At 70.1% G+C, this 52968-nt stretch carries 57 protein-coding genes; 23 read left to right on the forward strand and 34 right to left on the reverse strand.

Annotated elements, in window-relative coordinates:
• Positions 1 to 101: 101 nt before the first annotated feature.
• Positions 102 to 299, reverse strand: a complete 198-nt coding sequence (locus tag C463_RS03570; RefSeq protein ID WP_008441149.1) for a hypothetical protein — start codon at positions 297 to 299, stop codon at positions 102 to 104.
• A 115-nt stretch (positions 300 to 414) separates the two neighbouring features.
• On the opposite strand from C463_RS03570, the gene C463_RS03575 reads away from it, so the two are divergent.
• A complete protein-coding gene (locus tag C463_RS03575; RefSeq protein ID WP_049905487.1) occupies positions 415 to 2181 on the forward strand; it encodes a cryptochrome/photolyase family protein in 1767 nt (588 codons plus the stop codon).
• Positions 2182 to 2199: 18 nt separating this feature from the next.
• On the opposite strand, the gene C463_RS03580 is transcribed toward C463_RS03575, so the two are convergent.
• Positions 2200 to 2445: a hypothetical protein gene (locus tag C463_RS03580; RefSeq protein WP_008441151.1), complete on the reverse strand. Its 246-nt coding sequence runs from the start codon at positions 2443 to 2445 to the stop codon at positions 2200 to 2202.
• Between the two features lie 61 nt (positions 2446 to 2506).
• Complete coding sequence (locus tag C463_RS03585; RefSeq protein ID WP_008441152.1) at positions 2507 to 2686, reverse strand: DUF7470 family protein; 180 nt, start codon at positions 2684 to 2686, stop codon at positions 2507 to 2509.
• 151 nt (positions 2687 to 2837) lie between these two features.
• Here C463_RS03585 and eif1A point away from each other — a divergent pair, with 151 nt between their 5' ends.
• Together eif1A and C463_RS03595 are read left to right on the forward strand one after the other, a co-directional pair.
• Positions 2838 to 3128: a translation initiation factor eIF-1A gene (gene eif1A / locus C463_RS03590; RefSeq protein WP_004597376.1), complete on the forward strand. Its 291-nt coding sequence runs from the start codon at positions 2838 to 2840 to the stop codon at positions 3126 to 3128.
• 572 nt (positions 3129 to 3700) lie between these two features.
• Positions 3701 to 4612 (forward strand): ATP-grasp domain-containing protein, encoded by a 912-nt coding sequence (locus C463_RS03595; RefSeq protein WP_008441153.1) that lies wholly within the window; start codon positions 3701 to 3703, stop codon positions 4610 to 4612.
• Positions 4613 to 4637: 25 nt separating this feature from the next.
• On the opposite strand, the gene C463_RS03600 is transcribed toward C463_RS03595, so the two are convergent.
• On the reverse strand, positions 4638 to 5018 hold the full coding sequence (locus tag C463_RS03600; protein WP_049905489.1) for an Hsp20/alpha crystallin family protein: 381 nt from the start codon (positions 5016 to 5018) through the stop codon (positions 4638 to 4640).
• A 218-nt stretch (positions 5019 to 5236) separates the two neighbouring features.
• Here C463_RS03600 and gap point away from each other — a divergent pair, with 218 nt between their 5' ends.
• Positions 5237 to 6289 (forward strand): type I glyceraldehyde-3-phosphate dehydrogenase, encoded by a 1053-nt coding sequence (gene gap, locus C463_RS03605; protein WP_008441155.1) that lies wholly within the window; start codon positions 5237 to 5239, stop codon positions 6287 to 6289.
• A 99-nt stretch (positions 6290 to 6388) separates the two neighbouring features.
• Positions 6389 to 7618, forward strand: coding sequence for a phosphoglycerate kinase (locus C463_RS03610; RefSeq protein ID WP_008441156.1), 1230 nt, complete (start codon positions 6389 to 6391; stop codon positions 7616 to 7618).
• A 31-nt stretch (positions 7619 to 7649) separates the two neighbouring features.
• Here C463_RS03610 and lrp read toward each other — a convergent pair whose 3' ends face one another.
• Positions 7650 to 8108 carry an HTH-type transcriptional regulator Lrp gene (gene lrp, locus C463_RS03615; protein WP_008441157.1) on the reverse strand — a complete coding sequence of 153 codons (459 nt, stop codon included), beginning with the start codon at positions 8106 to 8108 and terminating at the stop codon, positions 7650 to 7652.
• Positions 8109 to 8234: 126 nt separating this feature from the next.
• Here lrp and glnA point away from each other — a divergent pair, with 126 nt between their 5' ends.
• Positions 8235 to 9608: a type I glutamate--ammonia ligase gene (gene glnA, locus C463_RS03620; protein WP_008441158.1), complete on the forward strand. Its 1374-nt coding sequence runs from the start codon at positions 8235 to 8237 to the stop codon at positions 9606 to 9608.
• A 238-nt stretch (positions 9609 to 9846) separates the two neighbouring features.
• Here glnA and C463_RS03625 read toward each other — a convergent pair whose 3' ends face one another.
• Positions 9847 to 13005, reverse strand: a complete 3159-nt coding sequence (locus tag C463_RS03625; RefSeq protein WP_008441159.1) for an adenosylcobalamin-dependent ribonucleoside-diphosphate reductase — start codon at positions 13003 to 13005, stop codon at positions 9847 to 9849.
• Positions 13006 to 13427: 422 nt separating this feature from the next.
• Between C463_RS03625 and C463_RS03630 the strand changes: the two genes are divergently transcribed.
• Entirely contained in the window at positions 13428 to 13664 is a 237-nt protein-coding gene (locus tag C463_RS03630; RefSeq protein WP_008441160.1) for a hypothetical protein, read from the forward strand.
• A gap of 43 nt (positions 13665 to 13707) precedes the next feature.
• Here C463_RS03630 and C463_RS03635 read toward each other — a convergent pair whose 3' ends face one another.
• Together C463_RS03635 and C463_RS03640 are read right to left on the reverse strand one after the other, a co-directional pair.
• A complete protein-coding gene (locus C463_RS03635) occupies positions 13708 to 15975 on the reverse strand; it encodes a CDC48 family AAA ATPase (RefSeq protein ID WP_008441161.1) in 2268 nt (755 codons plus the stop codon).
• Positions 15972 to 16223 carry an Hsp20/alpha crystallin family protein gene (locus C463_RS03640; RefSeq protein WP_008441162.1) on the reverse strand — a complete coding sequence of 84 codons (252 nt, stop codon included), beginning with the start codon at positions 16221 to 16223 and terminating at the stop codon, positions 15972 to 15974. The genes C463_RS03635 and C463_RS03640 overlap by 4 nt, the downstream gene beginning before the upstream one ends.
• A 211-nt stretch (positions 16224 to 16434) precedes the next feature.
• Between C463_RS03640 and C463_RS03645 the strand changes: the two genes are divergently transcribed.
• From C463_RS03645 to C463_RS03660, 4 genes are all read left to right on the forward strand, one after another.
• Complete coding sequence (locus tag C463_RS03645; protein WP_008441163.1) at positions 16435 to 17205, forward strand: alpha/beta fold hydrolase; 771 nt, start codon at positions 16435 to 16437, stop codon at positions 17203 to 17205.
• A gap of 101 nt (positions 17206 to 17306) precedes the next feature.
• Positions 17307 to 18044: a hypothetical protein gene (locus tag C463_RS03650; protein ID WP_008441164.1), complete on the forward strand. Its 738-nt coding sequence runs from the start codon at positions 17307 to 17309 to the stop codon at positions 18042 to 18044.
• Between the two features lie 99 nt (positions 18045 to 18143).
• The gene (locus C463_RS03655) at positions 18144 to 18518 is read left to right on the forward strand and encodes an Hsp20/alpha crystallin family protein (protein WP_008441165.1); all 375 of its coding nucleotides are present in this window, start codon (positions 18144 to 18146) and stop codon (positions 18516 to 18518) included.
• Between the two features lie 3 nt (positions 18519 to 18521).
• Positions 18522 to 20195, forward strand: a complete 1674-nt coding sequence (locus C463_RS03660; protein ID WP_008441166.1) for an ABC1 kinase family protein — start codon at positions 18522 to 18524, stop codon at positions 20193 to 20195.
• A gap of 9 nt (positions 20196 to 20204) precedes the next feature.
• On the opposite strand, the gene C463_RS03665 is transcribed toward C463_RS03660, so the two are convergent.
• From C463_RS03665 to C463_RS03675, 3 genes are all read right to left on the reverse strand, one after another.
• On the reverse strand, positions 20205 to 21353 hold the full coding sequence (locus C463_RS03665; protein ID WP_008441167.1) for a site-2 protease family protein: 1149 nt from the start codon (positions 21351 to 21353) through the stop codon (positions 20205 to 20207).
• Between the two features lie 204 nt (positions 21354 to 21557).
• Positions 21558 to 21818: a DUF7123 family protein gene (locus tag C463_RS03670; RefSeq protein ID WP_008441168.1), complete on the reverse strand. Its 261-nt coding sequence runs from the start codon at positions 21816 to 21818 to the stop codon at positions 21558 to 21560.
• A gap of 346 nt (positions 21819 to 22164) precedes the next feature.
• Entirely contained in the window at positions 22165 to 23037 is an 873-nt protein-coding gene (locus C463_RS03675) for a molybdopterin synthase (RefSeq protein WP_008441169.1), read from the reverse strand.
• Positions 23038 to 23168: 131 nt separating this feature from the next.
• Here C463_RS03675 and pyrH point away from each other — a divergent pair, with 131 nt between their 5' ends.
• The 4 genes from pyrH to C463_RS03695 all read left to right on the forward strand — a co-directional run bounded on the left by pyrH (position 23169) and on the right by C463_RS03695 (position 26928).
• A complete protein-coding gene (pyrH, locus tag C463_RS03680; protein WP_008441171.1) occupies positions 23169 to 23888 on the forward strand; it encodes a UMP kinase in 720 nt (239 codons plus the stop codon).
• Positions 23885 to 25615 (forward strand): lysine--tRNA ligase, encoded by a 1731-nt coding sequence (gene lysS / locus C463_RS03685; RefSeq protein ID WP_008441172.1) that lies wholly within the window; start codon positions 23885 to 23887, stop codon positions 25613 to 25615. Before pyrH ends, lysS begins: the two co-directional genes overlap by 4 nt.
• Positions 25616 to 25927, forward strand: a complete 312-nt coding sequence (locus tag C463_RS03690; protein WP_008441174.1) for a DUF7573 domain-containing protein — start codon at positions 25616 to 25618, stop codon at positions 25925 to 25927.
• 89 nt (positions 25928 to 26016) lie between these two features.
• Positions 26017 to 26928 carry a sensor histidine kinase gene (locus C463_RS03695; protein WP_008441176.1) on the forward strand — a complete coding sequence of 304 codons (912 nt, stop codon included), beginning with the start codon at positions 26017 to 26019 and terminating at the stop codon, positions 26926 to 26928.
• Here the strand turns inward: C463_RS03695 and C463_RS19895 are convergent.
• The 4 genes from C463_RS19895 to C463_RS03710 form a co-directional block, all read right to left on the reverse strand.
• Positions 26912 to 27046, reverse strand: a complete 135-nt coding sequence (locus tag C463_RS19895) for a hypothetical protein (RefSeq protein WP_004597316.1) — start codon at positions 27044 to 27046, stop codon at positions 26912 to 26914. The genes C463_RS03695 and C463_RS19895 overlap by 17 nt on opposite strands.
• Positions 27047 to 27161: 115 nt before the next feature.
• Positions 27162 to 27458, reverse strand: coding sequence for a DUF5808 domain-containing protein (locus tag C463_RS03700; protein WP_008441178.1), 297 nt, complete (start codon positions 27456 to 27458; stop codon positions 27162 to 27164).
• Positions 27459 to 27564: 106 nt separating this feature from the next.
• Entirely contained in the window at positions 27565 to 29271 is a 1707-nt protein-coding gene (locus C463_RS03705) for a bifunctional N(6)-L-threonylcarbamoyladenine synthase/serine/threonine protein kinase (RefSeq protein ID WP_008441180.1), read from the reverse strand.
• 9 nt (positions 29272 to 29280) lie between these two features.
• On the reverse strand, positions 29281 to 29586 hold the full coding sequence (locus C463_RS03710) for a 30S ribosomal protein S24e (RefSeq protein ID WP_006114412.1): 306 nt from the start codon (positions 29584 to 29586) through the stop codon (positions 29281 to 29283).
• A 149-nt stretch (positions 29587 to 29735) separates the two neighbouring features.
• On the opposite strand from C463_RS03710, the gene C463_RS03715 reads away from it, so the two are divergent.
• Positions 29736 to 30317, forward strand: a complete 582-nt coding sequence (locus C463_RS03715) for a hypothetical protein (protein WP_008441183.1) — start codon at positions 29736 to 29738, stop codon at positions 30315 to 30317.
• A gap of 19 nt (positions 30318 to 30336) precedes the next feature.
• Here the strand turns inward: C463_RS03715 and C463_RS03720 are convergent, their stop codons facing one another.
• Genes C463_RS03720 through C463_RS03740 form a run of 5 tightly spaced genes read right to left on the reverse strand, consistent with a single transcriptional unit; the run spans position 30337 to position 33517 of the window.
• A complete protein-coding gene (locus tag C463_RS03720) occupies positions 30337 to 30960 on the reverse strand; it encodes a GTP-dependent dephospho-CoA kinase family protein (protein ID WP_008441184.1) in 624 nt (207 codons plus the stop codon).
• A gap of 28 nt (positions 30961 to 30988) precedes the next feature.
• Positions 30989 to 31186, reverse strand: a complete 198-nt coding sequence (gene spt4, locus C463_RS03725) for a transcription elongation factor subunit Spt4 (RefSeq protein ID WP_006114409.1) — start codon at positions 31184 to 31186, stop codon at positions 30989 to 30991.
• Positions 31186 to 31761 carry a DNA-directed RNA polymerase gene (locus tag C463_RS03730; RefSeq protein WP_008441185.1) on the reverse strand — a complete coding sequence of 192 codons (576 nt, stop codon included), beginning with the start codon at positions 31759 to 31761 and terminating at the stop codon, positions 31186 to 31188. Before C463_RS03730 ends, spt4 begins: the two co-directional genes overlap by 1 nt.
• 21 nt (positions 31762 to 31782) lie before the next feature.
• Positions 31783 to 32271 (reverse strand): PIN domain-containing protein, encoded by a 489-nt coding sequence (locus C463_RS03735; RefSeq protein WP_008441186.1) that lies wholly within the window; start codon positions 32269 to 32271, stop codon positions 31783 to 31785.
• A 1-nt stretch (position 32272) separates the two neighbouring features.
• A complete protein-coding gene (locus C463_RS03740; RefSeq protein WP_008441187.1) occupies positions 32273 to 33517 on the reverse strand; it encodes a translation initiation factor IF-2 subunit gamma in 1245 nt (414 codons plus the stop codon).
• 528 nt (positions 33518 to 34045) lie between these two features.
• Here C463_RS03740 and C463_RS03745 point away from each other — a divergent pair.
• Positions 34046 to 34552 (forward strand): DUF5810 domain-containing protein, encoded by a 507-nt coding sequence (locus C463_RS03745; protein ID WP_008441188.1) that lies wholly within the window; start codon positions 34046 to 34048, stop codon positions 34550 to 34552.
• Positions 34553 to 34588: 36 nt separating this feature from the next.
• A complete protein-coding gene (locus C463_RS03750; protein ID WP_008441197.1) occupies positions 34589 to 35026 on the forward strand; it encodes a DUF5809 family protein in 438 nt (145 codons plus the stop codon).
• Between the two features lie 95 nt (positions 35027 to 35121).
• Here the strand turns inward: C463_RS03750 and C463_RS03755 are convergent, their stop codons facing one another.
• From C463_RS03755 to C463_RS03805, 11 genes are all read right to left on the reverse strand, one after another.
• Complete coding sequence (locus C463_RS03755) at positions 35122 to 35388, reverse strand: elongation factor 1-beta (protein ID WP_008441198.1); 267 nt, start codon at positions 35386 to 35388, stop codon at positions 35122 to 35124.
• Position 35389: 1 nt separating this feature from the next.
• The gene (locus C463_RS03760; protein WP_004597303.1) at positions 35390 to 35569 is read right to left on the reverse strand and encodes an HVO_2753 family zinc finger protein; all 180 of its coding nucleotides are present in this window, start codon (positions 35567 to 35569) and stop codon (positions 35390 to 35392) included.
• A 133-nt stretch (positions 35570 to 35702) separates the two neighbouring features.
• Positions 35703 to 36938, reverse strand: coding sequence for a tripartite tricarboxylate transporter permease (locus C463_RS03765; RefSeq protein WP_008441199.1), 1236 nt, complete (start codon positions 36936 to 36938; stop codon positions 35703 to 35705).
• An 84-nt stretch (positions 36939 to 37022) separates the two neighbouring features.
• Positions 37023 to 37217 carry a 30S ribosomal protein S17e gene (locus tag C463_RS03770; RefSeq protein WP_008441200.1) on the reverse strand — a complete coding sequence of 65 codons (195 nt, stop codon included), beginning with the start codon at positions 37215 to 37217 and terminating at the stop codon, positions 37023 to 37025.
• A gap of 94 nt (positions 37218 to 37311) precedes the next feature.
• Positions 37312 to 37959 carry a DUF447 domain-containing protein gene (locus tag C463_RS03775; RefSeq protein WP_008441203.1) on the reverse strand — a complete coding sequence of 216 codons (648 nt, stop codon included), beginning with the start codon at positions 37957 to 37959 and terminating at the stop codon, positions 37312 to 37314.
• Positions 37956 to 39017: a triphosphoribosyl-dephospho-CoA synthase gene (locus tag C463_RS03780; protein WP_239638844.1), complete on the reverse strand. Its 1062-nt coding sequence runs from the start codon at positions 39015 to 39017 to the stop codon at positions 37956 to 37958. The genes C463_RS03775 and C463_RS03780 overlap by 4 nt, the downstream gene beginning before the upstream one ends.
• Positions 39014 to 39865, reverse strand: coding sequence for a dihydropyrimidine dehydrogenase (locus C463_RS03785; protein WP_008441207.1), 852 nt, complete (start codon positions 39863 to 39865; stop codon positions 39014 to 39016). Before C463_RS03785 ends, C463_RS03780 begins: the two co-directional genes overlap by 4 nt.
• Positions 39862 to 40896, reverse strand: a complete 1035-nt coding sequence (cofD, locus tag C463_RS03790; protein ID WP_008441208.1) for a 2-phospho-L-lactate transferase — start codon at positions 40894 to 40896, stop codon at positions 39862 to 39864. The genes C463_RS03785 and cofD overlap by 4 nt, the downstream gene beginning before the upstream one ends.
• A 621-nt stretch (positions 40897 to 41517) precedes the next feature.
• Entirely contained in the window at positions 41518 to 42780 is a 1263-nt protein-coding gene (icd, locus tag C463_RS03795) for an isocitrate dehydrogenase (NADP(+)) (RefSeq protein WP_008441210.1), read from the reverse strand.
• Positions 42781 to 42936: 156 nt separating this feature from the next.
• Positions 42937 to 43932, reverse strand: a complete 996-nt coding sequence (locus C463_RS03800; protein WP_008441211.1) for a glycosyltransferase — start codon at positions 43930 to 43932, stop codon at positions 42937 to 42939.
• A gap of 74 nt (positions 43933 to 44006) precedes the next feature.
• Complete coding sequence (locus C463_RS03805; protein WP_008441212.1) at positions 44007 to 45572, reverse strand: HTTM domain-containing protein; 1566 nt, start codon at positions 45570 to 45572, stop codon at positions 44007 to 44009.
• Between the two features lie 121 nt (positions 45573 to 45693).
• On the opposite strand from C463_RS03805, the gene C463_RS03810 reads away from it, so the two are divergent.
• Positions 45694 to 46626 carry an isoaspartyl peptidase/L-asparaginase gene (locus C463_RS03810; protein WP_008441213.1) on the forward strand — a complete coding sequence of 311 codons (933 nt, stop codon included), beginning with the start codon at positions 45694 to 45696 and terminating at the stop codon, positions 46624 to 46626.
• A gap of 69 nt (positions 46627 to 46695) precedes the next feature.
• On the opposite strand, the gene C463_RS03815 is transcribed toward C463_RS03810, so the two are convergent.
• Positions 46696 to 47211 (reverse strand): hypothetical protein, encoded by a 516-nt coding sequence (locus tag C463_RS03815; protein ID WP_008441214.1) that lies wholly within the window; start codon positions 47209 to 47211, stop codon positions 46696 to 46698.
• A gap of 211 nt (positions 47212 to 47422) precedes the next feature.
• Entirely contained in the window at positions 47423 to 47836 is a 414-nt protein-coding gene (locus tag C463_RS03820) for an Lrp/AsnC family transcriptional regulator (protein WP_008441215.1), read from the reverse strand.
• A gap of 97 nt (positions 47837 to 47933) precedes the next feature.
• Here C463_RS03820 and carA point away from each other — a divergent pair, with 97 nt between their 5' ends.
• The gene (carA, locus tag C463_RS03825) at positions 47934 to 48995 is read left to right on the forward strand and encodes a glutamine-hydrolyzing carbamoyl-phosphate synthase small subunit (protein ID WP_008441216.1); all 1062 of its coding nucleotides are present in this window, start codon (positions 47934 to 47936) and stop codon (positions 48993 to 48995) included.
• Between the two features lie 177 nt (positions 48996 to 49172).
• Positions 49173 to 50042 carry a 5'/3'-nucleotidase SurE gene (gene surE, locus C463_RS03830; protein WP_008441218.1) on the forward strand — a complete coding sequence of 290 codons (870 nt, stop codon included), beginning with the start codon at positions 49173 to 49175 and terminating at the stop codon, positions 50040 to 50042.
• 31 nt (positions 50043 to 50073) lie between these two features.
• Here the strand turns inward: surE and C463_RS03835 are convergent, their stop codons facing one another.
• The gene (locus tag C463_RS03835; protein ID WP_008441220.1) at positions 50074 to 50310 is read right to left on the reverse strand and encodes a hypothetical protein; all 237 of its coding nucleotides are present in this window, start codon (positions 50308 to 50310) and stop codon (positions 50074 to 50076) included.
• Between the two features lie 391 nt (positions 50311 to 50701).
• Here C463_RS03835 and C463_RS03840 point away from each other — a divergent pair, with 391 nt between their 5' ends.
• Together C463_RS03840 and C463_RS03845 are read left to right on the forward strand one after the other, a co-directional pair.
• On the forward strand, positions 50702 to 52474 hold the full coding sequence (locus tag C463_RS03840; protein WP_008441222.1) for a glutamate--tRNA ligase: 1773 nt from the start codon (positions 50702 to 50704) through the stop codon (positions 52472 to 52474).
• A 92-nt stretch (positions 52475 to 52566) separates the two neighbouring features.
• Positions 52567 to 52896, forward strand: coding sequence for a 4Fe-4S dicluster domain-containing protein (locus tag C463_RS03845; RefSeq protein ID WP_004597287.1), 330 nt, complete (start codon positions 52567 to 52569; stop codon positions 52894 to 52896).
• Positions 52897 to 52968 lie beyond the last annotated feature (72 nt).

A 52968-nucleotide genomic window follows, 5' to 3' on the forward strand; every position in this document is an offset into this window, starting at 1 on the left:
GATGTGTATAAGAGACAGTCCCAGTTCGAGGCGAGACAAAAAGCTACGCGCGGCGGCGATGCTCGTCGGCTGTCGGTCTCGAATCGACGGTGGCGGTCGGACTAGAGGTCCCGGAACGACGCGGTGTACACGAGGAACGCGCCGGTGAGGAGGACGAACGCGAGGAACGTCACGAGCGCGAGCACGTTCGCGACCGGGGAGAGCGGCGCGAGGAACGACTCTCCGGTCGAGTCGAGTACCAAGACGGCGATGAGGGCGGCGATCAGCCCGAGCAGCCAGTTCGTAAGGATGTCGTCCATGCCCCGCCCGACACGGCGGGCCGACAAAAAGCCGCGGATGGCGCGACGGCGGGTCGCGGATCCGGCCCGGACGCGCGGCGCCGGAGCTATGCCGCTGGCTCCCCTGCTGATCGTCGTGAGCGACCGGACGACCTGCTGGCTGCTCGGCGACCAGCTCAACACCGACCTCGACGTCCTCGACGCGGCCGACGACGTGCTGCTGATCGAAGCCCACGGGTTCGCGGACCGGAAGCCGTACCACGCCCACAAGCTGACGCTCGTGTTCTCGGCGATGCGGCACTTCCGCGACGACCTCCGCGAGCGCGGCCACGACGTGACGTACGTGCGGGCGGCCTCGTTCGGCGAGGGGCTCGACGAGTTCTTCGCGGAGCGCGCGACCGGGGCCGACGACGGCGACGACGCCGAGCCGCGCCTCCGGCTCATGCGCCCCGCGAGCCACGGCGCCGGCGAGCGGCTCCGGGAGCTGGTCGCCGATCGCGGCGGCACGCTCGAACTCGTCGACAACGAGCTGTTCTGGACGACGCCGGCGGACTGGAGCGAGTGGAGCGGCGAGGGCGAAACGGTCGGCGACGACGAGCCGCTCCTCGGCGACGACGGGGCGGCCGAGCGGACCTACCGACAGGAGCACTGGTACCGGCACGTCCGCCGCGAGACGGGCGTGCTGATGGACGACGGCGAGCCCGTCGGCGGCGAGTGGAACTACGACGACCTGAATCAGGAGACGCCGCCGGACGACTGGGAGCCGCCCGCGCGGCCGACGTTCGAGCCGGACGAACTGACCCGCGAGACCCACGCGTGGGTCCGCGAGCGGTTCGATACGTGGGGGAACGACTCGCTGGACGGGTTCGCGTGGCCGGTCACTCGGGGCGAGGCCCGCGAGGCGCTCGACCGGTTCGTCCGCGACGGGCTCCCCGCGTTCGGCCGGTATCAGGACGCGATGGCCGGCGGCGAGCCGTTCCTCTCGCACTCGCTGCTCTCGCCGGCGATAAACCTCGGGCTGCTCGACCCCCGCGAGCCGGTCCGGGCGGTCGAACGCGCCTACGAGAAGCGCGGGATCGAGCCGGGCGCGTACGACCCCACCGAGCGCGGCGGGAGCGACGCTGGAGCGACGTCGCTCGACGACTTCGGGAGCGACGAGGCGGAGGGCGACGGCGACGCGGCCGAGGGAGATGATGGCGACGCGGCCGAGGGCGACGATGGCGACGCGGCCGAGGGCGACGAACCCGCCCCAGTCCCGCTCAACGCCGTCGAGGGGTTCATCAGGCAGGTGATCGGCTGGCGGGAGTTCATGCGCCACGTGTATCGGGAGGCGATGCCGGAGTTGGCCGAGGCGAACCAACTGGATCAGGACCGAGAGCTTCCCCCTGCCTACTGGGACGGCGAGACCGACATGCGGTGTCTCTCCGAGGCCGTGGGGCACGTCCGGGAGTTCGGCTACGCGCACCACATCGAGCGGCTGATGGTGCTGTCGAACTTCGCGCTCGTGTACGGCGCCGACCCGGCGGAGCTGAACGAGTGGTTCCACCTCGGCTTCGTCGACGCCTACCACTGGGTGACGACGCCGAACGTCGTCGCGATGGGCTCGTTCGGGACCGACGTGCTCTCCTCGAAGCCGTACGCCTCCTCGGGGAACTACGTCAACAAGATGAGCGACCACTGCGCCGACTGCCGGTACGCCGTCTCGCGGACGACGGGCGAGGGCGCCTGCCCGTTCAACGCGCTCTACTGGGACTTCCTGAAGGAGAACGAGGAGACGCTCCGCGGCACGGGGCGAATGGGACTGATGTACTCGCACGTCGACGGCAAAGACGACGCGGAGTGGGAGTCGATCCGGGAGCGCGCGGACAGGGTGCGCGAGCTGGCTCGCAGCGGGGAGCTGTAGGCGTCGGGAGCTGCGGTCCTATTCGCCGCTCGCGAGCCGCCGCAGCCGCGGGAGCGCCTGCTCGTAGCCGAGGCCGACGAGCCCGACGTACAGCGCGAGCAGTCCCATACCGACGGCCCAGGCGCCGAGGACGAGGTCGCCGCCCGAGACGGCGGAGAGACCGAACTGTTCGAGCAGGACGCCGACCGCGGCGGCGGCGCCGGCGCCGACGGTGACGGCGAGGAGTTCGACGAGTTCGACAGCGACGGCGGGTACTTCGACCATATCCGAGGTGGGACGGTCGGAGATTATGACTCTTTCGGGAGAACGGTGAACGCCGCGTCCCTCACTTCAGGCCGAACGACCGCATGACGGTGTCCGCGAGCCCCTTCGCGATCAGCGCCAGCCCCGCGAGGAGCACCATCATCGCGCCGGCGATGACGGGGTCGCGGTAGGTGATGATACCGACCGCGGCGACGACAAGGAGGAGTCCGACGATACCTTCGAGGCCGAGTTTGCTTCGCATGTCGTCGGGTCTCCGTCGAACGCTGTTAAATCGGACTGATCCGCGCGAACGCGACGGCGACCGAGAACCCGTCGGCGACCGAGAACCCGTCGGCGTCACCCCGGCGGAGAGCGGCCCTTTTATCTTCACGAGCGCGTACCACCGCGTACGCATGAGCAACGGAGACGGCGGCGGTCGGAACGACCTCCGAATGCCCGACGACGACGAGGTGTTCGCGGAGGTCGTCGAGATGCTCGGCGCGAACCGCGTCAAAGTGCGCTGTGCGGACGGGAAACAGCGAACCGCGCGGATCCCCGGCCGGATGCAAAAGCGCGTGTGGATCCGCGAAGACGACATCGTCCTCGTCGAGCCGTGGGACTGGCAGGACGAGAAGGCCGACATCTCGTGGCGCTACGAGAAGAGCGAGGCGGAACAGCTCCGCGAGGAAGGCCACCTGCAATAAGTCATTTTGCGCGGATCGACGGCGAACGCCTCCAAAGCCCCAGCCGCTCGGCGATACGCGGTCAATGACTCAGCGGTGACTCCCTCCAAAGCCCCAGCCGCGAGGCGGGCGCACGCTCGCTGCGGTCCTCAGTCGGTCGCTACCGCTCCCTCCCTGCGGTCCTTGCCTCACCTGCGCCCGCCTCGCGGCCGCCCCTTTGAGTCCACCCCCACAGCACCGCACCTCACCCTCCCCAGCCTCGTCGCTGGCGGCTATAGTACCTAGCGTAACTTTTGAAGATAGTCACCGAGGTGATCATCGATCCAAGAGGCTGCGAAACTAATCTGAGCTGTAAGCTTCTCAAANTCGCTGAGGTGACGGACGATCTCTTTACGGCGATCCCCAGACATAGCTACACATCAAACTCTACCTTCATAACTTCTACTAGGCACTATCGCCGCCAGCGACTCCCTCGTACGCGCTCCTCGCGCCCTGTCGGGCGCTCGGAGGCGCGCGCCACAGGCTATCAGAACGTATCGCTGCCGTCGCGTCGCTCTCCCCGTTTTTAAGTTCGAACGGTCCCCAGCGATGCTATGCTCCGGCTCGCGATGACCACCGACGCGGAGACGTTCGAGCGCGTGCGCGGGCCGCTCGCGGACCGCGGCATCGAGGTGGGTCACGTCCGAGCGAAAGAGCGGTCGCTCCGGGTGGCTGGCGGGGAAGTCGGCGGTGAGGGCGGCGAGGCGGCGCCGGCCGACGCCGACGAGTTCGACGGGTTCGACGTCGGTCTCGTCTACCCGACCCGCCTGATGGAGGGGGCGGTCGTCGACGAGCGCCTCGGCGTTCCGTGGGTGAACGGCCGCGACGCGGTCGTCGCCTCGCGCAACAAGGCGGGCGTGTTGGCGAGGCTGTCGGCGGCCGGGCTCCCGACGCCGAAGACGACGCTCGTGTCGAACCCCGTCGACGAGTCCGTCGTCGTCGACGCCGCCGAGGCGTTCTCGTACCCCGTCGTGGTGAAGCCGAACTCCGCGACCCGCGGCGTGGGCGTCGCGACCGCGACCGACCTCGACTCCCTCCTCGGCGTGGTCGACTACCTGAACCTGATCCACGACTACCGGGCCACCGGCGACAAGTCGTTCCTGATCCAGGAGTTCCTCCCGGACGCGCGCGACTACCGCGCGATGGTCGTCGACGGCGCGCACGCGGGGGCGGTGGAACGCGAACTCGACGCCGACGCGCTCGCGGCCGGCCGGTGGAAGCACAACGTCCACCGCGGTGCGACGGCGCGCGGCGTCGACCTCGACCCCGAGGCGCGGGACCTCGCGGAACGAGCGGCCGCGGCGCTCGGGATCGACTACCTCGGCGTCGACCTGTTGGAGACAGACGGTCGGCTCGTGGTCAACGAGACGAACGCGCGGCCGACCGTCGACGCCGCGACGAAGTACGCGGACGACTTCTACGACCGGTTCGCGGCGCTGATCCGGCGGACGGCGGGAGCAGAATAGGGAGCGTCGGAGACGCGGCGAGAACTCAGACGAGGTCGATCGACGCGCTGTCGTCGTCGCGGTCGAACGAGACCTCGAGGACGCCGTTGTTGAACGTCGCGTCCGCGGAGTGTTCGTCGACGGGCGCGGGGAGTTCGACCGTCTCGTCGTACTCGCGCCGGTCGGAGACCGCGGAGATGGTGAGCGCGTCGCCGTCACAGCGGAGCGAGAGGTCGTCCTTCGAGACTGCGGGCAGGTCGGCGACGAGACGCACCGACTCCTCGGTGGTGTACGCGTCGACGTGGGTGTCGGCGCCGAACCCTGCGTCGTCGGCCGACGGGGCGTCGCCGCTGGCCATCTCGTTCATCATCCGCTCGATCTCCTCGAAGAAGTCTCCGAACGGATCGTCGCGGTCGTCTCTGTCCATATCTCCCGTGAAGTCGCTGACCCCGATAAGCCTTCTGTCGGTCGCCGTTTCGGCCGCTATCCGCCCCGCGCCGAGGGGGCGACGAGCGGGATCGAGCGACGCCGATCGGTCGAGACCGACCGCGACCGTCGACACCGACCGTAATAAATTCGAACGATTATGACTATCTCCGGCGGACTGAGCCGGATTTAAGTAGTTGCGGCTCGGCTTTTTCGAACATGAGTAAATCGTACCTGTCAGCCGGCGACGACGTGAGCGACGACGAGGTCGTGCGGGTGGGACTCAACGGCTTCGGTCGCATCGGGCGCAACGTGTTCCGCGCGGTGCTGGAGAACCCCCGGATCGAGCTCGCCGGGATCAACGACGTGATGGACTTCGACGACATGGGCTACCTCGCGAAGTACGACACCGTCATGGGCCGGCTCGACGGCGTCGAGCGCGACGGCGACGAGCTGACGGTCGGCGGCACCTCGGTCCCCCTGTTCAACGTTCAGGACCCCGCCGACCTCCCGTGGGACGAGCTCGACGTCGACGTCGCCCTGGAGTGTACGGGCATCTTCCGCACCCGCGACGACGCCAGCGCGCACCTCGACGGCGGCGCCGACACCGTGATCATCTCGGCGCCCCCGAAGGGCGACAAGCCGGTCAAGCAGCTCGTCTACGGCGTCAACCACGACGAGTACGAGGGCGACGACGTGGTCTCGAACGCCTCCTGTACCACGAACTCCATCACTCCGGTCGCGAAGGTGCTCGACGCGGAGTTCGGCATCGACGCCGGCACCCTCACCACCGTCCACGCCTACACCGGTTCCCAGAGCCTCATCGACGGCCCGATGAGCAAGCGCCGCCGCGGCCGCGCGGCCGCCGAGAACATCGTCCCCACCTCGACCGGCGCCGCGGGCGCCGCCCAGAAGGTCCTCCCGGAGCTTGAGGGCAAGATCGACGGCATGGCGATGCGCGTCCCGGTCCCGACCGGCTCGCTCACGGAGTTCGTCGTCAGCCTCGACGAGAACGTCACCGAGGAGGAAGTCAACGCCGCCTTCCGCGACGCGGCCGACTCCGGCCCGCTCGCCGGCGTCCTCGGCTACACCGACGACGAGGTCGTCTCCTCGGACATCGTTGGCCTCCCCTTCTCCAGCTACGTCGACCTCCAGTCGACGAACGTCATCGCCGGCGGGAAACTCCTGAAGATCCTCACTTGGTACGACAACGAGTACGGTTTCTCGAACCGGATGCTCGACATGGCCGCGTACGTCCACGACGAGGACTGAAGGCCCGATCACGGCTGGCGAGCGATCGCCCCGACACCCCGGCGGCAACGTTCCCCCGGAGAACCACTTCTTAAATATCTCATCGACGACCACTCACCTATGCCCGCGTTCGACACCATCGACGACCTCCCGGCCGACTCGCGCGTCCTCGTTCGACTGGACCTCAACTCGCCGATCGAGGACGGAGACCCGCAGGACAACCGCCGCTTCGGGCGCCACGCGGAGACCGTCCGCGAACTGGCCGACGCGGGCCACCGCGTCGTGCTCATGGCCCATCAGGGCCGACCCGGCCGCGACGACTTCACGTCGCTCGCGGGCCACGCGGACATCCTCGCCGACCACGTCGACCGCGACGTGGCGTTCGTCGCCGACACGTACGGCGACGAGGCGCTGGCAGCGATCGACGCGCTCGGCGCGGGCGAGGTCCTCCTCTTGGAGAACACCCGGATGTGTGAGGACGAACTCCCCGAGGCGTCGCCCGAGGAGAAGGCCGAGACGGCGTTCGTCGCGACCTTGGCGCCGCGCTTCGACGCGTACGTCAACGACGCCTACTCGGCGGCCCACCGGAAGCACGCCTCGCTGGTCGGCTTCCCGCTGGTCCTCCCCGCGTACGCGGGCCGCGTGATGGAGACGGAGTACGAGGCGAACACCGCCATCGCGACCCGCGAGTTCGACGGCCCCGTCACGATGGTCGTCGGCGGGACGAAGGCGACCGACGTGATCGGCGTGATGGACGCCCTCGACGACCGCGTCGACCGCTTCCTCCTCGGCGGCGTCGCCGGCGAGCTGTTCCTGCGCGCCGCGGGCCACCCGGTCGGCCGCGACGTGGCGGGACTGGACCTGTTCGACGAGCAGTGGGCGGAGAACCGCGAGCTGATCGAGTCGGTCCTCGACGAGCGCGGCGACGCGATCCGCCTCGCGAGCGACCTCGCGTACGAGGGGCCGGACGGCGACCGCGCCGAGGTCGCGGTCGAGGACATCGACGAGAAGACGACGGGGTACCTCGACGTGGGCTCCGCGACGGTCGCCGACTACGAACCCGCTATCCGCGAGTCCGACGCCGTCTTCGTGAAGGGCGCGCTCGGCGTCTTCGAGGACGAGCGGTTCGCGGACGGCACCGTCGGCGTCCTCGAAGCCATCGCGGAGACGGACTGCTTCTCCGTCGTCGGCGGCGGCGACACCTCGCGGGCCATCGAGATGTACGGCCTGCGCGAGGCCGACTTCTCGCACGTCTCCATCGCGGGCGGGGCGTACATCCGCGCGCTGACGGGCGAGCCGCTCCCGGCGGTGGAGGTCCTGAAGGCGGCGGCGGAGCGAGCGGAGAACTGAGCGGGGCGGATCGACGCGGCGGCCGACCGAACTATTCCTTGACGTCGAGGTCGAACTGCTCGTTCTCCGTGACCGCGTTGAGGACGACGCTCGTGTTCGACTCGCGGATGTCCGCGTCCGTGAGGATCGACTTGATCTGGTCGTTCATCCCGTCGGTATCGGTGAACTTTCCGATGGCGATCACGTCGTAATCGCCGGTGACCTCGTAGACGCTCACCATCTGTTTCTCTTGGCGCAGCTTCTCGGTGACGTCGGGCAGGGCGCTCCCCTCGACCTTGAGCTGGAGCACGGCCGTCACGTCGTAGCCGAGCTTGTCGTAGTCGACGACGGGGGTGTACCCCCGGATCACGCCCTCCTCTTCGAGGTCGCGGAGGTGGTTCGAAACGGTCGTCACCGACACGTCGAGCTCGTCGCCCAGGCTCCGGAGACTCGCGCGGCCGTTGCTGAGCAGCGAGTTGATGAGCTTCGCGTCGAGGTTTTCGTACGTCATCACACCTAACCACGCTTTCGGGGGTTTAGAATTTTACGAACGTCCAGCAGTTTTGCCTGTCCGGCGGTTCATGCGCCAAGCGATAAGGCCTTTATACTGGCAGATAACGAATCAAACGTCCAGAACATGACGGACGAACACGCGAAACCGGACGGCGGCCTCACGGCCGAGGAACAGGCGGTACTCGACGAGATCGAAGAGCAGAACGTCGATTTCCTGCGGCTCCAGTTCACCGACATCCTCGGCGTCGTGAAGAACGTCTCCGTCCCCGCCCACCAAGCGGAGAAGGCGTTCACCGAAGGGATCTACTTCGACGGCTCCTCTATCGAGGGGTTCGTGCGCATCCAGGAGTCGGACATGCGGCTCGTCCCCGACCCTGACACGTTCGCGGTGCTCCCGTGGCGCAGCGACGGGAGCGGCGACAGCGGGGCCGCGCGGCTCATCTGTGACATCGTCGACACCGACGGCGAGCCGTTCGCCGGCGGGCCGCGCCAGGTCCTGAAAAGCGTTCTCGAAGAGGCCGAGGAGATGGGCTACTCCGTCTCCATCGGTCCCGAGCCGGAGTTCTTCCTGTTCGAGAAAGACGAGGACGGCAACGCGACGACGATCCCGCACGACAACGGCGGCTACTTCGATCTGGCCCCGAAGGACCTCGCGTCCGACGTGCGCAAGGAGATCATCTTCACGCTGGAGAAGATGGGCTTCGAGATCGAGGCCTCCCACCACGAGGTCGCCGAGGGGCAACACGAGATCAACTTCAAGTACGACGACGCCCTCTCGACTGCGGACAACATCGCGACGTTCCGTGCCGTCGTCCGCGCCGTCGCCGAGCAGCACGACCTCCACGCCACGTTCATGCCCAAGCCCATCGCGGACATCAACGGCTCGGGCATGCACAGCCACATCTCGCTGTTCGACGAGGACGGCAACAACGCCTTCGCCGACGACTCGGACGAGTTCAACCTGAGCGAGACGGCCTACGAGTTCATGGGCGGTATTCTGAACCACGCCCCCGCGTTCACGGCCGTGACGAACCCGACCGTGAACTCCTACAAGCGCCTGGTGCCCGGCTACGAGGCACCCATCTACGTCGCGTGGTCCGACACGAACCGCTCGGCGCTCGTCCGCGTGCCGGACGCCGCGGGCGTCTCGGCGCGGTTCGAGGTCCGCAGCCCCGACCCGTCCTGTAACCCCTACCTCGGCATGGCCTCGCTCATCGCCGCCGGCCTCGACGGGATCAAGACCGGCGCCGACCCCGGCGACCCGGTCCGCGAGGACATCTACGAGTTCGACGACGCGAAGCGCGAGGAGTACGGCATCGAGACGCTGCCGCCGAACCTTGGCGCCGCTGTCGAGGAGCTCGAAACGGACGAGGTGCTTCAGGAGGCGCTCGGCCCCCACACCTCCGAGAAGTTCGCCGAGGCGAAGTCCCAGGAGTTCAGCGAGTACCTCACCCAAGTGTCGCAGTGGGAGGAGGACCGCTACTTGGAGACCTTCTGAACGAGGCCGCGGCCGCTGTCGGCCCGCTTTCGGCTCCTCGTCTTCGCGTTTGACTTCGCGTCGTCGCTCACCGAGAAACAGGCGACTGCGCCGCCGCTCGGTTATTTATCACCGATCTCGCCGCCGCTCAGCGATTCGTCGACGACCTCGCAGACGACAGATCCGCCGCTTCTCATTTCCGCGTCCGTCCGGCTAAAAAACCGCGCCGCCGAGGGTTCGGTGCCGATGTCGGCCCGTCCTAACACTCAGACCAGCCGCACGACTCGCACGTCTTGCAGCCCTCGGAGTAGTAGAGGTTCATGCCGCCGCACTCGGGGCACTCGGGCGACTCGCCCGCCGCGATGAGCTCCTGCGTCGAGTCGTCGGCGGCGGCGTCGTCCGCCGCCGTCGGCTCGGACCCGCCCGGGCTCGGGGCGTCGGTCGCCCCGCCGGCGTCGACCGTGCCGCCGTCGGTCTGGCTCGGGCGGCTCGCGCCCGACGCCGACTCCTCGACGTCGTCGAGGCTCTGCTGTTGGGGGATCCCCTTGTCGACGTCGTCGTCGAGGTAGCGCCGCAGCGCGGTGCCGATGGCGTCCGGGATCGACTGGATCTGCTCGCCTTTGTCCCAGGCGACCTTCGGGCTCCGGGTGCCCTGAAGCTCGTCGACGATCTCCTCGGGGTCGACGCCGGAGCGCAGCGCCGTCGAGATGACCTTCGCGAGCGCCTCGGTGAAGGAGTTCGTGTAGCCGCCGGAGTGGCCGATGTTCGCGAACAGCTCGAACGGGAGGCCCTGGTCGTCCTCGTTGATGGTGACGTACAGCTTGCCGTAGCCGGTCTCGACCCGCTGCGTGACGCCGTTCAGGGAGTCAGGACGCGGGCTGCGCTCGCTGTAGTCGATCCGGGGCTGCTCCGTCGCTTCGAGCAGGTCCGAGACCTCCGCGTCGATCGCGGCCCGAACGTCCTCGTTATCGAGGAACGCCTCGACGCCGCCGAAGACCTCGTTGATCTGCTCGACGATGGTCTCCGCGGCCTCGCTCTCGTCGGCGAACTCCGTGTTCTGCGCGCGGGTCGTGAGCACCTGCTTCGAGCGGGTGCCGTCGCGGTAGTAGGTGACGCCCTTCCCGCCGTTCTCGTAGATGTACTCGAATACCTCCTTCGCGTCGCCGAGCGTGGAGTCGTTCGGTGCGTTCACCGTCTTCGAGATGGCGGAGTCGACGCCCTTCTGACAGGCGACCTGGACGCCGGCGTGGTCCTTCGCCGAGAGGTCGCCGGTGACGACGAACAGCTCGCCGATCGCGTCCGGCACGGTGTCGAGTCCCTCAACGCCGTCGAACTCGTTCGCGGCCATCTGCTCTTGGGCCTCCCGCTTGACGGCCTCGACGTCGACGTCGTTGGCCTCCAGCGTGCGCAGGAAGTAGTCGTCGAACTCGACGAGCATCTCGTCGCCCTGGACGTCGTCGGAGACGTTCTTGTAGTAAGCGACGTTGTAGATCGGCTCACAGCCGCCGGTCGTGTTGCCGATCATCGACGTCGTGCCCGTGGGGGCGATCGTCGTCGTGTTGTGGTTGCGGATCGGGAAGCCGTCTTCCCACTCGTCGGCATCCAGGCCGGTGTAATGCTCGAACCAGTCGCGGTACTCGGTCGGGTCCGCGTACTTCGAGTCTTCCCAGTCGCTGAACGTCCCGCGCTCCTCGGCGAGCTCGTGGGAGGCGAGCTTCGACTCGTGGTTGATGTGGGTCATCAGCTGCCGGGCGATCTCGTTGCCCGACTCGGAGCCGTAGCGGACGCCGAGCTGGACGTACAGCTGCGCGAGTCCCATGATGCCGAGCCCGATCTTCCGCATGTCGCGGACCTTCTCCTCGATCTCCGGCACCGGGAAGTCGGACATCGTGACGACGTTCTCGAGGAAGCGGGTGCCGTACGCGATCCGCTCCTCGAACGCCTCGTAGTCGATCGCCTGGTCGAGGAACGCCTCGACGGCGGCCGCCTCGGAGCCGTACTCGTCGGCGTGCTCGTCTGACCACACGCGCCAGTCCGGTGCGTCGTGGTCCGCGAGCGTCGAGAGATTGATATGACCGAGGTTACAGGCCTCGTACTCCTCCAACGGCTGTTCACCGCAGGGATTTGTTGCGAGTATTCTATGACTTGGATTTTCCTCGATATCAAAGGAATGTTCCTTGTTCACGCGTTCGAGGTAGATGACGCCCGGCTCGCCGTTCTCGTGGGCGCCCTGGATCATGTGGTCCCAGATTTCCGCCGCTGGGACCGAGAGTACCTCGCCGACCTCGACGTGCTCGCCGAGGCCGAACATGTCGTACAGCTCCTTCGTCTCCGGGGTGGCGACGTGGGGCTCCTCGGTGCGCGGGTTGGTGAAGGTGAACTCCTCGTCGTTCGCCAGCGCCTCCATGAAGTCGTCCGTGACGCCGACGCTGATGTTGAAGTTCGAGAGGTGTCCCTCGACCGCGTTCCGGAGGTGTTCGGGGACCTTCCCGTCCTCGTCGATGAGTTCGCGGGCCTCCTCCAGCGCGTCCGCGAAGGAGTTGTGCGTGAAGTCGTCGGGGTCGTTCAGGCGGAGCGAGTGCGCGAGGGAGACGTCCTTGTTCTTCGCGTGGATGAACTGGATGACGTCCGGGTGCGAGATGCGCATGACGCCCATCTGGGCGCCGCGGCGCGCGCCGCCCTGCGCGATCGTCTCGCACATCTGGTCGAACGTCCGCATGAACGTGATCGGCCCCGAGGCGATGCCGCCGGTGGAGCCGACCGCGTCGCCGTACGGTCGGAGCTTCCAGAACGCGTACCCCATGCCGCCGCCGGACTGGAACACCTCGGCCGCCTCCTTGGCGGTCTGGTGGATATCGGTGATGTCGTCGCCCGGCGAGTCGACGAAGCAGGCGGAGAGCTGCTGGAGCTCGTCGCCCGCGTTCATCAGCGTCGGGGAGTTCGGCATGAAGGAGAGCGACTCCATCCCGTTTCGGAACCGCTCCGCGGTCGCCTCGACGTGGCCGCGCACCTCGTCGGGCAGCTCGGGGACGACCGTCTCGTACGCGAACTTGTTGACGTTGTGGGCGGTGAGCGTCGTCTCCGCGTCGTCCGCCGCGGTCGTGCCCGCGCCGAACACCTCCTCGGCGAGCTCGTCGCGCCGCGGGTGGTCGGGCTTCAGCTGGTCGGGCGTGACGGTGACCTCGACGCCCTGCTTCTCGGCCTCGAAGACGGCCTCCGCGAGCGCGACGTTGCGCGCGACGCGGCCGAACAGCTCCTCCTGGTCTTCGATCGGTTCGCCGTCCGCGTTCTTCCGGAGGTAGCGCGCGGGCAGGATGTTCTGGTAGGCGTTGCCCGTGAGCCGCTCCTCCATGGTGTCGCCCGTGGTTCGTTTGATCGGCAGTTCGACTCCGTCGGCGGAGACGCCGTCGCTGCTCATTCGGCGGCCACCCCGCTGGCTTGGCGTGAAATCTGGGTCATTTGTAGTGTTGGTGTACTGGCGAGGCGGGCTCTTGTAGGTTCGGATGTTCGGACCCGCCCGGCATCTACATATCCGATTCGGTATGTAACGTCGATCCGGGGCGTCTGACGCTGAATCCGGTACGTCGGTACGGCAGGGACTCCGGACACATAAGCGTAGGTAGACCGGAGTGAAACTGATCGACGCATCAAAAAACCGCTCGGAGAGAGCGGTTCCCCACCGGAACAGAAGGGGGGTCGCTCACCGGAGTCTCCGGCGTCGAGGCGGCGCGACGCCGTCGTGACGGCCGTCACCCGGCGGCTCTCCGATCGGGCTCGCCGCGGCCGTTCCCCACGACCTATCAGAATAAATAACTGAAGGTCCGCTCGTCCCACAAGCTTATGCCCGGCGTCGCCGTGAGCCCGGACATGACCGCAACGTCGCTCGCGGGGCTCGTCGCGCCGGCACAGGCCGCGCTGCTCGGCAGTCAGGTCGGACAGCTGCTGGTCGCGCTCGTCGCCGTCGCGCTGATAATCGTCGTCGGGAAGTTCGTGTTGAAGCTCGCGTGGCGGCTCGTCACGATCGGTATCGTCGTCGTCGCGGCGTTCTACCTGCTGTCGACGCTGGGACTGGTATAAAAACCGCCGCGGACCGACCGCCAGCTCGTCGAACGCGCCAGACTTACTGGAACGCGGCGCCCGGCTCGGCCTCGGTGCGGTCGACGTCCGACCGCTTGAACTGCTTCTCTATCTCCTCGTAGCGCTCGCGGGTCTCGGGCGTCACGCTCGGGTTCACCTCGCTCAGCGCGTCCTCGAAGTGCTGCATCGTCACGCGGACGTTGCCGACGGACTCGCCGACCTCCTCGCGCGTGACGCTGCCGATGAACTCCCGGGAGGCGTTCATCGACGCCTCGCGGGCGACCGCCTCGATGTCGGCGCCCACGTACCCCTCTGTCTTCCGAGCGAGGGCGTCGAGGTCGACGTCGTCGGCCAGCGGCTTGTTTCGCGTGTGGACCTCGAAGATCCGGCGGCGCGCCGTCTCGTCGGGGACGGGCACGTGAACGTGGCGGTCCAAGCGACCGGGGCGGAGCAGCGCCGAGTCGATGAGGTCGGGGCGGTTCGTCGTCGCGATTACGACCACGTCCTCCAGCGATTCGAGGCCGTCGAGCTCCGTCAGCAGCTGGGAGACGACGCGCTCGCCGACGCCCGAGTCGCCGGAGTTCTTCCCGCGCTCGGTCGCGATCGAGTCGATCTCGTCGAAGAACACGATCGTCGGCGCGTTCTCGCGGGCCTTGCTGAACACCTCGCGGACGCCCTTCTCGGACTCGCCCACGTACTTGTTCAGCAGCTCGGGCCCCTTGATCGAGATGAAGTTCGACTCGCTCTCGTTGGCGACGGCCTTCGCGAGCAGGGTCTTCCCCGTGCCCGGCGGGCCGTACATCAGGACGCCCTTCGCGGCCTGCATGTCCAGCTCCTCGAACACCTCGGGGTATTCGAGGGGCCACTGAATCGTCTCGCGGAGCCGCTCTTTGGTGTTTTCGAGCCCGCCCACGTCGTCCCAGGTGACGTCGGGGACCTCCACGAACACCTCGCGGAGCGCGGAGGGTTCGATCCCCTTGATCGCCTCCTTGAAGTCCGCCTCGGTCACCTGGATGCTGTTCAGCACGTCGGCGTCGATCTCGTCCGATTCGAGGTCGATCTCCGGGCGGATGCGCCGCAGCGCGTGCATCGCGGACTCCTTCGCGAGCGACTCCAAGTCGGCCCCGACGAAGCCGTGCGTGTTCTCGGCGTACTCGTCGAGGTCGATCCCGTCGGTCAGCGGCATGTTCCGCGTGTGGACCTGGAGGATCTCCTTGCGGCCGTCGCGGTCGGGGACGCCGACCTCGATCTCGCGGTCGAAGCGGCCGCCCCGTCGGAGCGCCTGGTCGATGGCGTCGACGCGGTTCGTCGCCCCGATGACGACGACCTCGCCGCGCTCCTCCAGCCCGTCCATCAGCGAGAGCAGCTGGGCCACGACGCGGCGCTCAACGTCGCCGCCGGCCTCCTCGCGCTTGGGCGCGATGGAGTCCAGCTCGTCCATGAAGATGATCGACGGCGACTCCTCGGACGCCTCCTCGAACACCTCGCGGAGCTGCTCTTCGGACTCGCCGTAGTACTTCGACATGATCTCCGGGCCGGAGATGGTGTGGAAGTTGGCGTCGATCTCGTTGGCGACCGCCTTCGCGATCAGCGTCTTCCCCGTGCCCGGCGGGCCGTGGAGCAGGACGCCCTTCGGCGGGTCGATGCCGAGGCGCTTGAACAGCTCCGGGTGCCGCATCGGGAGCTCGATCATCTCACGGACCTGTTCGAGCTCGTCGTCGAGCCCGCCGATGTCCTCGTAGGTGACGTCGGGCCCCTCGCCGGTGCCGCCTGCGGCCTCGCCGCGGTCGGCGATCTCCTCCGCAGAGATCTCGGAGATACTGATCTCCGTCTCGTCGGTGATGACGACCGTGCCGCCGGGGCTGGTCTCGGCGATTTTCATCGGCACCGCCTGCGACTGGCCGCCCATCAGCCCGAAGCCGAGGGAGGTCCGGATCGTCTGTCCCTCCGTGACGGGCTGCCCGGAGAGCTTGTCGCGGATGAACGGGGCGATCTGTCCCCGCACCCGAAGCTGGCTCGGGAAGGCGATCGTCACCGCGTCCGCCCGCGAGACGTCGACGTCCTCGACGGTCACGCGGTCGTCGATCCCCACGTCGGCCTCCTGCCGGAGGCGGCCGTCGATGCGGATCACGCCGGTGCCGTCGTCCTCGGGGTAGCCGGGCCAGACGCGGGCGATCGCCGCCCCGTCGGCGCTCTCGACGCGGACGATGTCCCCGCCGGAGAGCCCGAGCTCGTCGGCCGCGACGCGGTCGATCGCCGCGAGGCGACGGCCGGCGTCCTTCTGTTTCAGCGGCTTGACGGTGAGCTTCATCGCCCGCCCTCCACGGTGAGAATCCCGTTGTTCACGGTCGCGTCGGCGGCCGTCCCGGGCAGCTCGAACTCCGATTCGACCGGCCCGTCCGGTCCCTCCACGACGACGATCGCCGTCCCGCCGACGGTGTCGACGGTGACCGTCTCGTCGTCGACGCCGAGGTCGGCGGCGACGGTCCACCCGTCGTCGTACTCGTACCGACGCAGCAGCGCGCCGTCGCCGGTCGATCGGGTCTGTATGTGATTCATCCTAACTACGAGTTAGTCGCGAGAGTATATAAATGCGTCGCTCAAAATCGCAGGACGTGAGTAATATCGATTCGTAACGGTAGTGTAGCGGTTCGGGGCTATCCGCCCCTTATCGATCGCCGCCGAGTCGGCGGATCGGCCGGTCCGAGCGCCCGGTCCGGGCGGCCGCTCCCTCCGGCGTTTATACCGCTCGACGACGAACGACCGAGGCATGGAACGGGTCACCCACGACGGCCGGGAGACGGCGTACCGGCGCTTCGACCGCGGCGGCGACGGGCCGACGGTCTGTTTCGTTCACGGCAGCGGCGGGACGAAGGACGTCTGGAAGTCGCAGGCGCGGATCGCGGACCGGTTTCCGGGCGTCGCGGTCGACCTCTCCGGGCACGGCGACAGCGACGACGTTGCGACGCCCGCTGGCGCCGAGACTCTCGACGCGTACGCGGACGATGTGATCGCCGTCGCGGAGCGGACGGACGCGACCGTGCTCTGCGGCAACTCGCTCGGCGGCGCGGTCGCGCTATGGGTCGCCCTGGAGCGCGATCTCGCGCTCGACAGCCTCGTCCTCGCGGGCACGGGCGCGAAGCTCTCCGTGGCCGAGCCCCTCCGCGACGCGCTCGCCGAGGACTTCGACCGGGCCGTCTCGGTGCTCCACGAGCCGGACCGACTCTTCCACGACGCGCCCGCCGAGTACGTCGAACTGTCGGAGGCGTCGATGTGCGCGTGCGGGCGAGAGGTCACCGAACGCGACTTCCTGACGTGCCACCGCTTCGACGTTCGGGACCGACTCGACGCGGTCGACGTGCCGGCGCTCGCGCTCGTCGGCGCACACGACGGGCTCACTCCTCCGGCGTACCACGAGTATCTCGCCGAGGAGATTCCGGACGGGGAGTGGTCCGAGGTCCCGGACGCCGCCCACCTCGCGATGCTCGAAGTGCCGGCCGTTTTCAACGAGGCGCTCTCGGCGTACCTCGACCGGTTGTAGGCCGCCGCTCGCGGCGGCGGTCGTGGCGACCGCGAGAGACCGCGCGCACCGCGACGCCCGCGCATGTACGCTTTTAGGTCGCTCGCGCGTCGCGGGGGCACATGGTTGACAGCGACGAACGGGACGCGGACACGGGTCGGGCGAGCGCTCCCGACGGACCGGGCGCTCCGAGCGGCGCGGACGGGCCGTCAGCGGCGGGGGACCGGACCGATCCCGCGCACGGACCCGCCGAGCCGGACCTCAACGACCTGCTCGCGACGCTCGACGCCCTGAGCGACACGGTCGACGAGGGACACGAGCGGGAGAAGGTCAGACAGACCATCTCGCTCGTCGAGCGGATGCCCGGGACGGGCGCGCTCGCCGAGCGGATCACCAAGTACACCTCCCGGGACCTGGCCGAGTCGTTCGTGGGGGCGGTGCTGTTCGCGCTCCCGCTGCTCGTCGAGGGCGGCGTCTTCGAGATCGCGGCCTGGTTCGCGGCCGTCACCGTCGCCGGCGTCCCGGTCCTCCTGATCGGCCACGTGGGGTTCATCTTCCTCGCGACCGCGGGGCTCCTCTACTTCGCCGACTTCCGGCAGATCACGATCAGACACCCGATCTTCGGCCTCATCCCCCGTCGGTACGCGGGCGTCCTGCTCGTCTCGCTGGCGACTTCGTCGGCGATGCTGCTCTTCTGGGGCCGGCTCCACGAGGGGGACCCGACCGCGATCGAACGGGCCGGCCGCATCGCGGTCGTCTGGGCCGCGGCCGCGTTCGGGGCCGGACTCGGGGACATCCTTCCCGGAGAGTCGCAGGGCGAGGACCTCGGGAAGTTCGACCTCGACATCGGCGACGACTGAGCCGAGGCCGGCGACCCCGCCCGCACGACCGACATCGGACCTCGGAGTCGGACCCCGTTTTTCCACAGGTTTTTCGCCACGGCGGCCCTATCTGTCGATATGTCAGCGCTACGTGACGCGCTCCGGGACCTCCCGGACGCGGTGTTTGCGGACTTACTTGAGTCGGACGACGGGTACGTCCTCGTCGTCGACCTCCCGGGCGCGACCGCCGAGACCACCGAGGTGCTCGTCGAGGACGGGCGCATCGACATCGAGGGACGCCGCGACAAGGCCGTCCCCGAGGGATTCGAGTACGTCCGCGAGGACCGCCCGCTGTTCCTCGACGCGGAGCTGCCCCTCCCGAGCGACGCCGACGGTGCGGGCGCGGACGCCGAAATCGACCGCGGCGTCCTCGAAATCTCGCTCCCAAAGCGGGAACGCGACGTCTCCAAGAGCATCCCCGTCGACGGCGCGGACGACGAGGGCGACGCCTGACGGGTGGTCACGCTGGTCAACCTTCGCGCCTACTGGCGGTTCGTCGTCGTCCTGCGGCAGTTCTCGCCGCTCATCGTCGCCTACTGGCGTGACAGCCGACGCTACTTCCTGTTCGGCGGGAGCCGCGAGGTCGACGCCGAGACGCAGCGCGAGCGCGCCGCGGTGCTGCTCGACATCCTGCTTACCCTCGGCCCGACGTTCATCAAGCTCGGGCAGATCCTCTCGACGCGGCCGGACATCCTCCCGCCGGCGTACATCGAGGTGCTGGAGGGGCTCCAGGACGACGTGCCGCCCGCGCCCTGGGAGGAGTCGAAGGTCGTCCTCGAAGACGAGTTCGGGCCGGTCGACGAGACGTTCGACGACTTCGACCGCGATCCGATAAGCGGCGCCAGCCTCGGGCAGGTGTACACCGCGGAGTACGAGGGGAACCCGGTCGCGGTGAAGGTTCGCCGCCCGGGGATCGAGTCGCTCGTCGAGGCCGACCTCCGGACGATCCGCTGGTCGATCCCGCTCGTCAAGCGGTTCACCGGCGCCGGTCGGGCGTTCTCGCTGGAGAACCTCGCCGACGAGTTCGCGAAGACGATCCGCGAGGAGATGGACTACGAGCGCGAGCGGACGATGCTCGAAGAGATCCGCGGCAACTTCGCGGACAACGACCGGATCCGGATTCCGGAGACGTACGAGCCGGTCTCCGGGCCTCGAGTACTCACGATGGAGTACGTCCCGGGGACCAAGATCAGCGACATCGACGCGCTCGACGAGGCGGGCCACGACCGGACGGCGATCGCGGAGACGCTCCAGGAGGTGTACCTCCAGATGATCATCGAGGACGGCGTGTTCCACGCCGACCCCCACCCGGGGAACCTCGCGGTCGCGGACGACGGCACCGTGATCTTCTACGACTTCGGGATGGCGGGCCGGGTCGACCCGTTCGTCCAAGAGAAGATCGTCGAGTTCTACGTCGCGGTCGCGCGGCAGGACATCGACGCCATCCTCGACACGCTGATCTCGATGGGGACGCTCTCGCCGGAGGCCGACCGCGAGGTGATGGGGAACGTGATGGAGCTCGCCATCGCCGACGCCAGCGGCGAGGACATCGAGCAGTACCAGGTGAATCAGATCATCGAGCAGGTGGAGTCGACCATCTACGAGTTCCCGCTGCGACTCCCGCCGGACCTCGCCTTGGTCCTCCGGGTCGCCACCGTCGTCGAGGGGGTCTGCGTCACCCTCGACCCCGAGTTCGACTTCATCTCGACGGCGACCGACTACCTCCGCGAGGAGGGGTACTACGAGCAGACCGCCCGCGACCTCGCCGAGGACGCCGGCCGGCAGGTGCAACAGACCACCGAGGCGCTGTTCACGGTGCCGCCGAAGGCCGACGAGTTCCTCGACCGCGCCAACCGCGACGACCTGACGGTCAACGTCGTGCTGGAAGACGATACGAAGGTGCTGGAGAAGCTCGCGATGCGGATCGCCTACTCCGTGCTGCTCGCGGTCGGCGTCCTCTCGGCGACGATCCTCTACTCGTTCACGCAGGAGTGGCGGCTCGCGGCGGTCGTTCTCGCGCTGGCATCGCCGCTCGCGATCGCCTTGTACCGGTCGTTCCGGAAGAAGCGCGGGCTCCGAACCACGCCCCAGTTCACCAGACAGGGGATGAAGAACCGGCGCGACGACTGATCTGCGGCGTCACGCCGCGATGACTTGGATCGGCACGAGGAGGAAACAGAGCGCGCCGACGGCGAACGTGGCGAGGCCGACCGCGAGCCGCGGGAGTCCCACCCCTCCCTCGTCGGTCGGGTCCGCCGGGCCGTTGAACGCGATCACCGCCGCGAACACGCCCCAGAACGCCCAGAGCCCGACCGACTCGTTCAGCCCGAGCCCCCGCCAGAAGTGGAGGTACGCGGCGATCCCGAACAGCGCGCCCGGGACGAGCGCCGCCACCGTCTCCTGTCGCGGTCCGAGCATCGCCCGGACCATGTGGCCGCCGTCGAGCTGGCCGACCGGGAGGAGGTTCAGGAGGGTGAAGAACATCCCGACCCAGCCGCCGATCACCACCGGGTGGGCGGTGAGCCGCGGATCGCCGTAGCTCGTCGGCTGGCCGAGGACGCCGGCGATGAGGTCCAAGAGCGGCGGGTTGTTGAACCGGATCACCGGGCCGGACGAGTTCGCGAGCTCCGCCGGCACCTGAATCGGGTCCAGCGAGAGGCCGATAACCGTCACGACGACCGTCGCGACCAGCCCCGCGATCGGTCCGGCGGCGCCGATGTCGAAGAGGACCTTCCGCGAGGGCATCCGCCCGCGGATCCGGATCACCGCGCCGAGCGTGCCGAACGGGAAGATGAAGGGGATGACGTACGGGAGCGAAACGGGGACGCCGTGGTAGCGCCCGGCGGCGTAGTGGCCGAGCTCGTGGGTCATCAGGACGCCGAGGACCGCGGCGGTGAACGGCCACGCCTGAAGCAGCGTCAGCGGGTTCGACTGTATCTCCGCGAGCGGGACGTAGTACCAGCCGTACGCGCCGACGAACAGCGTCGAAAGGAGGGTGGCCGCGAACATGGCGACGTTCACCCACGGGATCCCGTCGCGGCCGCGGTCGAACGGCGTCGCGACGACGACGTGGCCGTCGTCGACGACCTCGACGTCGACCTCGTAGCCCGCCTCGCGGAAGTGCGGGGTCAGCTTCCGCAGCAGCGTCCGCTCCGGGACGTACGACTCGCCGCGGTATCGCACGCGGCCGTCTTCGCGGCGGACCTCGTCGATCCGGAAGAACGTCCGGAGGGGCTCCGGACGCGGCGCGCCGTCCCCGGCCGCCGCCGCGTCCTCGTGTTCTGGCATCGTCACGTCGTAACTGGTCGGCGAGTATAAACCCCGCGTCGGCGGGGGAGCGAACCGGAAACGGGGGACCGGCCGTCCGCTCGTGTTCGCCGGGCGGACGCGCGTGCGGTCAGAAAAGCGCGAGTCGGGGACCGGACCGCGGGCGTCAGTGCGGTGCTGTGCGTCGGGGGCGGTGCTGCCGGCGTCGGTCGGCGGAACGGACCGTCAGGCGGGCTCGACGCGCCAGGTCGTCGCGCCCGTGTACGACCACTTCTCGACGGTGAGCTCCGTCGCGGAGTCGCGGAGCTTCACCATCAGGGCGCCGATCTCCTTCGGCGAGAGGTCGACGTCCTCGGAGATGAACTTCCCTTTGAAGTACATCTCGCCGTCTTGGGCGCGGTCGATCAGGTACTGCTTGAGCCGCTCTTCCTTGCTGCTGTCGTCGTTCGCGCTCGCGTTCGTGGAGGGGTTCGCTGTCGCGCTCATAGTACACCCCACGCTTGCCGACGGAGGGTGTTATAAAGGTGACACCGTTGGGCGACGTTCAGGGGGTTTCAGGGCGTTTCACCGAACCCGCCTGGATAAAACGTGTCTGACGGACTCTTTACAACGGTTCTAAAACGGCGCAGGAATTTTATAATCTGTTTTGAGGGAGTTTTTGTCGCTGACCACTCGGTAAGCGAGTCACCCGCCGTCGCCGCGTTTGCCCGACAACTACCAGCAAAATAATCCGCGTAAATCCGTCTCGGAGCGGCCGCGCGCTCCTCGCGCGGTCGTCTCGCGGGAGGTTCTCGGCCGCGCTCCGGTTCTCGGAACCGTCCCCGACGCCCGCTCAGTCGCGCCGGTGGACCCAGAACGTCTCCGACTCCGTCGCCTCCTTCTTGAATATCGGCACCTCGTCTTTCAGCCGGTCGATCCCGTCCTCGACCGTCCGGAACGCCTCCCGGCGGTGCCCGGCGAGGACGACGACGAACACGATGTCCTCTCCGGCCTCAATCACGCCCGTGCGGTGGTACATCCGCACGTCGAAGACGCCGTCGCGCTCCGCGAGTTCGTCGGCGATGTCGTCCATCCGCGCCTCGGCGACCCCTTCGTACTTCTCGAACGCGAGGTGCGTCGTCCGGTCGTCGCCCGGGGCCTCGCGGGCGCGCACGCGTCCGGTGAACGTAGCGATCGCGCCCGACCGCTCCGCGTCCGCCGAGGCCTCGACGCGCCGCACGAGCGTCTCGCGGGTGATCCACGGCTCCGCGTCGTCGAGGTCGTCGACGAGCGCGTCGAGGTCGAGCCCGTCCGGGCGCTCCGCGGTCGCGAGGACCGTCCCCGGCACGCCCTCGGGGCCCGGATCGGGGCCGAGGAGGACCGCGGGCACGCGCAGCCGCGACTCGTCGACCGCCAGCAGGTAGTCGTGGTCGGGGGCGAGCCCGTCGAGCAGGTCGTCGAACCCGTCGATCGTCCCGCGGCCGCTCCAGTTCCCGTCCGCGTCGAATGAAATCTCGGTGTCGATCGCCGGACGCTGCGCCGGGTCGGCGACCTCGCCCTCGACCGCGCCGCCGTCGGCGGCCCGGTCGCTCCGGTCCGGTCCGCTTCGCTCTCCGCCGGTCGAGTCGTCGCCGCGCTCCACGACGGCGACCCGACCGTCGAGGCGGTCCGCGAGCCGTCGCGCCAGCGTCGGGGCCCCGTCGCCGACGATCGATATCGGTCGCATACCCGAGAGCGGGCCGCGACCGGCTTAGGCGTTTCCCGGTCAACCCGCTGCTCCGGCTCACCCCCCGTCTCCGGTCCCGCGGCGTCCGGGCTTGGCAATCCTTAAGACCGCGACAGGGGTACTCGTCGCCAATGAGAGTCGTCGTTTCTGTCGGCGGGAGCGTGCTCGCGCCGGACCTCGACCCCGAGCGCGTGGCCGCGTACGCCGAGGCGATCGAACGGCTGGTCGCCGAGGGCTGCGAGGTCGGAGTCGTCGTCGGCGGCGGCGGTGTCGCCCGCGAGTACATCCGGACGGCCCGCGAGATCGGGGCCAACGAGGTCGAACTCGATCGGCTCGGCATCGGGACGACCCGGCTCAACGCCCGGCTGCTGATCGCCGCGCTCGGGGACCGCGCCAACCTCGCGCCCGCGACCGACTACGAGGAGGCGGGCGCCGCCCTCCGCCGCGGCGAGGCAGCGGTGATGGGCGGCGTGACGCCGGGACAGACGACCGACGCGGTCGCCGCCGCGTTCGCCGAGTCGGTCGACGCCGACCTGCTCGTGTTCGCCACGAACGCCGACGGCGTGTACGACGCCGACCCCAACGCCGACCCCGACGCGACCCAGTTCGCGTCGCTGTCGCCGGCCGAACTCGTCGACGTCGTCGTCCCGATGAGCCGCGACGCGGGCGCGTCCGCGCCCGTCGACCTGTTCGCGGCGAAACTGATCGACCGGGCCGGGCTCCGGTCGATCGTCCTCGACGGGACCGACCCGACCGCCGTCGTCGACGCCGTGTCGCGCGGCGACCACACGGGGACCGACATCGTCCCCGTCGAGGGTGAGGAACCGGACTACTGGACGGAGGAGCGATGAGCGCGGACGACGCGTCCGCCGCCCCCGACGACTCCCCGCACATCCTCTCCGAGCAGACCGCGCCCGACGACGGGGAGGCCGGCGACGGGGAGGACCCGGCCGAGGAGTCCGCGGAGGCGTTCCACGCCTTCTGGGCCGACGTCGTCGCGGACGAGATCGAGGCCCGAGACCCCGACGAGCCGATCGTGATCAAGGGCGGCGTCTCCCCCTCGGGGGTCGCCCACCTCGGCAACTTCAACGAGATCATGCGCGGCTACTTCGTCGCCGAGGTGCTCCGCGACCGCGGCCACGAGGTCCGACAGGTGTTCACCTCCGACGACAGGGACCCGCTGCGGAAGGTGCCGCGGAAGCTGGCGAACGCGGACGGCGACATCGTCGGGCTCGGCGAGGTCGACGCCGGCGCGCTCGGCCGCAACCTCGGGAAGCCGTACACCGAGATTCCGGACCCGTTCGGCGAGGCCGAGTCGTACGCGGCCCACTTCGCCGGCCTGCTGAAGGCCGACGCCGACCGCCTGAACGTCCCCGTCGAGATGCTCTCGAACACCGAGCTGTACGCCGACGGGGCGTTCGACGACGCGATCCGGACCGTCCTCGGGGACGTCGAGCGCGTCCGCGAGGTGCTCTCGCCGTACCAAGACAAGGTCGACGACGAGTACGTCCCCTTCAACCCGATCTGTTCGGCGTGCGGGAAGGTCACGGAGACGGTGACGGGAATCGACCTCGAAAGCGAGACCGTCGACTACGTCTGTACCGACATGGACGCCGGCGGCAACACCATCGAGGGGTGCGGCCACGAGGGCACCGCGACGTTCCGCGAGGGGAAGCTCCCGTGGCGGCTGGAGTGGCCCGCCCAGTGGGGCGTCCTCGGCGTCGACTTCGAGCCGTTCGGCAAGGACCACGCGGAGGGGTCGTGGCCCTCCGGCGTCGACGTCGCGCGGAACGTCTTCGGCGAGGAGCCGCCCGTCCCGATGGTGTACGAGTGGTTCACGCTCAACGGCGACGCGTTCTCCTCCTCCGAGGGCAACGTCGTCACGGTCCAGGAGCTGCTGGAGCTGATCGAACCCGAGGTGTTGCGCTACTTCTTCGCGCTCCACCCGAAGAAGGCCCGCGACCTCGACGTCGAGCGGCTCGACCAGCTGGTCGCCCGCTTCGACCGGTTCGAGCGCGCCTACTTCGGCGAGGTCGACGACCCCGACCTCACCGCCTTCGCCGAGCGCGCCTACCCGTTCGTCGTCGGCCGGCCCGACGACCCGCCCACCGAGAAGCCGATCCGGCTCCCGTACACGTTCGCGGCGGTCCTCGGGATGGTGGACGACCCCGCCTTCCGCGAGCGGCTCGCCCGCGATGAGGGACACATCCCCGAGGACGCGGACTCCGACGCCGTCGACGCCGCGCTCGCCCGCGTGGAGCAGGCCCGGAACTGGGCCGAGCGGACGGCCAACGAGTACGACTACCGCCTCCAGACCGACCTCCCCGCGGTCGAGTTCGACGAGGACGTCGCGGCCGCGCTCGACGACCTCGCCGACTTCGTCGCGGCCGGCCACGACGGGGAGGCGATTCAAGGCGAGATCTACGAGACCGCCCGCGACCACGGCGTCGAGGTGAGCGAGTTCTTCGCCGCGGGCTACCGCCTCTTCTTCGACGACACGCAGGGCCCGCGGCTCGGGGAGTTCCTCGGCGAACTGGAGCGCGACTACGTCGTCGACCGGCTCCGACGGGAGGCGTAGATGCCCGACGACCGCTCGCTCGACGACTTCGCCGGTGACGAAGACACGAATTCCGGCGCTGCCGCGGACACCGCGGACGACGGCACAGATGGCGTTGACGGCGATGACGCCGCCGACTCCTCCCCGGACGACGCGGACTCGGATGCCCCGAGCGATCCGAACGACGCCGTCGACCCGGCCGACGTCGACCAAGCGGTCGCCACCTCGACATGGCACGCCGACGGCGCGGCGTGCGACCGCTGCGGCGAGTCCGTCGACCGCCGCTGGCGCGACGACGACGCCCTCGTCTGCGCCGACTGCGCGTCGTGGTGACGGCGCGGAACCGGCGGTCAAAACTTAAGCCGTCGGCCGTTGAATTGTTGCCTACAGAGAAAATTCGCCACGTAATAAATTAAATATAAATGAAATACATTTCGGAGCTACTGTACGGGCGGTCTGCGGCCGCCCTCACGGCGGCGTACCTCTGTCTCGGAGCGCTGTTCGCGGTCCCGGTCGACCTCGCGGTCGCGTCGGCGAACGGGACCGCGGCGAGGTGGACGCCGACGCGCCTCGTCGGGGACTGGCTGCTCGTCGTCGGGTCCGGCGGACTCCTCTACGGCGCGGTCACGCATCACCGGCGGCGGGCGGAGGCCGCCTACCGAGACCTCGAAACCTCCAACCAGCAGCTACAGGTGTTGAGCCGGGTGTTCCGGCACAACGTCCGCAACGACCTCAACGTGATTCAGGGGTACACCGACCTGCTGGCCGACCGGATCGACGACGAGCGAAGCAGACAGTGCCTGGAGACGATCCGACAGACGACCGACGACGTCGTCGCGATCAGCGAGAAGCTTCGGGTGATCGAGGACGCTTCGCCCGATCTCCCGGACGGCCGCGTGAACCTCGTCGACGCCGTCCACGAGGCGGTCGGGGTCGTGGACGCCGACGGCGCCGCGGTCACGGTGGAAACCCCCTCCGAGGCGTGGATCCGCGCGGACGACTCCGTGGCGTTCCCGATCCGGGAGGTGTTCGAGAACGCGGTCACGCACAACGACGGCGCGACGCGGCGCGTGGCGGCGACGATCCGCGAGAACGGGACGACCACCTGTCTGGAGATCACCGACAACGGGCCGGGGATCCCGCCGGACGAGCGAGCGGTGTTACAGGCCGAAGAAGAGACACCGCTCTCGCACGCGAGCAGCATCGGGCTGTGGCTCGTCAAGTGGATGTGCGAGACGCAGGGTGGGACCGTCCGGTTCGAGGCGACGGACGACGGCACCACGGTCCGGCTCCGGTTCGAGTCCGCGGCGCCGCCGGCTACTCCAGCTCGGTGATCGTCACGGCGTACACCGCGCCGCAGTTCCCGCATTCGACGTGGACCCCTCGGCTGGTCTCGCCGCGGGTGAACTCGGAGATCTCCTCCGAACACGAGCACTCGAACTGGACTTTCATTATCTGTTCTACAAGCTTCTGATATTTAAAACAAACCGACGCGGAATCAACGGCGAAAACCGGCGATCGCGGTATCACGCCGCACGGTGTCTCCGATCGGGCGACGCGGCCGCCGTCAGTCGTCGTCGACGATCACTTCGACGGGGCCGTCGTCCTCGTCGGCCGCGTCGGGTTCGTCGAAGTCGGCCGCGGCTCCGGACTGCTGCTGCTGGTAGTAGAGCCCGCCGGCGACCGCGAGGACGATCCACGACCGCCAGCTGGCGAGGTTCAGCGTGTAGCCGATGCCGAACGGCTTCTCGACGAGCATCCCCTTACCGGGCTGCCAGTACGACGAAAGCAGGCGCCCGAGGCTCGGGCGCTCGAAGTTGTACGGGATTCCGAGAATCTCTCCCGACGACGGTTTGTCTCCCATGCCAGTCACTCTGTCCGCTGGCACCATAAATCGTGGCGCCATCGGACGCCGACCGCAGCGGGGAGCGCGGCCGTGCTGACGCCGCGGCCGGCGGCTCCGGACGCCTTCAGCGATACCGGCCGCGGTCCGCCACGTCGCGGAGCCGTTCGAGGACCTCACCCTCGCCGACCGCCTCGTACCCCGCCTCGAACGCCGCGATCAGCGGGTCGGGATCGCTCGCAGTCGCCCGGATCGACCCCTCGAACACGTGGAGGTCCATCGCGTGGTCCTCGACGTGACCGGTGTGGTAGCCGAGTCCGAAGTCGATGAGGTACGTCCCCGGCGCCGTGTCGGGCTCGCCGTTCGCCGTCTGCCCCGCGACGCTGTCGGGCGACACGCGCACGTTCCGCGTCGTCGGGTCGCCGTGGACGATTCCCGCGCCGTGGAGCCGCGCGAGGTGGCGGCCGACCGCCTCGGTCGCGCGCTCGTCGAGGGCGGTCGCGAGGTCGCGCTCGCCGACGTACTGGAGCGTCAACGTCGCGGTCGCGAGGTCGACGTCGTACACGAGCGGCGTCGGCACGCCCGCGCGCCGCGCCTCCCTCGTTAGCCGCGCCTCCGCGACGGTCCGATCGCGCCTGAGCGCCCGGTCGAGTTCGGGGTGGCGGTACGACTTCTCGACCCGCCGCTTGATCACCCGGCGGTCTCCTTCGGTCCCGGTGACCGTCACGGTTGCCTCCGCGCCGCGGCGGTCCGCCTCTGGGTCCCGCGCCGTGCCGCCCGCTCCGCCAGTTGCGCCGCCGCGCGCGACCGACTCCCCGTCGCGCCACGTCACCGGCACTCGGTCCGGTCGGAAGTTCGGGTCGACCGCGGACTCAGCGATCGGAACCGTGTCTCCCGCGGCGGCCATCTTTGCCCCCAACACGGCGATCATCCCCGCGTTGTCGCGGAGGAAGCGCGGCTCCGGGGCGTGGAAGTCGGCGCCGCGCGCCTCGCACATCGCGGCCAGCATTTCGCGAAGGCGGTCGTTCTGTGCGACGCCGCCGCCCAGCACGAGTTCGTCGGCGCCCGTCAGCGACAGCGCGCGCTCGGACACCTCGGTGAGCATCGCGAACACGTGCTCCTGGAGCGAAAAGCAGATTTCCTCCACCGGGACGCCGTCGTCCGCGGCGTCGTTGGCGGCCGAGCTGATCCCGGAAAACGAGAAGTCCATCCCCTTGACGACGTACGGCATATCGAGGAGCTCGGCGCCGCCACCATCTTCGTCCGCCTCGGACGCGTACTCCGCGGCCGCCGCCTCCACCTTCGGGCCGCCGGGGTGGCTCCAGCCGACGTGGCGCGTGAACTTGTCTATCGCGTTGCCCACGCCGGCGTCCATCGTCTCGCCGAGGACGCGGTAGCGTCCGTCGTGGTAGCCGAGCAGGTGCGCGTTCGCACCCGAGGCGTTCAGGCAGACCGGGTTGTCGAAGCCGGACTGATGGCGACCGATCTCCAAGTGCGCCACCATGTGGTTGACGCCGACGAGGGGGACGTCGAGCGTCCCGGCGAGCGACCGCGCCGCGGTCCCCACGATCCGGAGGCAGGGGCCGAGCCCCGGGCCCCGAGAGAAGGCGACCGCGTCAATCGCGTCTGGGCCGTGTTCGTCCTCGGCTGCGGTCAACACTCGGTCGACGACCGCGGGGATCGCCTCCGACATGTGTTCGGCGGCCTCGCGCGGGTGAATACCGCCGCTGTCCGGCTCGTAGGGGTCGGATTCGATGAGAACTGAGTCGGTCTCGGCGTCGTACAGCGCGGCGCTGGCGCACCACGCGGTACCCTCGATGCCGAGAACGCGCATCCGGCGGGGTTACGCTTCCTCGGCGTCCGCCTCTTCGCCGCCGATCTTGTTGCGTTCGAGCATGTGATCCTGCTCGACGTCCAGCGCGTCGGCCGCGGAGTCGTACACCTTCGCGTAGCCGACCGTCTTGCGCATGCCGAACTTCGTGTCGAGCTCGTGGACGACGACTTCCTCGGAGTCCTTGTCGAGCTTGGCCGCCAGCGAGTCGCGGACCGACAGCCGCGAGGGGGTTGCCTCCTCGTGAGTCGTCTCGAAACGGATGTCCGTGCGGTGCAGCATCGGGTTCTCCTCTTCGGAGATGATATCGACGTCCATGGTTCAGTTGGGCGTATATCCCCTCGAAAGCTGTAAAAGGATTTCGAAGCGGGGGTGACGCCGCCGAACCGCTCGCCGATCGTCGTCCGAGCGCCCCGTTCGGCGTCAGGGTTTCACTTCCTCGGACCGTGTGTCTCGTTACCACACAGATGTCCGACGACGCCCGATTCGACCCGGCCGACCGCTCGGAGTACGACCTCGTCCGGGCGGCGAACGTCATCGTCCCGCTGTCGCCGGTCCGCAAGGCCCGGATCTGCGGCGGCGTCGCGCTCCTCGGTTCGCTCGCGGCGCCGGTCGTCGCGACCCTGCCCGGGGCCGTCCGCGAGGCGGCGTTCTCGGGACCCCCGCTCGCGACGCCGCTCGGCGTCGCGGCGGTCGTGCTGGTCGGCGCCCTCGCGGCCGGCGGGGCCGGCCTCGGCCTCGTCGCGCTCCAACGACGCCTCGCACGCGGCCCCGAACCGAGCGGCGACGGCGTCTGGAGGGTCCTCGCCGTCGAGGACGCGCTCACGGGAATCGGGTTCGTCACCGGGGGTCTCGGCGTCGTCGTCGGCCTCACGCTGCTGGCGAGCGGTCACTGGGGCGTCGACGCGCTGGAGACCCTCCGCAGAAACGGAACCGAACCGTACGCCCCGGTCTCGGCGCTGCCGGTCACGCCGCGGCTGACGACCGCGGTCGCGCTGGCGGTCGGTCTCGTCGTCCTCGCGGCCACCGTCGCCGTCGACGGCGAGTGACGCCGACCGCTCGGTTCGCCTACTCCGAGCCGGTCCCGTCGAAGCCGTCCGGGTCGACGCCCAAAATCTCGTACGCGGCCGCGGTGTCGCCCGTCAATCCCTCGAACAGCTCTCGCGCCTCCCGTCGGGTCTCGGGCGTGATCGCCACGCGGACCATCCCCTCGCCGGGCTGCCCGTAGACGACGGTCGACCCGAGCGGCGCCGCCAGCATCGCCGGCAGCGCCGCCAGGTCCTCCTCGCCGGTCACCTGGATCGTCACCGGTTCGGCGGCCGCGAGCCCCTCGGCGAGCGCGTCGAGCAGCGCCGCCGACAGCGCCGCCGCCGGGTTCTCGACGGGAATGCGCCGCTCGTCCGTGGCAGAAAGCGCGGTCGCTATCTCCTCGCGGACCGCCTCGCGCTCCGTCTTCCCGTCGACCAGCGCGGCGTCCGGAACGCGGCCGGCCTCCCGGAGGTGGTAGGTGACCACGTCGCCGACCGCGACCAGCCGGGGGGCACCCTCGTCCGGCGATCCGTGTCGCTCGCGGGTCTCGTCGACGGCCCGCAAGAGCGCGGCGGCATCGGTCGTGACCGGTCCCAGCGGCTCCTTGAACGCATCGCGAAGCGATTCGGGGAGGGTGAGAAGCGGGTCGGTCGGGTCGGTCATCGGCTTCGTGTGGGGCCTCTTCGGCCGGTTATCTGACCTTGAGCGCGTACGCGCCCGCCTCGGAGACGTTCATCTCCTCGGCGATGTCGCTGTCCTCGGGCTTGGTGATGATGACGTAGCCCGCCCAGTCCTCCGTCAGCGACGAGGACCCGCAGAGCGCGCACGTCTGGGCGTCCGGATCGTTGACGTGGTGACACTCCCGGCAGGCCAGGCGGTCCTCGGCCATCAGTCAGCCTCCTCACCGGTCTGCTCGCGGTGTTTCCGCTGGCCCTCCAGCCAGTCGTGCTTCCCGAGGCCGGGCTGTTTCGCCGTGAGCCCGATCTTCGAGTCCCGGGGGTTCCGCTCGTCGATGCTCTTGGTGACGACGCGGACGCGGACCGCGTCGTCGACGCCGAGCGTCTTGTCGGAGTCCGACGAGGCGAGCTGCTGGTTCGCGCCGTCGAACGTGAGGTACTCGTCGGTGATCTGCGAGACGTGGAGCAGCCCGTCCACCGGCCCGATCCCGACGAAGGCGCCGAACTCCACCGTCTCGACGACGGTGCCGTCGGCGACCTCCTGCATCTCGGGGTCGTAGGTGAGCGCGTCGAACTCCGCCTCGTAGTAGACGCCGGGCCGGTTGTGTAACACCGCCCCCTCGCCGATGTCGTGAACCTCGATGACGCTCACGACGCTGCCGACGTCCTCGTCCATCCGTCCTTCCAGTTTGTCTTGGAGCAGGGCCTTCACCCGCTCGTCGGTGACGTCCGCCAGGTGCTTCGGCGGGACCTCGACCGTGTCCTTGAGTCGAACTCGTTTGTACATGTTGTTGGTTGTCCGCGGCCGCTATGGTTCCGTTATCGCCAGTGTGTTCCGACCCCTTAAACCGATTACTGGTGCGTCCACCGCCAGCACCCGTTTCGCGAGGGGTCCGTCGACCGTGACGACGGCGTCGACCCGGCCGGCCGCGGCCAGGGCGACGAGCGCGTCGTCGGCGTACGATTCGTCCGTCTCCACCGCCTCCGCCCGCTCCGCGAGGTCCGCTCCGACGCTCGCGGCGGTCGCCTCCGCGCCGTTTCCGCCTTGGAGGCCGTCGAGCTCCGCCAGGACCGCCGTCGGCACCGCGGCCTCGTAGCCGCCGAGGAGCCGATCCAGCTCCTCGAACAGCCGCAGATCGGCCTCGACCGGCGCCATCAGCGCGCTCGCGTCGAGCGCCACGACCGGGACGCCGGGACCGTCGCCCGCGAGGTCCTCGGTGCGGGCGTCGTCGGACTGCGCCTCGCTGCCGCCCGCGGGCGCCGATTCCGGACCGTCCGCGCGGGCGTCGTCGGCCACGCTACGTGAGCGTCCCGACGCCGATGAGCCGCCAGCGCGCGCCGACGCGCCGGTTGATCGCTATCTGCGCGCCCTCCTCGGCGCAGACGGGCCGTTTGAGGCTCACCTCGCACTCACCGTCGCGCGCGCTCGTCACCGCGCCGACCGTCGTCGCGGTGCCGACCGTGAGCATCAGCGGCTCGCCGGTGCTGATCTCCTCGATGTCGCTCTCGCCGCTCTCGTCGTCCTCCTTGCCGACGACGCGGTCGAGGAGGTCGACTTTCATCTCGAACTCCTCGCGGGTCGGCGGGAGCGTTCCCGGTTCGCCCGCGACCTGTCCGGCGAGGGCGTCGCCCTTCGTCAGGCTCGGATCGAGCCCGGTGCCGACGCCGAGGAGGCCGCCCGGGTGGGCGGTGTCGACGTCGCGGTTGCCCGCTTGGAGCGACCGGACGGTCGTCTCCAGGGGGCGCCACTCGGTCTGGCCCTCCTCGTCGACCTCGCGGCCCGGGCGGATCTCCAGCCCGTCGCCGACCGACAGCTCGCCGCTGACCAGCGAGCCCCCGACGACGCCGCCCTTGAGGTCCTCGGCGGTCGCGCCGGGGCGGTTGATGTCGAACGAGCGGGCCGCGTACATCCGGGCGCTCTCGCCCGGGTCTCGGTCCGGCGTCGGGATCTCCGACTCGATGGCGTCGATGAGCAGGTCGAGGTTGACCTCCTGTTGAGCCGAGACGGGGACGATCGGCGCGTCCTCCGCGACGGTTCCCTCGACGAACTCTTGGATCTGCTCGTAGTTGTCGACGGCGCGGTCGCGGCCGACCAGGTCGACCTTGTTCTGCGCGATGACGATGTTCTCGATCCCGATGAGATCGAGCGCCATCAGGTGCTCTTCCGTCTGCGCCTGCGGGACGTCCTCGGTCGCGCTGACGACTAGGACCGCGCCGTCCATGATCGAGGCGCCCGAGAGCATCGTCGCCATCAGCGTCTCGTGGCCGGGGGCGTCGACGAACGACACCGTCCGGATCGGCTCGCTCTCGGAGCCGTCCTCGCACTCCTCGTCGACGGTGTAACACTCGGGCTCGTCGACGCCGGGGCAGCGTCGGAACGTCGCGTCCGCGTACCCCAGACGGATCGAGATACCGCGTTTCATTTCCTCGCTGTGCTGGTCGGTCCACGAGCCGGACAACGCCTGTACCAGCGTGGTCTTCCCGTGGTCGACGTGACCGACGAGACCGATGTTCACCTCCGGTTGTGTGTTGGCTTCAGTCACTGTTGGACCTCCTAACGGAGTAGTCTTATGCGAATTTCGCCCCGTGCGAGTGATAAAGTTGCTGTTATAGGTGCGAGAGGCGCCCGCGGGCGAGCCGACGAGGAATCGTTCAGGCTCACCGACGCGGTGCGGTGGCGCGTGCCGACGAGCAGCCGTCAGGCTGCGAGTCGCACGCGCGAGGTCGCCGGCGCATAGCGCCGGCTGCCAGAGGGACCTTCGGTCCTCGCTGGAGTCGCTGGCCCCGGAGCGAAGCGGAGGGTGCCAGCGACGAGGCTGGGGAGGTGTGAGGCTGCGGTTGCGGTGCGGGGCGGGACTCAAAGGGGCAGCCGGGAGGCGGGCGCAGGCGACGCAAGCACCGCAGGCAGCGAACGGAGTGAGCGACCGAGGAGCACAGCGAGCGTGCGCCCGCCTCCCGGCTGGGGCTTTGGCGGCGTTCTCCGCACACGCAGTAGTTCCAGCTGAACCATCGACTTCGAGTGATCCACCTTCGACGCGGCTTTACGGCTCACCCACGAACTAATGGCCCACATGGGATACGCGTGCCCCGTCTGTGACACCCCGCAGCGCGACGGCGAACACCTCGCGCACCACCTCGCGTTCACCGCGATGCTCCACGGCGGCGACCACGAGGCGTGGCTCGACGAGCGCGTCGACGACTGGAGCGAGCGCGAGCCGGCCGAACTCGCCGCCGAGGTGACGCCACACGCCGACGACGCGGAGTACGAGGAGGTGTTCGAGGACACCGTGCCCCGCGGTCGCCCGGACGTCGGGATGGGCTCGGGCGGGGACGCGGCTCCCGCAGCCCACGCTCACGACCACGAACATGACCACGGGTCCGGCCACGACCACGGCTACGCCGACCCCGCTCCCGAAGCCGGCGTCCCCGACCCCGAATCGGTCGACGATCCGACCGTCGCCGAGGCCCTCCGCGAAGCGCGAGAGATGACCAGCGGAGCGGCCGCGGACGACGGCGACGAGAACGAGGCAGACACCGCCGACGAAGACGCAACGGGCGACGCCGACCCCGACGCGTAGCGGAACGCCCTTCCCCGCCCCCGGCCAACCGCGCGTATGGAGACCAGAGGTACGTTCGCCCCCGAGACGCGCGCCGACGCGCTCGAACGCTACGAGGAGGTCGGCCCGGTCGCGCAGGCCGTCGTCCGCGAGGCGACGAAGGCGATGTCGTTCGGCGCCGACGAGTACGACGAGCGCGTCACCCCCGAGGTGATCCGGACGGCCCGCGACGCGACGTTCGCGGAGCTGCTCGCGGTCCACGTCGGCGAGGCCGACGAGTTCGACGCGTGGCTCGCGGACAGCGAGTTCGACGACGAGGACGTCGTCCGGATCGGCTCCGACAACGTCGACAACGTCGTCTGGCACCCGATCCCCTTCGCGGACACGGTGATCGCGGCGACGTATCAGGAAGAGCCCGACGCGGCGGCCAGCACCCTCCGACGCAACGCATTCGGGCGCGTCTACCGCGAGGAGTTCTACGAGTCGGGGCGGTAGCCCGGTCGACCGACACGACCGACGGAGCGGTCGCTCTTTGAAGAAACTGAAACCGCAAAATCCGAACCGTTAACGCTGCCCGAGCGGATTCGCCGTTACAGGCGACCGACGTTCTCGACGTTGACGGACTCGACGTCGTCGACCTGCGAGAACGCCTCCTCGACGGCCTCCGTGCCGCCGGCGCCGTCGGGGACGATGACGGTCGGGAGGAGCGCGACCAGCCCGAACGCGACGTCGTCGCGCTCGAAGCCGCGGATCTTCGCACCCTCGGGGAGAACCTCTTCGAGGCGGTCCTGGAGGTCGTCGAGGTCGACCTCGGGGCTGTTCGGCATGACCTTGATCTTGGCGGCGACGTCGCCCATCTTACGGCCCCCGGAAGCCGCAGTCGTGGCACTCGTAGAGGTTGCTCTGCTTCCGGCACTTCGAGCACCGGTAGATGGTGGCGCCGCAGTCCGGACAGGAGAACCGCGCGGCGTTCATGCCGGACACCTGAATTCCACAGGAGACGCACTGCGGAGTCGCTTGAGAGTCGCTCTGGCTCATACACGTACTCACCGGCCGCGACTTTTAACCGTTGTTCTTTCCGCCGGAACGCACCGTGCGCCCCGCTACCGTGCCACTCGATAAAGGCGATCCCGGCGGCCCGCGGGGTCCGTGCCGGCGCCGCCGTCGCCAGTCAGCCGATCATCAGCGGCCCGATGAGGACGCCCATCAGGTGGACGCGCCGCGCCCCGACCCGCGGCGGGACGAGTCCCAGCGCGCCCGCGACGAGGAGGACGCCGACGCCGAACGCCCCGGCGAACGCGTACGACACGATCGCGAGCAGCCCCAACACGCCGACCGAGAGCCGAGTGTAGTCGGCGTTCCCGACGATCCTGAGGTACGGGTCGCCGACGAGCACGACCAGGGCGAACCCGAAGCAGGCGGCGGTCGCGGCCGCGACGAGCAGCATCGGAAGCGCGAACGGCACGCCGGCCCGATCGATCGCGACGGTCACGCCCGTCCGCGGCGTTCCGAGCGCCACCAGCGCGAACAGTGCAAATATCGTGTTCGCCGTGCTCGCGCCGCTCGTCGCGACGACGAAGCCGCGGTCGGCGGACTCGCGCGGCACCGCGGGCATCGCGGCGACGGCGGCGATGGCGGCCGACACGCCCGGGACGTAGCCCACTACCGTGCCGGCGAGCGAGCCGGCGCCCGCGCTCGTCCCGAGGTCGCGCGCCCGCATCGCGATCCGCGGGTCGGCCTGCGGCGGGACGCCCCCGCCGCCGAGCGCGTCGACGAGGACCGGCACGCCGAACAGCCCGGCGAACAGCGGCGCGAGGACGCCACCGGTCGACAGCGGCGCCGCGGGGTCGGCATCGAGCGTCGCGAGTCCGAGCGCGGCGCTCGCGAGGAACGCGAACAGCCCGCCGACCGCGGTCCGGCGCGACGACTCGGTGAGGACGAGCAGGGCGACGACGCCTCCGAGCAGCAGCGGCAGGTGCGCCCGCAGCGTCGGGTACCACCGCACCATCAGCCACGTGATCGGGACCGCAAGCGGCACCGCGAGCGCGACCGCCAGCCCGGAACCGACCGCGGAGAGCCGGACGGCCTCGCGACCGCGGCCCGCGATCACCAACCGATGCCCGGGGAGCGCGGCGACCGCCGTCGCGGCGTCGGGCACGCCGAGCGCGAGCGCGGGCACGATGTCGAGGAAGGAGTGGACGACGCCGGCGCCGAGCATCGCGACGCCCACGAACAGCGGGTCGGCCGGCACCGACGGCGCGAACCCCGCGAGGAGCAGCGCGAAGTTGTTTGCGTGGAGCCCGGGGACCAGCCCGCTCGCTGTCCCGAGCGCGACGCCGCCGAGCAGGAACGCGAGCGCGCCCGTCGCGAACGTCGGGTCGACCACCGGCCGCACGAGCGCGTCCATCGAGGCGGGATGGTCGCGGCTCCGGACTTAATGTGTCGGGCGCCTGCGACCCTCCGCAGAATCAGTGCGATTCGAACCGAGCGCTTAGGCGTGCTGCGCCGCCTGCGACTTCTTCTGCGTGACGTAGCCCGCGATCCGGTTGCGGACGCCCTTCGACTCGACGGTCGTCAGGGCCGTGACGCTCTCCTTGTTCGTCTCGAAGTCCGTGTTGAACGAGTCGGGATACTGCTCCAACAGGAGGTTCCCGAGCTGTTTGATGTACTTGGGTTTGATGGCCATACCGAGCGGTACCGGCGGCCCGAACTAAAAGGGTTCGTTCCGCCGCGAGCGGCCGAGAACCGGAGTCGCGGCGGATCTCCGTCAGTCGGGTCCGTCACGACTCGTCCGCGCGCTCTCGCCACCCGGTGGCCTCGTCGATGCGCGCGAACGCCTCGCGCTCGGCCGGCCCGCCGCAGCGCTCCACCACGTCGGCGAAGTACTGGAGCCGCTCCAGTAGCTCGGCGGTGTCGAACCCCGGCACGTCCAGCCGCGACGCGGCCACCGTCGCGTCGACGACCGCGCCGAACCCCCGGTTTACCGTCGGGACACGCTTGGCCACGACGGCCGACTCGACCGGCGACAGCTCCCACGTCCGGATCGTGGTGTCGCCATCGGTCTCGGCTGCGACCTCCTCGGCGCGCACCTCGACCCACGCGTCGGCGCTCGGGAGGACCGGGTCGTCGACCTCGCGGACCGTCAGCGCGGCGTCGACGAACGTCCGCGGATCGACGGTGAACTGGACCACCCCGCCCCCGCGCTCGGCGAAGTTCCGCCACGTGCGGGTGCGCCCGTAGGTGCGCGCGGTGACGGGTTCTTCAGGCTCTCCGTCCGCATCGGTCTCGGGTGCGTGGAGCCCCAGCGCCGCGACGTTCCACCGGTCGTTCGGCCCGCGCGTCGTCACGACGGATTCGGTGACGCCTCGTAGCGGGACGGGCCAGCCCTCGGGCGCGACGCCGAGGTGGTCCCCTCGCTCGTCGCTCACGGCGCCACCTCCGCGCCGCGCCGGAGCGCGACGAACAGGGCCGCGCAGGTGAGGTCCGCGGTCGTGCCGGGGTTGATCCCCTCGGCGACGAACGCCTCCGCCAGCGACTCCGCGGCGTCGAGGTCGGCACCGTGGACGGCCACCGCGTCGATTGCGCCGATGTCGCCGAGCGGACCGGCCGGGTCGGACCCGTCGGCGCCGCCCGTCAACAGAGCCCTCGCCCGCCCGCTCGCCTCGTGCGCCGTCTCAGCCCCCCGCGTCGACGCGACGAGGGTGTCGGGCTCCGCGGCGAGCAGCCCGAGGAACGCCCGCGCCGCCCGGTCCGCGAGCGGCCCCTCGTCGGTCAGGATCCACTCGGCGGCGCGGAACGTCCGCGGGAATCCCTCCGTCCACTCGGCGGCGTTGCGGTCGGGGACGCGATCTGGGTCACCCGAATCGGCCGCTTCCGCCGACCCGCCCGGCTCCGCGGACAGCGCCAGCACGTCTCGCAGAGTCATTCCGCGCTCGCGGAGCGCGGGCTCGGCGTCGCTCCCGCGGCGCACGTCGAGGTCGGCCGCGCCCGGCGGCGGGTCGTCGACCGCGACGTCGACGGCCTCGAACGCGCGGTAGAACGCGACGGCGTCGTCGACGGTCGTCGCGCGACAGACCGCGTCGAGGCCGTCGGGAGCGAGTTCCCGCCCGGGATCCGCGGCCGCCCGGACCAGCGGGACCAGCAGCAGCAGACAGCCGAACTGTGTGTTCGTCCCGGCGCGCGCGGCCATCCCCTTGACGGCCTGCTCGAACGCGTCGCCGACCGCTGGGGTCTCCCCCACGACCGCCCTCCCCGCGGCCTCCTTCCCCGCCGCCAGTTCGAGACCCGGTCGCGCGCCGACTGCGCCGCCGAGGAACGCCTCGAACCGCAGGTCGTCGAGGTCGCGGCGCCGGTCGACGTTCCCGGGCTTCGGCGTGCCGGCGACCTCCACGAGGAGCGCGAGCGTCGCGTCGTCGACGGGGTCCGTCGTCGCGTCTCCCGCCGCTGGCGTCGTCGCGTTCCCCGCCGGCGGCTCGTCGCGGGTCACGGCCGCGCCTCCGGCCCCGGGCCCGCTTCGCTGCCGTCCCGGCGGAGCCGCCCGCCCCGCCATTCCTCCACCGCGTCCGCGACGCGCGCGAGGACGGGCGGGTCCTCGGTCGGGCGCCCGACGCTCACCGCGTCGGCCCCATGCGCTGCGTACTCGGCGACGGTATCAGGGCCGCGGACGCCGTTGTTGGCGACGAGCGTCAGATCGGCGAGTGCGCTCTCGTCGCCGTCTCCGCTCGCGGTCTCCTCGTCCCCGCCGGCTTTGCCGCCGACCGCGGCCGCGAGGTCCGCGATGACCGCCCCGGAATCCATCGCGTCGACGTGGAGCCAGTCTGCGCCGGCCGCGGCCGTGGTCTCCGCGACCTCGACGAGGTCGACCCCGGACACCTCGGCGCGGACCTTCACGCTCGTCGTCGCGCCCGTCTCGGCCGCGGCGGCGACGTACCGCGCGAGGCGGTCGGGCTCGCGGAGCAGCGACTCGCCGCAGCCGACCGCGCGCAGCTCCGGCTGCCGACAGTGGGCGTTGACCTCGCAGACGGCGCCGCGGTCGGCGCAGATCTCGGCGACCGCCCGGATCGGCTCCGGCGTCGCGCTCCGGACGTTGATCCCGGGGCGGACCGGCGCGTCCGCGAGCGCGTCGAGCTGGTCGGCGACGAACGCGACGGGGTCCGCCGGGAGGAACTCGGACCGGCCGCGAGCGACGAGGTCGCGGGCGGCCGCTCGGCTGGCCGGGTCGAGCGCCACCCCCCCGAGGAGTGCGACGTCGACGTGTTCGGCCGCGGCGCGCGCCCACTCGACGTCGGCGGCGCCGCTGAGGCTCGCGGCGACGAGGAAGGGCTCCCGGGTCACTCCGCCCCCTCCCGCGGCGGCGCGTCCACCGAGTTGTCGGCGACGGCCGCCAGCGCGCGTTCGCAGGCGCGAGCGACGCGTTCGGCGTCGTCCGCGCCGTCGATCCGCGTGTCGGTGCGCTCGACGTGCCGGTCCAGCCCGGTCGGGTCCGCGTCATCGAGGACGAACGCGTCCGCGAAGGGGTAGGAGTCGGCCACGCCCGTGGTCGAGGGCTCGCGGCCGACGCCCTCCATCAGGTCCGCGGCCGGGCCGGAGAACACCTTGTCACCGACGAAGGGCGAGACGGCGACCACGGGCGTCTCCCGGAGCGCGCGCTCGAAGCCGGGGAGCGCGAGCATCGGGCCGAGGCTCGTCACGGGGTTCGAGGGGCCGATCACGACCGGGTCGGCGAGGGCGTCCAGCACCGCGCCGGTCGGCTCCGCGTCGGCGGCGCCCCGGAACTCCACGTCCGCGACCGGCGGCTCGCCGCGGCGCGCGACCCAGTACTCCTGGAAGTGGAGCGTCTCGCCGCCCTCGGTGTGTACCAGCGTCGCCACCGGGTCGTCGGACATCGGGAGGAGCTCCACGTCGAGGTCGAAGGCGTCGGCGAGGACGCGGATCGCCTCGGTGAGCGACTTCCCCTCGTCGAGCAGGCTCGTTCGCGTCAGGTGGACCGCGCGGTCGCGGTCGCCGATCTCCATGAACTCGCCGACCGCGGAGAACCGCCGCCATCGGGCGATCTCTCGCCCGGCGGTCTGCGCGTCGTCGCCGAGGTATCGGGGAGAGGTCCCGAGACCGACCTCCTCGGCGAGCCGGCGCAGCTCCGCGTGGGTCGCGGTCGTGTCGCCGTCGATCCCCCACCAGGTCTCGCGGTCGAGGACGCCGCCGCCCGCGAACAGCACGGTGTCGACGTCCGGGCAGACGAGGTGCCCGCCGAGCTCGACGTCGTCGCCCGTGTTGGCGACGACCGCGGTCTCGGCCGGGTCCCACACCCGGGCCGCGCCGTCGAGGAGCTTCGGCGTGCCCGTCCCCCCGGCGAGGAAGGTTACCATACCGGCGCAAGGCGGCGCCCGGATTTGTATCCTCGCCTCCGCGGGCGACGAGGTGGACCGGGGCGAGTGTGACGGCTTTCGTGTAAACTACCGACGGCGCGTCACCGATCCTCGCGGTCGGCGCGTGCCGACGAGCGCCCGGAGGGCGCGAGTCGCACGCGCGAGGGAGTCGGCGGTCCGGAGCGAAGCGGAGGACCGCCGACGAGGCTGGGGAGGTGTGAGGTGTGGTTGCTGTGCGTTCCCGCGAGCGAAGCGAGCGGGAGCACGGAAGTCGCAGCCCGCACAGCGAAGCGAGCAGGAACGTCTTCCGGAGGGGTGGGACTCAAAGGGGCAGTCGCGAGGCGGGCGCAGGCGTTCACGAGAGCGAAGCTCTCGTGAGCCAATCAGAACGCGGAGCGTTCTGATGACGACGCAAGCACTGGAAGGAGCGAACGCAGTGAGCGACTGAAGCGCACAGCGAGCGTGCGCCCGCCTCGCGACTGGGGCTTTGGAGGTGTTAGCCGTCCTCTCCTAAGAACGCGGTTCGACGGAACATCCCTAATAGTCGACGCCGAAACGAGACCGGAAAAATACCGAGACCGATCAGACAGCGATCCACCGATAGTCGACGGGAAGCCCCCCTTACGCCAGCTCGTCGATCTTGTCGACGACGGCGTCCGCGAACTCGCTCGTCGCGAGCTTCTCGCCGCCCTCGATCTGCCGGTGGAGGTCGTAGGTGACCTTCCCGGAGGCGATGGTCTCCTCGACGGCGTCGCGCACGAGGTCCGCGGCGTCGCCCCAGCCGAGGTAGTCGAGCATCTCGCGGCCGGAGAGGATCATCGCGGTGGGGTTCACCTTGTCCTCGCCGGCGTACTTGGGCGCGGAGCCGTGGACCGGCTCGGCGAGACAGCGACCGTGGCCGCGGTTGATGCCGGGCGCGATGCCGAGGCCGCCGATCTGCGCGCCGGCGGCGTCGGACATGTAGTCGCCGTTGAGGTTCATCGTCGCGATGACGGAGTACTCGTCGGTGCGGGTCAACAGCTGCTGGAGCATGTTGTCCGCGATGCGGTCCTTGACGACGAGGGTGCCCTCGGGCTGCTCGCCGTCGTGCTCCTCCCAGAGCTGGTCCTCGGTGATGACCGCCTCGCCGTACTCGTCCTCGGCGACCTCGTAGCCCCAGTCACGGAACGCGCCTTCGGTGAACTTCATGATGTTCCCCTTGTGGACGAGCGTGACCGAGTCGCGGTCGTTCGCGAGCGCGTAGTCGACGGCCTCGCGGATGAGGCGCTTCGAGCCGAACTCGGAGATGGGCTTGACGCCGATGCCGACCGGGCCGTCGTGGATGACGTCCGGGACGTCCATGTCCTGTTCGAGGAAGTCGCGTACCTGCTCGGACTCGTCGGTGCCGGCCTCCCACTCGATGCCGGCGTAGACGTCCTCGGTGTTCTCCCGGAAGGTGACCATGTCCATCTCTTCGGGGCTCTTGACGGGGGACGGGACGCCTTCGAGGTGGTAGGTGGGGCGGACGTTCGCGAACAGGTCGAGCGTCTTGCGGAGCGCGACGTTCAGCGAGCGGAAGCCGGCGCCGACGGGGGTCGTCAGCGGGCCCTTGATCGCGACGCGGTGGTCGCGGATGGCCGAGACGGTATCCTCGGGGAGGTTCTCGTCGTACTTCTCGCGGGCGCTGGCGCCAGCGTAGACGCGCATCCACGAGATGGAGCGGCCCGTCGCCTCGGCGGCGGCGTCGAGTACCTGCTGTGCGGCCGGTCCGACGTCGGTGCCGATTCCGTCGCCGTGGATGATCGGGATGATGGGATTCGACGGCACGTTCAGCTCTCCGGTCTCCTCGTCGGCGAGCGTGATGGCTTCGCCGCCGTCGGGGACGTCGACTTTATCGTAGCTCATGAACGTTCGTGGATTCTTGTGGGCCCCTAAAGTGCCTGCCGTTTTCGGCGTGAGCGTCGCGCTCGCAGCGCTTGCCGGTTCTCTCCGCCGGTGTCCCCGCAAGTCGCTCCGCCGCCGGTCCGCGCGTCACGTCCGCGCTTCGCCGGCCGTCCGGACTCAGATCGGCTCGACCGAGACGTCGAACATCGACCGCCAGCGGTAGCGCCGCCCGCCCCAGACGAAGGTCCGGCGGGCGAGCGCGTACGCCATGAGCATGGGGGAGACGAGCGCGCCGGGCGCCGCGAGCAGGAACGTCGCGCGGCGGATCCCGAACCGGGCGTAGACCGCGCCCGCGAGCGCCGTGACGAGCGTCACCCCGGCGACCGGCGCGAGCAGACAGAGCGCGGACATCGCGACGCCGAGGCAGACGTTGAACGCGGTCGCCCGCGGCGCGTGGTACCGCGTGATCGTCAGGAAGCGCACGAACCGCTCCAGCGAGCCCCGGAACGACCCGCCGGCCCGGACGTCGCGCGTCCGGTCGACCGGCGAGACGTCGACGTGTTCGGTGAGCGTCCCGTCGTCGCTGACGGTCCGCCGGAGGTCCCGGCAGAACGCCGCCTCCCCGTCGCGGAGGTCGCCGCGTTCGAATATCACCGCACCGCCCCACGCGATCCCCGCGGTCGACACCGCGAGCGTCCCGCCGATCACGTAGGCCGGCTCGAACAGCCGGGCGAGGGGGTCGCGCCCGACGAACACCGGAACTTCCGTCGTCGGCCCCCGCTGCTCGTAGTCGGCGTCGAGCGTCGCCAGCCAGTCGGCGGGGTGGCGGAAGTCGTCGTCGGTCCAGGCGATCCGGTCGTTCGCGGCCGCCGCCATCCCGGCGGCTATCGCGTTCGCCTTCCCCGAGCAGCCCTCGGGTTCGCCGGCCATCAGGATCCGGACGCGCTCCGGCAGGTCGCCGCGCCGGTCAGCGACGGGGTCATCGGGCGAGTCGCAGATCACGAGCAGTTCGTCGGCCGCGGGGTCGGCGCCACCCTCGTCGCCGCCGAACGCCTCGGGGCCGCGGAGCTGCTCGGCCACCTCGTCGCAGGCGTCGGTCCAGCGGACGGTCGGCAGCAGGACCGACACCGGCGTCGGACTCGTCGCCGGCGCGGTCGGTTCCGGAGCGGTCACGGTCGGCGTATCGGGCGATCAGAACATAAACGTCCGCGATCGGTTCCGTCCGCGGTCGACTCCAGATCCCTCGCTCACGCCGCCGAACAGGAGCGCGTGCCGAGTTCGTCCGCCCGCGTCTCGCCGCTATTCACGTCGACTCCAACCGCCGAGACGGTGACGGACCGGATCGGCTCGTCCTCCGCGTCCGCGAACCCCGCCGCGCGGTCGCAGAGGTGCGCGAGCAGCGGGTCGACGCGGTCGCGGTCGGGGTCGTCCGCGAGCAGCGCGAGGAACTTCCGCCAGCGCGCGGTCGGGTAGGCGCGCGCGTCCGAGGGCGGTCGGTCGCGAGCGACGCGGTCGCCGTACAGGGCGTCGATCCGCCCGCCGTCGGCGGTCGTCGCGGTCGTCAGCACCAGCGCGTCGGTCGCAGGGGGACTCGGCGCGAACATGTCCCAGCCGCCCTCGGTCGGGTCCGACACCGCGGCGACCGCCTCGGGCGTCTCGACGAACCCGAGCGCCATCCCGTTCCACGCGACGAGCGCGACGAGGAGGACCGCGGCGACGACCGGGGCCGCGGCCGCGACCCGGTCGCGGACGGCTCGGATCGAGCCACCGCTGGTCGAGCCACCGGCGCCCGTGGCGCCCACGGGCGCAAACCGACGCGCTGCGTCGCCCCCGAGGCGGTCGGCCGCCGGAGCGACCGCACGCTCGACGCGGTCCCAGACGAACGGCGGGAAGAAGGGCAGCAGCGCGGTCGCAGAGACGAGGGGGAACACGCCGATCTGGAGGGTGAGCGCCATCGAGAGATGCGCCGCGAGGAGCGTCCCGGCGAGCGCCGCCCGGACGCGGCCGGCGGCCGCGACGAGCAGCGGCGAGGCGACGACGAGTGCGAGCCAGCCGTACGTGGCGGCCGCGAGCAGCGGCGACCAGTCGGGTACGAGGCCGCCGAGCGGGCCGTGGAGGTAGGTGAGCCGGAAGACGAGCCCGACCGCTTCGCCCGCGGGCCACGCGGTCCCGCGGAGCTTCACGACCGCGTTCGAGACGTACACGACGACGACGGCCGTCAGGAGGAGCGCCGTGGCGGGGCCGGCGACGCGGTCGGTCGTGCCGGCGACGCGGTCTGTCGTGCCGTCGCCCGTCGGTTCCGGCGACTCCGCACCGCGGCGCCGGACGGCGTCGACCGACCAGCGGGCGCCGAGCGGACACAGCAGTCCGGCGCCGAGCAGGTAGAGGAGCAGGGTGTCCCCGGCGTTGAGGACGAGGGGATTCCGCGCCTGAAGCGACGCGAGCAGGACCAGCGAGACCGCGGTCGCGGCGCGAGTCCGGTAGCCGACAGCGAGCGCGGCCGCCGCGACGCCCGCGGCGACGAACAGCGCCGCAACGGCCAGCGACGCGCCCGAAACGGCGTGGAGCGAGAGCCGGGCGGCGAGCGGGTACGCCTCGGCGAGCGTCGAGCGCGGCAGGGCGCCGGCGTCCGCGTAGAACGCCGTCAGGTTCCGCGCGCGGAGCGCGAGGTCGGCGATGAGGACGGCCCCGAGGGCGACCCGGAACGCGGCCAGCGCGCGCGGGTCGATCCCGAGGCGGCGGCGGAGCGCGGCGCGGAGCCGGGGGACCTCGCTGAACCCGGAGTCGGGGCCCGCGGCGTCGGCGATCGTCACGGTGCCCGCGGATCGCCCGGGGGCGGGAATAGGTCTTGCGGCGCCGGGCCGTCGGCCGGTCGGCCCCAGCGGTCGCCGCCGGCTCCCGGGCGCTTATGTGGCCGCCGCGGGAGCCTCCGGTATGCGAGTCATCGTCCACGGCGGCGCCGGCGGTGCGCCGGACGACCCGGAGCCCAGACAGGCGGTCCTCGACGACGCGGCCGCGCGCGGCGCCGCGAGCGAGACGCCGCTCGACGCGGTCGAGTCCGCCGCCGGCGTCCTCGAATCGGACCCCCGGTTCAACGCGGGCGTCGGCGGCGCGGTCCAGTCCGACGGCGTCGTCCGCACCGACGCCGGCGTGATGACCTCCGACCGCGAGGTCGGGGCGGCCTGCTCGATGCCCGGCGTCGAACACGCGGCGAGCGTCGCCCGCGCCGTCTGCGAAGAGACGCCGCATATCTTCGTCTCGGGCGATCACGCGGTCGAACTCGCGGCGGAGTTCGGCGTCGAGACCGGCGTCGACCTCCGCACCGACGAGACGCGCGAGCGGTACGAGGCGGAGGATCCGCCGCGGGGCGGCCCCCGCGAGCACCTCGACTGGCTCGCCTCCCGCTTCGGCTCCGGCGACGACCAGGCGGGCGGCGGATCTGGAGACGCGGACGACGGGGAGGACGCGGGAGCGGACGAGTCGGGCCGCGCCCCGGACCACGACACGGTCGGCGCGGTCGCGACCGACGCCGAGGCGTTCGCGGCGGTCACCTCCACGGGGGGCCGCTCGTTCGCGCTCGCCGGGCGCGTCGGCGACGTGCCGCAGGTCGGGTCGGGGTTCTTCTGTACCGAGGCGGGCGGCGCGAGCGCGACGGGCGCCGGCGAGGACATCGCGCGCGTGACGCTCTCGCGGCGCGCCGTCGACCTCCTCGACGAGGGCTTGGACGCGCAGGTCGCGGCCGACCGCGCCATAGCCGAGTTCGAGGAGATAACCGGGTCCGGCGCTGGCGTGATCGTCCTCGGCGACGAGGAAGCCGGAAGCGCGTTCAACACCGAGGGGATGCAGACGAGCGTCGCCGAGCGGTAATCGACGGCGCGGAGGGCGGTCTTGAAGCCGAATCGGCTTCGGCGATCGGTGACGACGGTGCTCCGCCCGCTATTCGAGTTCGGCTTCGAGCGTCGGGTTGCGGTTCGTCGTGGGGATGTCGGAGTCGACGAGGGCCTCGCACGCGCCGACGAACTCGTTGTCGCCGGCCTCGCCGCAGAGGACGTGCGTCCCCCCTTCGGTGGTGATGTAGACGTCGATCACGTCGCGGTCCGTGTGCGAGAGGAAGTCGTAGGTCGCGTTCCAGCCGCCGATCGCGAAGAGAGAGAGGAACGCCGCGAACGCGATCTCGACCCGAGAGGTTACGCCTCCGAGGGAGACGAGGGCGATCGCTCCGGCGGTGAGGACCAGCGAGAGGACGAGGAAGCACAGGCCGAGGAACGTGTGCCGGTGGAGGGACCTGTTCCGCTCGAACGCGACGCCGGTGGCGTCGTCCACGGGGATGGAAACGGGCGGCCCCCCGGACGGCCGGGTGTACGTGAGCTCCCCGTCGGACCCGGAGAACGAAACTGTTCTGTCGCTGTCAATGACGTACTCGTCGAGGTGTGCTTCCGTTGTGAAATCCATGGGNGTACGTGAGCTCCCCGTCGGACCCGGAGAACGAAACTGTTCTGTCGCTGTCAATGACGTACTCGTCGAGGTGTGCTTCCGTTGTGAAATCCATGGGAGCGCCGGGCGTGGGAATGACGTATTCGCGTCGCTCGATATGTAGGTTATGGTACCTTTGTGCGTTCGTGTCGGCGACGAACCGCGTTCTCCGACGCGAGACCGTCGCCGCTTACCCGAGCCGCTCGTCGAGGATGAGCCGCGTCTTCGTCGACTTGACCTCGTCCATCTCTCGGGCCTGCGTGATCAGTTCGTTGACCGCGCGCGTGTCGACGGCGTCGACGACGAGGACGACGTCCTCTTCGCCGGACACCTGCCAGACGAAGTCGACCTCCTCCCACTCCTTCATCCGCTGGCCGACCGCGTCGGTGTTGACGTTCATCTCCACCGATATCTCGATCATCGCCTTCACGTTGCCGGTGCGGGTGGTGACCGTGAACCGCTCGATCACGCCCTCGTCGGTCATGCGGTCGACGCGGTTGCGCACGGTCCCCTCGGAGGTCCCTACCCGGTCCGCGATCTCCGTGTACGGGGTCCGCGCGTCCCGTCGCAGGATCGAGAGGATCCGTCGGTCGAGGTCGTCCATACCGGTCCGTCTCTCCCCCGCCGCCTTACCCGTTACGAATATCGTAACGAACCTTCGAACGACGCATTTATTATCCTTTGCGCGTACGTTTCTCGTAATGTCGGACGCCTACATCGCGCTGGCCGACGGTCGCGTGCTCGAAGCGCGCGCTCGTGCGCCGGGGCGGACCCGCGGCGAACTGGTGTTCACGACCGCGTACACCGGCTACGAGGAGTCGCTCACCGACCCCTCCTACGCCGAGCAGATCCTCACCTTCTCGTACCCCCTCATCGGGAACTACGGCGTCCGAAGCGAGCGGTTCGAGTCCGACTCGGTCCAGCCCCGCGCGGCGATCGCCCGCGAGCTGACCGACGACGTCGCCGACTGGCTCGCCGAAGAGGGCGTGCCGGCCGTCGACCACGTCGACACCCGCGAGATAGTCACCACCGTCCGCGAGGAGGGCGCGATGGCCTGCGGGATCGCCGCCGGGCCGGACGCGACCCCCGAGGACGCGGTGGCGGAGATGGAGGCGTGCGAGCCGATGAGCGACCACGTCGACATCGGCGCGCAGGTCTCGGTCGCGGAGCCGACCGTCCACGAGGGCGGGGGCGACGTCGACGTCGCGATGCTCGACTGCGGCGCGAAGGGATCGATCATCTCCTCGCTCACCGAGCGCGGCGCGGACGTCCACGTCCTCCCGTACGACGCGACCGCCGAGGACGTGGCCGCCGTCGACCCCGACGTCCTCTTCGTCTCGAACGGTCCGGGCGACCCGGAGAACTTCGTCGCGGCCCAAGCGGTCGTCGACGAGTTCGCGGGCGACCTCCCGATGGCCGGTATCTGCCTCGGCCAGCAGGTGATCACCAGCGCGCTCGGCGGCTCGACCGAGAAGATGGCGTTCGGTCACCGCGGCGTCAACCAGCCGGTGAAGGACCTCCGCACGGACAAGGTCGTGATGACCACCCAGAACCACGGCTACACGGTCGACGACACCGGCCCGCTGGAGGTGACGCAGGTGAACGTCAACGACGACACCGTCGAGGGGCTCGACAGCGAGGAGCTGGAGGTCATCACCCGCCAGTACCACCCCGAGGCGAACCCCGGCCCCCACGACTCGCTCGGCTTCTTCGACGAGGTGCTCGACCTCGCGACCTCGTCGCGTCGAGTCGCGGCCGACTGAGCTGGCGTCCCGCGGTCCCCGCCCTCCGCGACTCCGCCGCCCTCCGACTGACCACTCGGAGTACCACCCGGCCGGCGTCTGTGACGCTTGGCCCCCACTCGCTTTTTCCGTCCGCATCCGCTCCCCCTCTCACCCCAGACCGGCGACGTTTTCTCCCGTCCCCTCGCACGGTGAGGCATGCCAACCGAGATCCTGCTCACCAACGACGACGGGATCGACGCCGTCGGGCTCCGGGCGCTCGCGGACGCGCTCTCCCGCGACTACGACGTGACGGTCGTCGCGCCCGCGACGAACCAGTCCGGCGTCGGCGGCGCGCGCTCGTGGTGGGACACGACGGTCGACTACACCGAGACGGACCGCGGCTACGCGGTCGAGGGGACCCCCGCGGACTGCGTCGCAGTCGCGGACGTGGCGCTCGGGCTCGACCCCGACGTCGTCGTCTCCGGCTGTAACCACGGCCCGAACATCGGCGCGCACATCCTCGGGCAGTCCGGCACCGTCGGCGCCGCGATGGAGGCCTCCTTCCTCGGCACGCCCGCGATCGCGGTCTCGCTGTACGACCGCGGGAACCTCCCCGTGCCACCGACGCTGGACAACGGCGACTTCGCGGTCGCCGGCGAGGTCGTCGTCGACCTGCTCGGTCGGATGGACGATGGACGGCTCCCGTTCGGCGCCGACGTGCTGAACGTCAACGTCCCGGCCGCGGACGACGAGTCGGCGGAGAACCCGACGTACCGGCTGACCGAGCCAGCGCGCGGCTTCGACGTGATCGAGTTCCGCCCGGGTGAGGAGGGGCCGGACGAGGAGAACGTCCCCGAGGGCTGGGAGTTCGGCGAGCGGCGCGGCGAGATGGGGATGGAGCTACGCGACCGCTTCTGGCGGGAGTTCCTGCGCGGAAACGTTGCGGACGATCCCGGCTCGGACCGCCGCGCGGCCGTCGAGGGCGAGGTGAGCATCTCGCCGCTGTCGAGCTCTCGATCGGTCGCGGGCGAGAAGGCGGGCGACCTCGTCGAGCCGGCTCGGGGCGTGGAGACCGGAGCCGACTGACGCGCGCGGCGCCGGCGACAGACGACCGATCTCAGCGGCGGCGGGACCGCAGTTGACTGCCGGCGAACTCTCCCGCGAGCCGGCTGAGGTACCACACGACCACGAGCCCGAGACAGAATCCGACGCCGGCCGCGGCCAAGAGCTGTATCGGTGACGGATCCAACTGGAGGGCGATAAGCGGCGGCGAGGCCGTGACGATCGCGAGCAGCACGAGCTTGACCTTCCGGTTCCCGGCATCCCGCTCCGCCTCGGAGATGGGTCCTACCACCGCGATCCCCCCGACTTTCTTTCGACGACCGCCGACGCGTCGCTCATACCCGCTCCACGCTCCGGGCGACCATCAAGGCGACGAACCGAACCCGTTCGCTCGGGAGTGACGACGCGCCGCTGCGGCGACGGACCGAAATATTCCGCTCCGGGAGTTGAAAAGCGTCTCGACCGTTCACGGCCGTCTCGGGCCAAGATCGCCGTGAACGGTCTGGGTCGTTTAAGCCCGTCCGAGCGCTCGTGTCGAGTGCCCCTACCCGCCGTCTCGGGTCGCCGCGGCGCGTCGCGGCGGCCGTCGTCCGCGGCGGCTCCTCACCGACGCGGCGAGCCCGGGACTCGCCCCTCCCCGCCGTTTCGCGGCGTTTTTGACCCGACCCCGACAAGCGAGTAGCATGGACGACGAACTCCGCGAGCGCGTCGCGGCGGCCGGCGAGGCCGCGGCGCTCTTCAACGCGCTCAAACACGGCAGCGACCCGGACGTGGGCGCGATCATGGGCCCGATCATGGGCGAGAACCCCGAGTTCCGCCCGCACGGCGACGAGATTCCGGGCGTCCTCGCGCCGGTCCTCGACGAGGTCGGCGAGATGGACGAGGCGACGCGTCGGGAGCGGCTCGGCGAGCTCGCCCCCGAGAAGCTCGCGGAGCTCGAGGCCGACGACGAGGACGACGACCGCGTCCTCCCCGACCTCCCGAACGCCGAGGCGGGCGAGGTCGTGATGCGCGCCGCGCCGAACCCGAACGGCCCGTGGCACGTCGGCCACGCGCGCATGCCCGCCGTCATCGGGACGTACAAGGAGCGCTACGACGGCGAGTTCATCTGTCGGTTCGACGACACCGACCCCGAGACGAAGCGCCCCGACCTGGACGCGTACGACGCCATCTTGGAGGACATCGAGTACCTCGGCTTCGAGCCGGACCGCGTGCTGAAAGCCTCCGACCGGCTGGAGACGTACTACGACCACGCCCGCGAGCTGATCGACCTCGGCGGCGCGTACACCTGCTCCTGTTCCGGCGAAGAGTTCTCCGAGCTGAAGAACGCGGGCGAGGCGTGCCCCCACCGCGAGAAGGACGCCGAGACGGTCCGCGAGGAGTTCGAGTCCATGGTCGACGGCGAGTACGGCTCCGGCGAGATGGTCCTCCGGGTGCGCACCGACATCGAACACAAGAACCCCGCGCTGCGCGACTGGGTCGCCTTCCGGATGATCGACACGCCGCACCCGCGCGAGGAGGCCGCAGAGTACCGCTGCTGGCCAATGCTCGACTTCCAGTCCGGCGTCGACGACCACCTCACGGGCGTTACGCACATCATCCGCGGCATCGACCTGCAGGACTCCGCGAAGCGCCAGCGGTTCGTCTACGACTACTTCGACTGGGAGTACCCCGAGGTGCTCCACTGGGGCCACGTCCAGGTCGACGAGTACGACGTGAAACTCTCCACGTCGACGATCAAGCGACTCATCGAGGACGGCGAGCTGACGGGCTGGGACGACCCGCGCGCGCCGACCATCCAGTCGATGCGCCGCCGCGGGATTCAGGGGCAGGCGCTCGTCGACTCGATGACCGAACTCGGGATGTCCACTTCCGACGTCGACCTCGCGATGTCCTCCGTCTACGCCAACAACCGCGACCTGGTCGACGACGCGGCGAATCGCTACTTCTTCGTCCGCGACCGCGACGACGACCCCGCCGTGGAGCTCCCGGTCGTCGACGGCGACGCGCCCGCGCCCGACGCGGGTCACCCGCAGTTCCACCCCGACCACCCGGACCGCGGCGAGCGAGAGGTGCCCGCCGGCCGGGTGGTCGTCGAGTCTTCTGACCTCCCGAGCGGGGGCGAGCGCGTCTGGCTGAAGGGGTACGGCTGCGTCCGGTACGACGGTAACGAGTTCGCGGCCCTCGACGCCGACATCGAGGTCGTCCGCGAGGGCGACGTGGACGTGATCCACTGGGTCCCGGCCGCGGAGGGGCTCGACACGCTCCTCCGGACCGTCGACGGCGACGTGCGGGGGATCGCGGAGCCCGCCCTCGCCGACGTCGACCCCGACACGGTCGTCCAGTTCGTACGCGTCGGCTTCGCCCGGATCGACGGGTTCGACCCCGGTGCGACCGACGAGGCGGACGGGCCGAACGGTTCCGAGGACCTGCTGGCGTACTACGCGCATCCGTAGTCGGCGTTCGACATCCCGGGCGGGCAGAGTGCGACCGACCGAATTTGTTCGTCGGGGAATTTAAACCCGCGACCGGCGAAGCGGGGGCAACGATGGCCATCGACTCGAACTTCGAAGTGAACCGCGAGCGGGTCGGCGAGGAGGACGGCGTCGCCGTCTGGGGTCCCGTCGAGCCGCCGGAGAAGCAGGGAATACGCGGCACGCACGTCGCGGTCGACTTCGACATCTGTCTCGCCGACGGCGCCTGCCTGGAGGACTGTCCGGTCGACGTGTTCGAGTGGACCGACACCCCCGGCCACCCCGAGTCCGAGCGGAAGGCGAACCCCGCCGACGAGGACCAGTGTATCGACTGTATGCTCTGCGTGGACGTTTGTCCCGTGGATGCGATCGACGTCGATCCCGGGCGCGAAAATCGGTTATAATCGGCTGTACATAGTCGTTTTCGACGCGGTGAGGTCTCTGTCGGTCGAGTTCTCGTGTTCTGATTGATTGAC

The sequence above is a fragment of the Halorubrum californiense DSM 19288 genome (genome assembly GCF_000336875.1).
GTDB classification, from domain to species: Archaea; Halobacteriota; Halobacteria; order Halobacteriales; family Haloferacaceae; genus Halorubrum; species Halorubrum californiense.

Excerpts from the sequence above, each read along its gene's own strand:
- C463_RS03570 (WP_008441149.1), bottom strand. The coding sequence starts at position 299 with ATGGACGACATCCTTACGAACTGGCTGCTCGGGCTGATCGCCGCCCTC.
- C463_RS03580 (WP_008441151.1), bottom strand. The coding sequence starts at position 2,445 with ATGGTCGAAGTACCCGCCGTCGCTGTCGAACTCGTCGAACTCCTCGCC.
- C463_RS03585 (WP_008441152.1), bottom strand. The coding sequence starts at position 2,686 with ATGCGAAGCAAACTCGGCCTCGAAGGTATCGTCGGACTCCTCCTTGTC.
- eif1A (WP_004597376.1), top strand. The coding sequence starts at position 2,838 with ATGAGCAACGGAGACGGCGGCGGTCGGAACGACCTCCGAATGCCCGAC.
- C463_RS03595 (WP_008441153.1), top strand. The coding sequence starts at position 3,701 with ATGCTCCGGCTCGCGATGACCACCGACGCGGAGACGTTCGAGCGCGTG.
- C463_RS03600 (WP_049905489.1), bottom strand. The coding sequence starts at position 5,018 with ATGGACAGAGACGACCGCGACGATCCGTTCGGAGACTTCTTCGAGGAG.
- gap (WP_008441155.1), top strand. The coding sequence starts at position 5,237 with ATGAGTAAATCGTACCTGTCAGCCGGCGACGACGTGAGCGACGACGAG.
- C463_RS03610 (WP_008441156.1), top strand. The coding sequence starts at position 6,389 with ATGCCCGCGTTCGACACCATCGACGACCTCCCGGCCGACTCGCGCGTC.
- lrp (WP_008441157.1), bottom strand. The coding sequence starts at position 8,108 with ATGACGTACGAAAACCTCGACGCGAAGCTCATCAACTCGCTGCTCAGC.
- glnA (WP_008441158.1), top strand. The coding sequence starts at position 8,235 with ATGACGGACGAACACGCGAAACCGGACGGCGGCCTCACGGCCGAGGAA.
- C463_RS03625 (WP_008441159.1), bottom strand. The coding sequence starts at position 13,005 with ATGAGCAGCGACGGCGTCTCCGCCGACGGAGTCGAACTGCCGATCAAA.
- C463_RS03630 (WP_008441160.1), top strand. The coding sequence starts at position 13,428 with ATGCCCGGCGTCGCCGTGAGCCCGGACATGACCGCAACGTCGCTCGCG.
- C463_RS03635 (WP_008441161.1), bottom strand. The coding sequence starts at position 15,975 with ATGAAGCTCACCGTCAAGCCGCTGAAACAGAAGGACGCCGGCCGTCGC.
- C463_RS03640 (WP_008441162.1), bottom strand. The coding sequence starts at position 16,223 with ATGAATCACATACAGACCCGATCGACCGGCGACGGCGCGCTGCTGCGT.
- C463_RS03645 (WP_008441163.1), top strand. The coding sequence starts at position 16,435 with ATGGAACGGGTCACCCACGACGGCCGGGAGACGGCGTACCGGCGCTTC.
- C463_RS03650 (WP_008441164.1), top strand. The coding sequence starts at position 17,307 with ATGGTTGACAGCGACGAACGGGACGCGGACACGGGTCGGGCGAGCGCT.
- C463_RS03655 (WP_008441165.1), top strand. The coding sequence starts at position 18,144 with ATGTCAGCGCTACGTGACGCGCTCCGGGACCTCCCGGACGCGGTGTTT.
- C463_RS03665 (WP_008441167.1), bottom strand. The coding sequence starts at position 21,353 with ATGCCAGAACACGAGGACGCGGCGGCGGCCGGGGACGGCGCGCCGCGT.
- C463_RS03670 (WP_008441168.1), bottom strand. The coding sequence starts at position 21,818 with ATGAGCGCGACAGCGAACCCCTCCACGAACGCGAGCGCGAACGACGAC.
- C463_RS03675 (WP_008441169.1), bottom strand. The coding sequence starts at position 23,037 with ATGCGACCGATATCGATCGTCGGCGACGGGGCCCCGACGCTGGCGCGA.
- pyrH (WP_008441171.1), top strand. The coding sequence starts at position 23,169 with ATGAGAGTCGTCGTTTCTGTCGGCGGGAGCGTGCTCGCGCCGGACCTC.
- lysS (WP_008441172.1), top strand. The coding sequence starts at position 23,885 with ATGAGCGCGGACGACGCGTCCGCCGCCCCCGACGACTCCCCGCACATC.
- C463_RS03690 (WP_008441174.1), top strand. The coding sequence starts at position 25,616 with ATGCCCGACGACCGCTCGCTCGACGACTTCGCCGGTGACGAAGACACG.
- C463_RS03695 (WP_008441176.1), top strand. The coding sequence starts at position 26,017 with ATGAAATACATTTCGGAGCTACTGTACGGGCGGTCTGCGGCCGCCCTC.
- C463_RS19895 (WP_004597316.1), bottom strand. The coding sequence starts at position 27,046 with ATGAAAGTCCAGTTCGAGTGCTCGTGTTCGGAGGAGATCTCCGAGTTC.
- C463_RS03700 (WP_008441178.1), bottom strand. The coding sequence starts at position 27,458 with ATGGGAGACAAACCGTCGTCGGGAGAGATTCTCGGAATCCCGTACAAC.
- C463_RS03705 (WP_008441180.1), bottom strand. The coding sequence starts at position 29,271 with ATGCGCGTTCTCGGCATCGAGGGTACCGCGTGGTGCGCCAGCGCCGCG.
- C463_RS03710 (WP_006114412.1), bottom strand. The coding sequence starts at position 29,586 with ATGGACGTCGATATCATCTCCGAAGAGGAGAACCCGATGCTGCACCGC.
- C463_RS03715 (WP_008441183.1), top strand. The coding sequence starts at position 29,736 with ATGTCCGACGACGCCCGATTCGACCCGGCCGACCGCTCGGAGTACGAC.
- C463_RS03720 (WP_008441184.1), bottom strand. The coding sequence starts at position 30,960 with ATGACCGACCCGACCGACCCGCTTCTCACCCTCCCCGAATCGCTTCGC.
- spt4 (WP_006114409.1), bottom strand. The coding sequence starts at position 31,186 with ATGGCCGAGGACCGCCTGGCCTGCCGGGAGTGTCACCACGTCAACGAT.
- C463_RS03730 (WP_008441185.1), bottom strand. The coding sequence starts at position 31,761 with ATGTACAAACGAGTTCGACTCAAGGACACGGTCGAGGTCCCGCCGAAG.
- C463_RS03745 (WP_008441188.1), top strand. The coding sequence starts at position 34,046 with ATGGGATACGCGTGCCCCGTCTGTGACACCCCGCAGCGCGACGGCGAA.
- C463_RS03750 (WP_008441197.1), top strand. The coding sequence starts at position 34,589 with ATGGAGACCAGAGGTACGTTCGCCCCCGAGACGCGCGCCGACGCGCTC.
- C463_RS03755 (WP_008441198.1), bottom strand. The coding sequence starts at position 35,388 with ATGGGCGACGTCGCCGCCAAGATCAAGGTCATGCCGAACAGCCCCGAG.
- C463_RS03760 (WP_004597303.1), bottom strand. The coding sequence starts at position 35,569 with ATGAGCCAGAGCGACTCTCAAGCGACTCCGCAGTGCGTCTCCTGTGGA.
- C463_RS03765 (WP_008441199.1), bottom strand. The coding sequence starts at position 36,938 with ATGGACGCGCTCGTGCGGCCGGTGGTCGACCCGACGTTCGCGACGGGC.
- C463_RS03770 (WP_008441200.1), bottom strand. The coding sequence starts at position 37,217 with ATGGCCATCAAACCCAAGTACATCAAACAGCTCGGGAACCTCCTGTTG.
- cofD (WP_008441208.1), bottom strand. The coding sequence starts at position 40,896 with ATGGTAACCTTCCTCGCCGGGGGGACGGGCACGCCGAAGCTCCTCGAC.
- icd (WP_008441210.1), bottom strand. The coding sequence starts at position 42,780 with ATGAGCTACGATAAAGTCGACGTCCCCGACGGCGGCGAAGCCATCACG.
- C463_RS03810 (WP_008441213.1), top strand. The coding sequence starts at position 45,694 with ATGCGAGTCATCGTCCACGGCGGCGCCGGCGGTGCGCCGGACGACCCG.
- C463_RS03815 (WP_008441214.1), bottom strand. The coding sequence starts at position 47,211 with ATGGATTTCACAACGGAAGCACACCTCGACGAGTACGTCATTGACAGC.
- C463_RS03820 (WP_008441215.1), bottom strand. The coding sequence starts at position 47,836 with ATGGACGACCTCGACCGACGGATCCTCTCGATCCTGCGACGGGACGCG.
- carA (WP_008441216.1), top strand. The coding sequence starts at position 47,934 with ATGTCGGACGCCTACATCGCGCTGGCCGACGGTCGCGTGCTCGAAGCG.
- surE (WP_008441218.1), top strand. The coding sequence starts at position 49,173 with ATGCCAACCGAGATCCTGCTCACCAACGACGACGGGATCGACGCCGTC.
- C463_RS03840 (WP_008441222.1), top strand. The coding sequence starts at position 50,702 with ATGGACGACGAACTCCGCGAGCGCGTCGCGGCGGCCGGCGAGGCCGCG.
- C463_RS03845 (WP_004597287.1), top strand. The coding sequence starts at position 52,567 with ATGGCCATCGACTCGAACTTCGAAGTGAACCGCGAGCGGGTCGGCGAG.